Origin of the sequence: Leclercia sp. LSNIH8 (assembly GCF_002920195.1) — a bacterium.
In the GTDB taxonomy this organism is placed as follows: Bacteria; Pseudomonadota; Gammaproteobacteria; order Enterobacterales; family Enterobacteriaceae; genus Enterobacter.
In genome coordinates this window covers 514,522-572,192 of sequence record NZ_PQJY01000002.1, presented here as the reverse complement: position 1 = coordinate 572,192, position 57,671 = coordinate 514,522, and the positions used below count along the sequence as shown (strand labels likewise).

Genomic DNA, 57,671 nt, shown 5'->3' with positions numbered 1-57,671 from the left:
CGCTGTTGGTTGTGGTGGTGATGGGACGTTCACTGAGTCTGCACCGTGAGTGGGTGCGATCTCTCTTCACAAAACTACCCGGAGCGTAAGATGAAAATAAAACTGATGGTGCTGGCCGTAGCGTTAAGCGTTGCCTCGGCGCAGGCCGCCGACCGTATTGCGTTTATCCCGAAACTGGTGGGGGTCGGCTTCTTTACCAGCGGCGGCAACGGGGCGAAAGAGGCGGGTAAAGCGCTGGGCACGGACGTTACCTACGATGGCCCCACCGAGCCGAGCGTCTCGGGGCAGGTGCAGCTGATCAATAACTTCGTCAACCAGGGCTATAACGCCATTATCGTCTCCGCCGTGTCGCCGGATGGCCTCTGCCCGGCGCTGAAGCGCGCCATGCAGCGCGGAGTGAAAGTGCTGACCTGGGATTCCGACACCAAACCGGAGTGCCGCAGCATCTACATCAACCAGGGGACGCCGGAACAGCTCGGTGGCCTGCTGGTGGAGATGGCCTCGAAGCAGGTGACCAAACCGGATGCCAAAGTGGCCTTCTTCTACTCCAGCCCCACCGTCACCGACCAGAACCAGTGGGTGAACGCGGCGAAAGCCAAAATCGCCAAAGATCATCCCCAGTGGCAGATCGTCACCACCCAGTTTGGCTATAACGATGCCACCAAATCCTTGCAGACCGCCGAGGGGATCTTAAAAGCCTACCCGGACCTGGATGCGATCATCGCCCCGGATGCCAACGCCCTGCCGGCGGCAGCCCAGGCAGCGGAAAACCTGAAGCGGGAAGGGGTGGCGATCGTCGGCTTCAGCACGCCGAACGTTATGCGTCCGTACGTGGAGCGCGGCACGGTGAAAGCCTTCGGCCTGTGGGATGTGGTGCAGCAGGGCAAAATTGCGGTCAATGTCGCCGATCGTTTGTTGAAAAAAGGCGATCTTAACGTCGGCGACAGCGTGGAGATCAAAGATATCGGCAATCTCAAGGTCGAGCCGAACAGCGTGCAGGGCTATCAGTATGAAGCGAAAGGCAACGGCATTGTGCTGCTGCCGGAGCGGGTGGTGTTCACCAAAGAGAACATCAACAACTACGACTTCTGACGGGAGAGAACATGGCTGATTTAGACGACATCAAAGAGGGCAAGAACTTTGGCATCGACCGGCCGCAGCAGAATGTGCCTTTTACCCTGAAGGGGTGTGGGGCGCTGGACTGGGGGATGCAGTCCCGCATGGCGCGCATTTTTAACCCCACCAGCAACCGCACGGTGATGCTGGCCTTCGATCATGGCTATTTCCAGGGGCCGACTACCGGGCTGGAGCGCATCGATCTCTCCATTGCCCCGCTGTTTGCCGAAACCGATGTGCTGATGTGTACCCGCGGCATTCTCAGAAGCACCGTGCCGCCCGCCACCAACAAGCCGGTGGTGCTGCGCGCCTCCGGGGGCAACTCGATGCTGGGTGAACTCTCTAACGAGTGCGTGGCGGTGGCGATGGAGGATGCCCTGCGCCTCAACGTCTGCGCGGTGGCGGCGCAGGTCTATATCGGCAGTGAGTATGAGCATCAGTCGATCAACAACATCATCAAACTGGTGGATGCGGGCAACCGCTACGGTATGCCGACCCTGGCGGTGACCGGTGTGGGTAAGGAAATGGCCCGTGACGCGCGCTATTTCTCGCTGGCCAGCCGTATTGCCGCCGAGATGGGAGCGCAGTTCGTTAAAACCTATTTTGTGGAAGAGGGATTCGAGAAAGTGACCGCCAGCTGCCCGGTGCCGATTGTTATCGCCGGGGGCAAAAAGCTGCCGGAGCACGAGGCGCTGGAGATGTGCTTCCGCGCCATCGATCAGGGCGCGTCGGGTGTCGATATGGGACGCAATATCTTCCAGTCCAGCGCGCCGCTGGCGATGCTGAAGGCAGTTAAGAAGGTGGTGCACGAGAAGATGAGCGCCCGCGAGGCGTATCAGTTCTGGCAGGAGGAAAAACAAGGAGAAACACAATGAACGTGACCTTAGTGGAAATCAATATTAAGCCGGACAAGGTGGACGAGTTTCTGGAGGTGTTTCGCGCCAACCATGAAGGGGCGATCCAGGAGCCGGGCAACCTGCGGTTCGACGTTTTGCAGGATCCGCGGGTAAAAACCCGGTTCTTTATCTACGAGGCTTACAAGGATGAGGAGGCGGTGCAGGCGCATAAGCAGACCCCGCATTATCTGGCCTGCGTGGAAAAGCTTGAAGAGCTGATGTCGGAGCCGCGTAAAAAACGTTGTTTTGTTGGGTTGATGCCAGAGTAAAAATCGCCCGGTGGCGCTGCGCTTACCGGGCCTACAACGGTTCAAACGGTGCGGGTTTTGTAGGCCGGGCAAGCGCAGCGCCGCCCGGCGTTTTTCAGGTCAGCTCCAGTAGCTGAACCCGCGCTGTTGCCCCCGGCATCAGCCGTTGCAGGTTGCTGACCAGCTCATCCCCGGCCGCTTCCAGCGCCGCTAACGGCATGGCGGGCAGGCTTTCGAGAATAAACCACATGGTCTGCGCCTGGCTGTCCAGCCGGGTGCGTACTCCCTGTCGCCAGTTCCAGCGTCGGCAGGTCACTCCCACGTCGTCGCGCCAGATAACCTCGCCCACCTCGGGATATTCCATGCCCGGCTGACCCTCTTTAACGGTATCAAACGGCTCGCTGCCGTCGGCCAGCGTCAGCCGCGGAGCCCCGGTATAGGTGGCAAGATTTTCCCCGCCCACCGGGATGGCGTAGCGGATACTGACCGCATTGTAGATATCCACCACCGGATCGAGCGGCGGCAGAGTGCCCTCTTTCAGCACCCGCTTGCGCAGAGCGCTGGCGGAGCAGGGGGTGCGTTTCGGTTTGGCGCCAAAGGCTTTAAACACCTCATCCCAGGCGGCGAGATGGTCTCCGGCCCAGGGAAAATCATCGTTTAACACCTGCTGGCAGGCCTGAGCTAATGCGGCGGAGGCCACCTCCGGGGCGGTAACGGGCGCGGCTTCAGCCACGATGCTCAGCGCGCGGAACCCCGGCGCGATCCCGGCAAGACGCGGATCTATTGACGGCGTAAGGAGGGACATAAATAATCCTGTATCGACTGTTTTATACCATGGTAATGACCAGTGACTGATAAAGTCAATATAATGACCGAGAGCGGCGCAGACGTGGCCCAGGTAAGCCTGGCGGTCGCGAACCGTATCCGCAACTGGCGGAAAGAGAAAAAACTGTCGCTGGACGAGCTGTCGCGCCGCGCCAGCGTCAGCAAAGGGATGCTGGTGGAGATCGAAAAAGGGGCCGCCAACCCCAGCATTGCGATCCTCTGCAAGCTGGCGGCGGCGCTGGGCGTCTCGGTGGCGGAGATCGTTAACGTCGCCAGCGAGCCGCAGGTGCATATTATCGAGGAAGCGGCGATCCCGGTGCTCTGGCAGGGGGAGAAGGGCGGTAGCGCCCGGCTGCTGGCGGGGACGGCTGGCCCGGATATGATTGAACTCTGGCGCTGGGAGATGCAGCCGGGGGAGTGCTTTACCTCACCGGGGCATCCGGCGGGCACCTTTGAACTGCTCCACGTGGAAGCGGGAGTACTCACGTTGAAAGTGAAGGAGAGCGTGACGCAGGTGGTCGCTGGCGCGTCGGCGGTGGCAAAAACCGAAGCGGCGCACAGCTATGGGAACGAAGGGGCAAACGTGCTGCGGTTCACCATGACGGTGGCGGAGTTTCATCGGTAAAAAAACGCCCGGTGGCGCTGCGCTTACCGGGCCTACAAAAACCAAAGCCGTTGTAGGCCCGGCGTGTTTTACGCTTCAGCCACGCTCACCCGCAGCGCCGCCAGCGCCTTACGGGCTGCTTTCAGCACCTGCTCACACTGCTCAATGGTCAGCGTCAGCGGCGGTTCGATGCGAATGGTTTTCGAGTTGTTGAGCGTGCCTGCCACCAGCACCCGCTGGCGGAACATCTCGCTGGCGAAGCTGTAGCCGGTTTCGTTGTCGACAAACTCAATCGCCATCAGCATCCCTTTGCCGCGCGCCTCCTGGACCAGGTCCGGGTATTCACGCCCCAGCTGACGGAAACCATCCAGCAGCATGTCGCCTTTCTGCTCCGCCTGGGCGGGCAGGTTCTGCTCCAGCAGCACGTTGATGGTCGCCAGCGCCGCGGCACAGGCCAGCGGGTTACCGCCAAAGGTGGTGGTGTGCAGGAAAGGATTGTCGAACAGCACCGAGAAGACCTCTTCGGTGGCGACGGTCGCACCAATCGGCATCACGCCGCCGCCCAGCGCTTTGGCCAGGCACAGAATGTCCGGCTGCACGTTCTCGTGCTCGCAGGCAAACATCTTGCCGGTACGCCCCATGCCGGTCTGTACTTCATCCAGGATCAGCAGCGCGCCAAACTCATCGCACAGCTGACGCACCGCGGGCAGATAGCCCTGCGGAGGCAGGATCACCCCGCCTTCGCCCTGGATAGGTTCGAGGATCACCGCCGCCACATCATCGCCGGTTTTATGGCATTCCGACAACATGGTGCGCATGGCGTTGATGTCGCCGAACGGCACATGGCGGAAGCCCGGCAGCAGCGGCATAAACGGCTTACGGAAGGTGGATTTCGCGGTGGCAGAGAGGGCCCCGAGCGACTTGCCGTGGAAGGCCCCGCTGGTGGCGATAAAGGTGAACTTCCCGCGCGGCGACTGGTACGCTTTGGCGAGTTTGATCGCCGCTTCGACCGATTCCGTGCCGCTGTTACAGAAGAAGCTGTATTTCAGTTTCCCCGGCGTCAGTGCCGCCAGCGTTTTTGCCAGCATCGCCCGCAAAGGGTCAAGCAGTTCCTGGCTATGAAGGGGTTGTTTTGCAAGCTGATTTTGTACGGCGGAAACCACTACTGGATTACGGTGCCCCACGTTGAAAATACCAAATCCACCCAGGCAATCTATAAACTCCTGTCCCTGAGTGTCGACAAGCGTATTCAAACTTCCCGCCTGCCACTCTACGGCTCCGTAATCCCCGCCTGCCGTTACCGATTTCCTGTATTCGAGAAAACCTGGATTGACATGCTCTTTGAAGTAATCAATCACCTCGCGGTTAAGTTGTTTCATCTCCTCATGATCAAGCGTTCGCTTCTCAATGAGATTCAAGGCGTGCGCGGTACAGGCAAGGGCCGACGCGCTGGAAGGTAACCTGTTCAAGATGTGCTCCCGGGGATGGCGTATCACATGATACTGGATTAAGTATTGCAGGCTTTACGCCACATCCAGGGCCTTAACAAAAATCGGGATAAACGCCAGGTTAAAATAATGTTACACAATATTTAATCATGCAAAAGCGCAGCCTGGCCGCTGCGGCAGGGAATTTTCAGAAACAGAGATGCCCGATAGCAGTGCATTTGCTCTGTTTTAGGGCGGAAAGAGAACAGATACGGATCCTCCTTCAGGAGTAGTTTCTCTGCGAAACCATTAGATATCAATAAATTATAAAAACACACAAAAAATGCGGTTTAGTGGCGTTTTGCGATCTCAGGCATGTTTAACAACTAAAGATATGTTCGTTACCGCCGTAAAATATTTACGCCACAAAAATAACATTCAAGTAACCTGCAAGGGATGCCTATGTCGCCTCAACCGTTTGTCACGCAGTGTGAATACCCGCTGCAAGATGACACCACCCTGATGTCCACCACCGATCTGCACAGCTACATTACTCAGGCCAACGACACGTTTGTGCAGGTAAGCGGGTATACGCTTGCCGAACTGTCAGGACAGCCGCACAACCAGGTCCGTCACTCGGATATGCCAAAAGCGGCCTTTGCCGACATGTGGTATACCCTGCAACAGGGCGAACCCTGGAGCGGAATTGTGAAAAACCGCCGTAAAAATGGTGATCACTATTGGGTGCGCGCGAATGCGGTGCCGATGGTGCGCAACGGCCAGACCACCGGGTACATGTCCATCCGCGTGAAGGCCACGCCGGAAGAGATCGCCGCTGTCGAGCCGCTCTATAAGGCGCTGAACGAAGGGCGCTGCAAAAAGCGCGTGCATAAAGGGCTGGTGGTTGCCAGAGGCTGGACCGGCAAACTCCCGTCGATGCCGCTGCGCTGGCGGGTCCGCGGCGTGATGACCGCATTATTTGCCGTGCTGGCGGCCACCCTGTTTGCCACCGGTGCGGGATGGGCAGCACTGGGCGCCAGCGCGCTGGTCATGCTGCTGGGTACGCTCCTGTTTGAGCAGCAGATTGTGCGTCCGGTCGAGAACGTGGCGCGTCAGGCGCTGAAGGTGGCGACGGGCGAGCGCAACAGCGTTGAGCACCTCAACCGCAGCGACGAGCTGGGGCTGACCCTGCGGGCGGTCGGTCAGCTCGGGCTGATGTGCCGCTGGCTGATCAATGATGTCTCCAGCCAGGTCGTCAACGTGCGTGACGGCAGCGAGCAGCTGGCGAGGGGGAACGATGACCTTAACGATCGCACCCACCAGACCGTCTCGAACGTGAAGCAGACCGTGGAGACCATGAACCAGCTGGCAATGACCGTACAGAACAACACCAGAACCGCCGTTGACGCTGATAAGCTCTCCATCGCCGCCAGCGATGCCGCCACCGAAGGCGGACACGCGATGCAAACCGTGGTCAAAACCATGGACGAGATTGCCGACAGCACCCAGCGTATCGGCTCTATCACCAAGCTGATTAATGACATCGCCTTCCAGACCAATATTCTGGCGCTGAATGCGGCGGTAGAAGCGGCCAGGGCAGGGGAGCAGGGCAAAGGCTTTGCGGTGGTAGCCGGAGAGGTGCGTCATCTTGCCAGCCGCAGCGCCACCGCCGCCAACGACATCCGCAAACTGATCGACGCCAGCGCCAGCAAAGTGCTGTCGGGCTCGGAGCAGGTCAATGCTGCCGGGCGCACAATGGATGATATTGTGGAGAAAGTGCAGAACGTCACCCGGCTTATCGCGGAGATCAGCCACTCGACCTCCGAGCAGGCGTCCGGGCTGTCGGAGCTGACCCGCGCGGTAGCGGAGCTGGATTCGATTACCCAGAAAAACGCCGCGCTGGTGGAAACCAGCGCTCAGGTGTCGGCGATGGTGAAACACCGGGCTAAACGTCTTGAGGATGCGGTCACCGTCCTTCACTGAGTCAGTAATGTTCTAAAAAAGCCGTTTACGCTTCACAGCGTAAGCGGTTTTTTTATGGGCGGATTGTCATTATTTTTATCATTTATTGTTACTTAAATATTAAATAATTAAAAAAAGCGCCGCGATTAATTCTCTCTGCCTGCGTCTGTTTTCCCTGTTGCGTTGTCAAAAAAAGTGTGCCGGTGGTTGTATAACGATCGATGAGTTAAAATTAATAGTCTGCGCCTATCCATTGTGGTGATTATGAAATAAAAAAGCGATCAAAGTCATAAAGTTAGCGGTAGAGTTACCGATAACGCTGATCGTCTGAGAAATAATCACATCGATGGAGTAAATATGTTCTTACACGACGTTAAAATCGGCACGAAATTATTTCTGGCGTTTGGATTCTTTATTGTCCTGATGGGGATAAGTGCGAGTTTATCTCTGTTGAGCCTGAACCGGGCAAATAACGGGATGCAATCCATCATCACCAGCGATTATCCCACGACCGTAAAAGCCAACCAGTTAATCGAAAATTTTCAGGAATTTATTAGCACTCAACAGCTGATGCTGCTGGACGATCAGGGCACTTACACGGCGCAATCAGAGCAGCATCTGAAGGCGATCAGCGAGCGTATCACTCTGATCCTTGGGGAGCTGGACAAGGCCCTACAGGATAAACAATCCCAGCAGGTGCTGGCCGATATCCGCGGCGTTCGCCAGCAGTATCTTGACTCCCGCTATCGTATTTTGCAGGCGGTGCAGAACAACGATCGGGCGGGGGCGATTCAGGAGATGATGACCAACACCCTCAGCCTGCAGCAGGCCTATAAGGCGAAGGTGCAGGCGCTGATTGCGATCCAGAACACCCAGATGCAGCGCGCAGGTGAAGAGGTGGAAGGCGATTTTAAAAGCAACCGTCTGGTGCTGATCCTCATCACGCTCTTCAGCGTGGTGGTGGGTAGCCTGATGGGCTGGTTTATCGTGCGCTCCATTACCCGTCCGCTGGGCGAGGCGGTGGGCTTTGCCCAGTCCATTGCCGAGGGCGATCTCACCCGCAACATTGCCTCGCACGGGAAAGATGAAACCGGCCAGCTGCTCACGGCGCTGATGGAGATGAAAGCCCGTCTGCTGGAGATTGTGCAGCAGGTGCAGACCGGTTCGGAGAGCATCTCCAGCGCCGCGGCGCAGATTGTGGCGGGTAATCAGGATCTGGCGGCGCGTACCGAAGAGCAGGCCAGCTCCGTTGAGCAAACGGCGGCGTCGATGGAGCAGATCACCGCGACGGTGAAAAACACCGCTTCGCATACCGGCGAGGCGACGAACCTCTCTGCGGACGCGGCCCGGGTGGTGAAACACAACGGCGAGATGATGCAGCAGGTCACCAGCAAAATGCGCCTGATTAACGAGACCTCCAACCGGATGTCCGACATCATCAACCTGATCGACTCCATCGCCTTCCAGACCAACATTCTGGCGCTGAACGCGGCGGTTGAGGCGGCTCGCGCGGGTGAACACGGTCGCGGCTTTGCGGTGGTGGCCGGTGAAGTTCGCCAGCTGGCGCAGAAAAGCGCCACCTCAGCCAGCGAAATTCGGCAGCTGATTGAAAGCTCAACCAGCCAGACCCAGGACGGGATGGCGCTGGTGGAAAAAGCCAGCGGGCTGATTAATGGCATGGTGGGTAACGTGGAGGAGATGGATGTCATCCTGCGTGAGATCCGCCAGGCAAGCCATGAGCAGACGGAAGGCATCTCGCAGATCAACAGCGCCATTGGCCTGATTGACTCCACCACCCAACAAAACTCCGCCCTGGTGGAGGAGTCCGTTGCGGCGGCATCATCCCTTAACGAGCAGGCGATGAATCTGAAAGCGCTGGTGAAAGTGTTCCGCGTCGCCGCTTAATCGAGCTGGGAGATCTCCAGCGCCGCGCGGTCGATCACGCCGATAATCTGTTTGATCTGCGCGTCGCTGGTCTCTCCCTGATTCACCTTCAGATCCAGCACCGCTTTAAAGTTATCCAGCGCCCGCTTCATCTGCGGGTTTTTGCGCAGCTCAAAGCCCACGCAACGCGCTTTGACGCGCGCCAGAATGTGCTCCAGATGGTCTATGTTTTCATCCAGCCACTGCTGTCCGGCAAGGGTAATCTCAATCTTTTTACGCCCGTTCTCCTCCTCGGTAAGCGTAATAAGCTGCTGATCCTGCAGAAAATCGAGCGTTGGATAGATCACGCCCGGGCTGGGGGTGTAGTTGCCCTGGGTCAGGGTCTCGATCGCCTTAATCAGCTCATAACCGTGGCTGGCGTTGCGGGTCAGAATATCGAGGATCACCAGCCGTAATTCGCCGTGACCAAAGAAGCGCTGGCGGCGACCGCCGCCGTGATGGTGATCGCCGCCGCGTCCGCGGTGAGCGTGATCGCGGTGATCATGATCGTGAGAGTGTCGCATCGTCTTTCTCCGTATTTTTGATATATCTAATTTATATCTAAATCTTAAAAACAAGCAACGTCATCGCACGTAATTTATTTAACTTACTAATATTTAAGGTTTTAAATGTATAAGGTTGGCTTTGGGATTGCGAAATATGCCTATATCAAAAAAATCTTGCAATTCTGCTTATTAGCAATCATTATCATTTAACTTCCATTTCCGATATATCGATTTCACTTTCACGAAGGCACATTATGACCACACCTCGCTATCCTCAACGTGTCCGCAACGACCTGCGCTTTCGCGAGCTGAACGTGCTCCGCGTGGAGCGCGTCAGTACCGGTTTTCAGCGCATCGTACTGGGCGGCGAAGCGCTGGAGGGCTTCAGCTCCCGCGGCTTCGACGACCACTGCAAAGTCTTTTTCCCGGAACAGGGCACGACCTTTATTCCCCCGGTAGTGACGGACGAGGGCGTGGAGTGGGGTGAGGGCGTGCGTCCGCAGGCGCGGGATTACACCCCGCTCTATGACGCGGCCCGACACGAGCTGGTGCTCGATTTCTTTATCCACGACGGCGGCGTGGCAAGCAGCTGGGCTGTGGACGCAAAACCGGGAGATACCCTCTCTATCGGCGGTCCGCGCGGCTCGCTGGTGGTGCCGGAAGATTATGCCTGGCAACTGTACGTCTGTGATGAGTCGGGCATGCCCGCCCTGCGCCGTCGTCTGGAGACCCTGCGCGCGATGCCGGTACGCCCGGAAGTGCACGCCGTGGTGACCGTGAGCGATGCCGCCTGTCAGGACTATCTGGCGCACTTAAGCGAGTTCAACATTAGCTGGGTGGTGGGGCATAACGAGCAGGCGGTGGCCGATCGTCTGGCGGCGCTCAGCGTGCCGGCAGACGATTACTTCATCTGGCTGACGGGGGAAGGGAAGGTGGTGAAAAATCTGAGCCGCCTGTTTGAAACCGACGCCATCGATCAGAAGCTGGTGCGTGCCAGCGCGTACTGGCACGCCAAATAGTCAGGCCACATCGTCGAGCTGCGCTTCGCTGACCTGATGCTCCAGCGAGGCGCGCACCTCGTGCAGGGCTTTCTCCTGCTGGGCGAAGTAGGCTTCCATATTGCTCAGCGAGGAGACCAGCAGCCAGGACTCCTCTTTTTCCAGCTCCGCCAGCTCGCTCACCAGGGTGTCGATCTGTTCGCGAACCTGGGCCATTTTTTTGCGGATACGCGTCAGATCGTTCAGCCGGTCGCTGGCCATCAGCGGCTCCAGCCCCTGATGCAGGCGGGCCACCAGGGAGCGGATCGCCTTCACGTCGCCACGCTGCTTCGCCTGGTTGAGCTGCACCATCATGGCGTTCGCCTCTTCTTTCAGCTCGTCCGCCACCAGATCCGGGTGACAGAGTTTGCTTGCCTGGCGCCAGAGCCGTTTTAACTCGTTCTGATCCTCTTCGGAGAGATCTTTGCCCCGGCGCAGGCGGATTTCCGCTTCGTGCTGCTGCTCGCGGTACTTTTCGTATTCATCGTTGGCCTCGTCCCGCGCCTGACGGGCGGGCTCCTCTTCGCGGGTTAAGCCGGTTTCCAGCTCCTGGGCTTCGGCCAGCAGGTTGGCGATCAGGTTGCTCTGCTGCTGCAGATGCTTGCGCGCCGCGGCGGCCTGTACCGAGTCGGCGGGCAGATCGCGCCAGTGCCGGGTCAGGGTCGTCAGCACCTCCACCGCCTGGGCGACATACTGCTGGCAGCGGCGGTAATCCGCTTCCCGGCGGCGCGCCTCCGCCTGCTGGCGACGCAGATTCAGCTCCGCCAAGGTTTTGCGCAGGCCGAGGATCTGGCTCATCAGTGGGCCGAGGCGCGTGAGGTAGAGGTCGTTAAATTCATCCAGCTGCTGGACGCGGGCGTTACGGCGATCGATAAGATCGCGCAGGCGCTCTTCCAGCGCTTTCAGCTCCAGCTTGCTGGCGGCCAGCTGCGGATCCCGCCATGGGGTAACGGCACGCTGGCTTTGTAGCCATTCGGTAATGGCCGCCATCGCCCCGGTGTAGTTTTTCTGCTCAAGCGCCACGACTATCGCCTGCAGCTCATCGTCAAAGGCTTCGCTTTTTAACCGTGCCAGCTGACTCTCGATGATGTCGTCATCTTCCAGTTCGATAGCATTTTTAATGATTTCCAGCCGTTTGATCGGTGTGCTCATGATGCTTTTCGCTTTTGCGCTTAAGTATTTGAGTTAAGGATAGTTGTCAGGAAAACAACAGGGAATAATACACATGTCTGATGAATGGCGCGACGGGGGAATGCGTTAATTTTGCGCGCGGTAAGCTCGCAGCGGAGGCCTCGCCAGCTAGGGTGCCACGCTGAACGGCAAAGCGCTGGATCTTACTCTCCGTGAAGCGGTCAATAATCTCATCACCGGGACTGGCATCCAGCAAATACATATTAAAAGGAAATGATGCTGGCAAATATTAAAAGGCTGCCGTGCACCCGCCATACTCACCCCTGTATCCTGCTTTTCATAAACCCCGCTTATAGTTTCCTGTCGATATTAAGCTTTGCGTGCTATATTTTTACTGGATTAATCTTTCGCCTTGGTGACATTGAGCGATATTTTATCTGTATGTTGGGGGTTACTGCTGGCAGAAAGTGGAGAAATTACGCGCTCTGTCGATAAGCTTGTACATAGTATTAGCTCTACGTAATATGCATTAGAATATTTACTAAGCAAATATGACTACCCGTAAAGGGAATGCTTTATGGCGGTTGTTAATCACTGATCCCCTTTACACGTTCGTATTCCCACAAAAATGTTGTCCCTGGCAAAGTCATGCAGGAAACAAAAAATACTGACTTGTAAATCACGAGTAATACCATGAAAAATTATGATGATTTGCAGCGTTTCAAGGATAAAACGCGCACCGGTGACATCAACTTCAAGGACTTGTCTGCGCAAAACAAGCAGGCTTCCAGTAGCGGCTGGGCGATCATCAACCAGCTGGCAGGTGTGAATAATGACGCGGCGCTGGCGAAAGCGGGCAGCGTCGCCGTACCGGTTCCCCAGGCAGTGCAACCCGGTGAGCTGGATGCTGCCTTTGCCAGTCTGACGAAGGCGCCTGCCGTTTCCTCGCCGTCGATCATGCAAAGCATGAATGGTGACCGCGCCGAAAAAGAGGCGCCGATTCAGCCTGCGCCCTCGCTGTTCGATCAGCTTAAACCTGAGGTGGCAAGCCAGCCGCCGGTGAAAGAGTCGCCTGCGCCGCAACCTGAGGTTCGTGCAACCCCTGCGCCAAAACCTGCAGAGCCGGTGCGCTTTGAGCTGCTGTTCGCCACCAAAGCGTCTGAACGTGCCAGCCATCCGGTAAAAGATCTTCCCTTACAACCGCTCCTGGAGAAAATCGCTTCATGCCGTTAGTGTGTATTTGCTCGCCAAAAGGCGGAGTCGGGAAAACCACGGTCACGGCCAACCTCGCGTATGCTCTGGCACGTTCCGGCAGTAAAGTTCTGGCCATTGACTTCGACGTACAGAACGCGCTGCGTCTGCATTTTGGCGTGCCGTTGTCTGACGGACGCGGCTACGTTGCCCGCGCCAATGAATCCGCCGACTGGAGCCAGTCGGTGCTGACGGCGGGCAACAATATGTTTGTCCTGCCCTACGGTGAAGTGACGGAAGAGCAGCGCCTGATCTTTGAACATAACCTCACCAGCGACAGCAATTTCCTGGCGCGTGGGTTAAGTTCTCTGCTGAACTACCCGGGGCTGGTCATTCTGGCCGACTTCCCGCCAGGGCCGAACCCGGCGCTGAAGGCGATCTCCCCGCTGGCCGATATGCACCTGGTGACCCTGCTGGCCGACACCGCCTCGCTGTCACTGCTGCCCCACATTGAAAACCACCGGCTGACCGGCGGCGAACCGCCGAACAACAAGGCCGGATACTATTTCCTGGTGAACCAGAGTGACAACCGGCGCCATATTAGCCGTGACGTCACCGCCTTCTTACAGCAACGCCTCGGCGATCGCCTGCTTGGTGTGATCAACCGGGATGAAAGCGTGCCTGAGGCCAATGCCTCACAGCAATCGATACTGGATTTCAGCGCCACCTCGGCGGCGGCGTTCGATATCGAGCTGGTGAGTAAGCGTATCGCGGGTATTTTGGGTATCCAGGTGGGGGACGGTGCCGTACACGCCAACCTGAGAACCTCCGGTTTCTGACGACAATTTCCAGGACGTCCTATGAAAAAGGCGCTGTTTTATCTACTGCTATTGGTCTTAGCACCCATCGCCGTATTAATTATTATCACCCCAATGGATAGCCAGAAGCAGTATATCTTCGGCTTAATCAGCATTGGGGCGCTGCTGCTGCTCGGCTTTAGCAAACATCACCGCGTATCGGTAATCATGATGATCGTGGCGGTGTTAATGTCCACACGATATATCTGGTTCCGGGCCACGCAGACGCTGCACTTTAATTCCGAAATTGAGGCCATACTCGGGATCGGGTTATTTCTCGCCGAACTCTATATCTGGATAACCATTATTTTGAGTTATCTGCAAAACCTCTTTCCCTTACAGCGCAAGATTGTGCCGCTGCCGGATGATATGTCGCAGTGGCCTACGGTGGATATCTATATCCCGTCCTATAACGAAAGCCTGGACGTGGTGCGCGATACCGTGCTGGCGGCGCAGTGCCTGGATTATCCGGCGGATAAGCTGAAGATCTACCTGCTGGATGACGGCAAGCGCAGCGAGTTCGCGGTGTTTGCCGCCAACGTCGGGGTAGGGTACATCACGCGTAACGACAACTCCCACGCCAAAGCGGGCAACCTCAACCACGCGATGAAGCTCACCAAAGGCGAGCTGATCTGCGTCTTTGACTGTGACCACGTGGCGACGCGTATCTTCCTGCAGGCGACGGTTGGGGCCTTCCTGCAGGATCCGAAGCTGGCGCTGATGCAGACGCCGCACTACTTCTACTCGCCGGATCCCTTCGAGCGTAACCTCTCCGCAGGCCGCGATATTCCTAACGAGGGTCAGCTGTTCTATGGGCAGATCCAGCGCGGTAACGATAACTGGAACGCCACTTTCTTCTGCGGCTCCTGTGCGGTGATCCGTCGCAGCGCGCTGGAAGAGATTGGTGGCTTTGCGGTGGAAACCGTTACCGAAGACGCCCACACCGCGCTGAAGATGCAGCGCCTGGGCTGGAAATCGGCCTATCTGAATATTCCGCTGGCCGCAGGGCTGGCGACGGAGCGCCTGGTGGTGCACGTGATCCAGCGTACCCGCTGGGCGCGCGGCATGACGCAGATTTTGCGGGTCGATAACCCGCTGCTGGGCCGTGGCCTGAAGTGGCAGCAGCGTCTGTGCTACCTTAACGCCATGCTCTCGTTCCAGTTTGCGTTGCCGCGCGTGGCGTTCCTCACCGCGCCGCTGGCCTACCTGCTGTTTAACCTGAACATTATCCACTCCTCGGCGAGCCTGATTTTCGCCTATATGCTGCCGCACCTGTTCCTCTGCATCTATGTGAACTCGCGGGTCAATGGGCGCTTCCGCTACAGCTTCTGGGGGGAGATCTATGATCTCGTGCTGGCCTTCCACCTGGTGCTGCCGACGGTGATTACCCTGATCTTCCCGAAACGCGGCAAGTTCAACGTAACCGATAAAGGCGCGCTGCTGGACGTGGGCTATTTCGACTTCAGCATTGTCCGCCCACACCTGATTATTGCGGTGCTGCTGGCGGCAGGCGTTGTCGCCGGGATCACGCGCGCCGTCGCGCATGACTATTTCAACGTCGATCCGATGGTTATCGCCCTGAACGTCGGCTGAGGTATCTACAGCCTGATCTTCCTGCTGGCGGCCATTGCCGTGGCGCGGGAAACCCGCCAGACGCGTAAGACGATCCGTATCGATGCCAACGTGCCGGTGGTGATCCACTACGCCAGCGGCATCTCCTCGCGCAGCCATACCCTGGATCTCTCCATGGGCGGCTGCCGTATTGCGGTGGTGGACGACCGCCATTTGACCGATGAGATCGAAGAGATTGAGCTGCAGCTGCAATCCGGGGCGATCAGCATTCCGGTCAGCGTCATTGCCCACGATGAGCAGTACATTCGCCTGATGTTTGCCGAGATCCCGCTGGAGCGCCGCCGCGAGCTGGTGCGCGTGGTGCTGGCCCGCGCCGATGCGTGGATCAACCCGCCTAAGCCGCAGGACAATCCGTTCCGCTCGTTGTTTATCATTATTCGCAGCGTGTTTGATCTGTTCTGGCTGACCTGGAAAGACCGTCGTAATAAGCGTCGTCAACGCCATGAGGATGCAGGGCGCAGGAATAACGCCACCGAGGATACCGCTGTATGAAAGGGATGACCCGCAAAGCCCTGCAGATGCTGTTTGTATTTGGCGTACTGGCGCAGCCGGTGACGGCGGAAGAGCCGACCACCGTGGAATCGCTGCTGCCGGTGGATCTCCCGCCGGGGACGGACGCGGCGCAGTCCGCTGCGGATGCGGCGCCGGCTTCCCTGCCTGCACCCGATACGCTGCCCGCTTTCCAGACCCCACCGGCGGCAGAGGCGGCTGCGGAACCGGCTGCCAGCCCGGCACCGGATGCCGTACCGGTGACGCCCGACGCCGTTCCTGCTTCTCCGGTGCCGATGGGGATCACCCCTGGCACCAGCAGCAGTATCACCGTTGCCCAGATGGGGCAGCCCAATGGCGTGGTGTTAAGCGGTGGCCAGCTACAGGGGGGGATCGATTTCACCCTCCCGGCGGACCAGGTGATCACCAATGCCCAGCTGGAGCTGAACCTGAAGGTCTCTCCGGCGATGGCGGCCCGTAATACCACCCTGCAGCTGATGCTCAACGGCCAGCCGCTGGGGACGGTGCCGTTGGGCTCTGCCGACAGCAACGTGTCGAGCTATCAGCTGGAGATCCCTGCGGCGATGGTGGTGTCACGCAATAACATTAGCTTCAAAATCAACGACGGCGATGCCCTGCTGTGCCAGCGGGATCTGTCGGACAATTATCAGGTCACCATCATGCCGAACACGCGTCTCGACCTGGAGGCGCAGCAGCTGAACATTGGCGCGGATCTGAGCCATTTCCCGCGTCCGTTCCTTGATGAGATGCAGATGACGCCGACCACGCTGACCTTCGCCTTCCCGGCCAAAACCCTGCCGGAGCAGGTGGGCGCGGCGGCGCTGATCGCCTCGTGGCTGGGGATCGAAGCGGACTACCGCGGTATTTCGTTTGACGCCCTGCATGACCAGCTGCCGGAGAAAAACGGCATCCTGTTCGGCAAACCGGGCGAGTCGATTGGCGGCCTGACGCTGCCCGCCTCTAACGGGGCGATGCTCCAGGTGGTGGATAACCCGGCCAACCCGATCTACAAACTGCTGCTGGTGGTGGGCAATAACGAGCAGCAGCTGAAAAGCGCCGCATGGCGTCTGACCCGCGGACAGTTCAGCGGCCAGACCACCAGCCTGCCGGTGGAGGCCCAGAACATCCCGGTCAGCAAGCCTTATGACGCCCCGCGCTGGATCGCCACCGACCGCCCGGTGCTGCTGAGCGAGCTGATGCGTAAAGACCAGAGCCTGACGGTGACCGGCATCTGGCACGAGCCGCTGACCCTTGGGTTCCGCGCCGCACCGGATCTCTTTATGTGGGATGGCGACACCATTCCGCTGAAAGTGGCCTATCGCTTCCCGTCCGAAAGCTGGATTGACGAGCAGCGTTCGTATCTGTCGATGACCTTCAACGGCGCGTTCCTGCGCAACCTGCCGGTCAACAAACAGGGTCTGCTCGAAAGCCTGTGGCACAAGCTTGGCGGCGATGCGCGTCAGGAGAATGTTGAGGTGCCGCTGGAGCCATACCTGATTTACGGCGACAACCAGCTGCAGCTCTATTTCAACATCCAGACCAAAGAGACCGCGCCGTGCAGCGTGTTGCTCAATAACAACATCAAGAGCCGTATCGACGAAGATTCCAGCATCGATCTGAGCAACACGCGCCACTTCACGCTGCTGCCAAATCTTTCTTACTTCGTTGGTGCATCGTTCCCGTTCACCCGTCTGGCGGACTTCTCCCAGACGGTACTGCTGCTGCCGGAGAACCCAAGCGAAAGCGAGATCAGCACCCTGCTGGATCTCTCTGCCCGCTCCGGGAACGCCACCGGCACACCGCTGAACAACAACCGCGTGATGTTCGGTCTGCCATCTGGCGGGGCGAACCTGCTGCGCCTCAGTGAAAGCGATGTGCTGGCGGTTTCCACGCTGGATCAAACTGCCTTCAACCGCGCGCTGCTGGCCCAGTCGCCGTTTATCAGCAACGAGCACACCTTTGGGGTGCGCGAGCCGAAGATGCTGGAAAAAGCGCAGCGCTTGCTGGAGGGCGACTGGAACGCATCGGGCGTCGATGCCGACCGCTACTTCTCGTCGAATGAATCCTGGCGCGGCTTTGTCAGCTTCCGCTCCCAGTGGAACCCGGAACGTCTGGTGGTGATGGCGATTGGCAGCAATGACCAACAGCTTTCGCGTCTGCATAACGATCTTAACTCGGCCCGCATCAACGCCGGGATCCGCGGCGATACGGCGATCATCACTGATGAAAACGGTGTGCGCAGCTTCCGCGTTGGCCCGCAGTTCCCGAGCGGCCAGATGCCCTGGTACATGATGGTGGTGTGGTATGCCACGCAGCACTCCGCCATGCTGGCAATCTTTGGCCTGCTGTTCGCGACGATTATTGGCCTGAGCCTCTACTCGTTACTGAAAAAACGCGCGCATAAACGTCTTAACCCACAGGATTCAGATCGTGAGTAAGGGTGGTAACACTATGGAAAATAAAAACAAAACCGCCAGACATCTGCCTGTGCTTTGCCTGTTCAGCGGGCTGGCGCTCGGGGGCCTTCAGGGCGCCCAGGCGGCGGATGCCGCGCAGTCGGCCAATAACCCGGCGCTGAAAGCGCTCTTCGACCAGGCGAACTACTGGCACGAAAAGTCTCACGATAACCTGGCGATGGAATCGCTGAAAAAAGTGCTGATGGTGGACCCCAACAACACCCAGGCGCTCTACCTGATGGCGCTGTGGTCACAGCAGGCTGGGGACATGAAAGGGGCCGCGCAGTGGCGTGAGCGCTTAACGGCGGTCTCGCCGCAGGATGCGAATCTGCAGGCGCTGGATAACGCCAAACAGATGCAGCAGGTGCCGCGTGGGCAGCTGGAGCTTGCCCGCCAGCAGGCGCGCAGCGGCAATATTCCCGCCGCGCTGAGCACCTGGCAGAGCCTGTTTACCGGCAACCAGCCGCCGCCGAGCCTGGCCCCGGAATACTATCTGACCATGGCGGGGGACAAATCCCTCTATCCGCAGGCGGTGAGCGAGCTGCGTCAGCTGCGCGTGCAGTACCCGCAGGATAACAACGTTAAAATTGCGCTGGGCAAAGTGCTCACCTATCAGGAGAGCACTCGCCGCGAGGGAATGGATATCCTGCAGGATCTGGCGAGCGGTAATCAGGATGCGGATAAATCTCTGCGTCAGGCTCTGCTCTGGCTGGGGCCGCAGGCGGGTGACGAAGCCTATTACCAGACCTACCTCCAGCGCCATCCCACCGATACCGCAGTGCAGGACTATTTCCGTAAAAGCATCGGCGGGGCGGCAAAAGGCGAAGGCTATGTGGCGCTGAACAGCGGTAATACCGACACCGCCCGCAGCCAGTTTGAGCAGGCGCTGAAGACCAACCCGGAAGATGCCGACGCGCTGGCCGGGATGGGCTACGTGGCCCTGCGCAAGGGCGACTACGCCGCGGGCGCGCAGTACCTGAACCGTGCGGCAAGCCTGGGCGGAAGCGCCTCTGAGGAGCGCAAGCAGCAGGCGCAGGATGCCGAGTTCTACGGCCAGCTGGCCCAAGCGCAGGCGGCCTACAAACAGGGTAACGTCAGCCAGGCGCTGGCCCTGAGCGCACCGCTCGCCCAGCGCAATGGCGAACAGGGGGCGGCGGCGAAGCTGTTCCGCGCCGACGTCCAGCGGCATAACAAAGATTACACCTCGGCGGAGCAGACCCTGCGCGGCCTGCTGACCGAGCAGCCGAACAACGGCGCGGCGCGGGAAAACCTCTACTACGTCCTGCGCGAGCAGAACAAAACCGCCGAAGCCCAGGCGATGTTGCAGACCCTGCCGGCCAGCCTACAGGCGAGGCTCCAGCCGCGCGTCTCCGGCGGCAACCCGACCGATCCGCTGCGTCGTCAGGCGCAGCAGGCGGCGGCCAACGGCGATCCGCAGCGCGCCATTGCGCTGTTGCAGCAGGGGACGGCCCGCTATCCGTCCGATCCCTGGCTGCGTCTCGATCTTGCGCGTCTGTTGCAGAAACAGGGACGCGACGCAGAGGCGGCCAACACCATGGCACCAGCTTTCCGCCCGAACGCCAGCAACAGCGAACTCTACGCGGCGGCCCTGTTCGCCAGTGAAAACAACGCCTGGCAGCAGTCGCAAACCCTGCTGTCGCGTATTCCGGCCTCCAGCCAGAACCGCGATATGCGCGAGCTGTCGCAGCGGGTCAACTACAACCTCCAGATGAACGTCGCCGAGCGCTATCTGGCGCAAGGCGATCGCACCGCGGCGGCCAACACCCTGAAAGCCCTGGCGGCGCGTCCGCCACAAAGCCCGGCGGATGCCGGCAAGCTGGCGCGGATGCTGGCCCAGAGCGGGGATATCACCACTGCGGTGAGCGTGGTTCACGACAACATGCGCCGCGGCGTGCAGGGTAACGCCGGGGATTATGCCGATCAGGTGGCGGTACTCAATCAGGCGGGGCTGGGCAGCGAAGCCCAGGCCTGGCTTGCCAGCCCGGAGCTGCAATCGCGCAGTACCCCGACCCAGCTGGCGAGCATTCGTAACGGCTACGTGATCAACGAGGCCGACCGTCTGCGCGTGCAGGGTAACTATGCGGCGGCCTACGATAAGCTGATCCGCGCCATGCAAAACGATCCGCAGAACACCGATCTGATGTTTGCGATGGCCCGCGTCTATCAGTCCGGCAAGATGAATAAAGAGGCAGGGGTGGTCTACGACTACCTGATGACCCGCGATACGCCGCAGCAGGATGCGCGGGCCGGGGCGATCGATGTGGCCCTGGCCAGCAAAAACGTCGATAAAGCGAAGCAGCTGAGCGCCGGGCTGACCAACGACGGTACGCCGGAGCGCCTGCTGATGCTGGCGCGGGTCTCCGAGGCGGAAGGCAATCATCAGCAGGCGATGAGCTATCTGCGCACCGCGCGCGGCAAGCTGCTCGGCCTGCAGAATAACACCGGTGAAACCGCCCCAATGCTGAGCGGCCTGGCACTGGCCGACAACCCGTTTGTAGGGACCTCCAGCACCGGCGAGGTGGCAGCGTCGCCGTCGCTCTACGGCCAGGCGATGCCGTGGCAGGTGGCCCAGCTGGCGCGTAATCCAGAGACCGCGCCGCCGGGTACCGTGCGCACCGATCTGCCGGTGGAAACCGCCCAGGCAGGTACGCTGCGCCAGGTGGATAACATGATGGAGATGCTGGTGGATAAAACCGCCACCTGGGCGCGGGGATCAACCTCCCTGCGCGCGCGTGACGGCGAAGATGGGCTCAGCAAGCTCACCGAGATCAAGGCGCCATTGCAGTGGTCCACCGTGCCGTTCGGGGATTCCCGCCTGGACGTTAACGTCACGCCGATTAGCCTCGATGCGGGTACCTCGTCCGATGAATCCAGCCGCCGGTTTGGTACCGGGGCGCTGATTCAGGGCGGCGTCGCCGAAGAGCTCTATAACGCCTCCACCACCACGCCGCCTGAGCTGCCGAATATCGACAAAATCAAGGTGCCGTCCCAGGGCTCGCAAAGCGCCCAGGGTGTGGAAGTGGCGATGGCGCTCACCGGGGATCAATACAAAATTGACGTCGGCTCCACGCCGCTGGGCCAGGATCTGAATACCGTCGTGGGTGGGATCCAGTGGTCGCCACAGCTGACCGATTACCTCAAGCTGGTGCTCACCGGCGAGCGTCGTGCGGTGGTAGACAGTCTCCTCTCCTATGTCGGCGTTGAGGACAAATACAGCGGCAAGAAGTGGGGCCAGGTCACCAAAAACGGCGGCAGCGCGCAGCTGAGCTATGACAATACCGATGCAGGTTTCTATGCCGGGTTTGGCGTGTATGACTACGTCGGGGAGAACGTGCCGAGCAACACCAGCGTCACCGGCTCTGCGGGGGTCTATTTCCGCCCTTACTACGCCGCCGACCGCGAGCTGAAAGCCGGCATCAACATGAACTACATGAACTTCGACAAAAACCTGAGCTACTTCAGCTACGGGCAGGGGGGCTACTTCAGTCCGCAGGACTATATCAGCGTCTCCTTCCCGGTGGATTACACCCAGAAATATGATAACTGGAACCTGGGGTTAGGCGCGTCGATTGGTTATCAGTCCTACTCCCAGGATGAGAGCCCGTACTTCCCGACGGACGCGGCCATGCAGCGCCAGCTGGAAGATTATGTCTCACGTGGTTTCGCCAAAGAAGCGTTCTACAAAGGCAACAGCGAAAACGGCCTGGGCTACAACCTGCGCGCGTCCACGGACTACAAACTCAACAAAGATATGACCATCGGCGGGCAGATTGGGTATGACACTTTCGGTGATTACAACGAAAGCACCGCAAGCCTCTACTTCCGCTACCTTCTGGGGAACAAGTAATGAACGATCAACAGCTTTTGCACTATTACCAGCATCAACAGTCCCAGTCGGGCTGGTTTGGCCTGATCCACGTGATGGTTGAGACGATGGTAGCGAACGTCGGCGAGGCGCAGAGTCGCGCCTTTCTCGTGCAGATGGGCGACGCCCTGGGCGAGCGCTTCCCGCTGACGCTGGCGCACACGGTGGGCGAACTCGAAGAGCAGATCAACGCCCGACTGGCGGCCTTTAACTGGGGCTATATTGATATTGATGCCAGCGACACGGCGATCCGCATCGTGCATACGGCATTGCCGGTGCCGCCTGAAGAGGCAAAGCAGATGGCCTGGAACCACGCCTTCAGCGCGGTGCTGGAGGGACTCTATGCCCGCTGGCTGCGCGAGCAGGGCGGAAAATCGCACGTTTCACTGTGGCGGGAGGCATCCCCCTCGGCTACGGTTATCCATTTCAGATATCAAAACAATCAATAAGGATCGGCCATGTGGCAGCGAACTAAAATCGTGGTTCTGGCGCTGGGGCTGTTGTTAAGTCATCAGGTTTTCGCTGGAAGCGCATGGGAGAGTTACAAGGCGCGGTTTTTGATGCCGGATGGTCGCATCATTGATACCGGCAACAACAGCGTGAGCCATACCGAGGGGCAGGGCTTCGCCATGATGATGGCGGTGCGCAACAACGATCGCGCGGGTTTTGACAAAATCTGGAGCTGGACCAAAAAGAATCTGCAAAACCCACAGACGGGCCTGTTCTACTGGCGCTTTAACCCGGTGGCCGCCGATCCTGTTATGGATAAAAACAATGCCACCGACGGCGATACCTTTATCGCCTGGGCGCTGTTGAAGGCTGGCACCCAGTGGAATGACAGCAATTACCTGAACGCGTCGGACGCCATCACCAAAGAGCTGGTGGCCCGCAATGTGATCAGCTTTGCCGGTTACCGCGTGATGTTGCCCGGTGCGAAAGGCTTCAACCTCAACAGCCATGTGAATCTTAACCCGTCCTATTTTATCTTCCCGGCCTGGGAGGATTTCGCGAAGCGCAGCCATCTGACGGTGTGGCGTGATCTGATCAATGACGGGCAGAAGCTGCTGGTGAAAATGCGCTTTGGCAACACGCAGCTCCCGGCGGACTGGGTTTCCCTTTATGCTGACGGCCATGTGACCCCGGCCAAAGAGTGGCCGGCGCGCTTTAGCTACGATGCGATCCGCGTGCCGCTGTACGTGAAGTGGTATCAGCCAACCAGCCCGCTGATGGCGCCGTATACCGCCTACTGGGGACGTTTTGCCCGTACCCAGACGCCAGCCTGGGTGAACATCACCACCAACGATTCGGCGCCTTATATGATGGACGGCGGCCTGCTGGCGGTGCGTGATTTGGCAATGGGGCAACTCCCGGCGGGCGAGCCGCAGATCACGGCGCAGGAGGATTACTATTCTGCGAGTCTGAAGATGCTGGTGTCGCTGGCGAGGTAAGTTTTATCTTCTCACAGTGAGATTCTGGAAAGCGCCTCGCAAGAATGACTTGCGGTGGCGCTTTTTGTTTTTTGGGGAATATTGTTTACCGGACCCTGGCAATATAAACAAAAAAGACTTAGCCAATTTCCTGTCTAAGTCCTTGAAATTTGGTGGCCCCTGCTGGACTTGAACCAGCGACCAAGCGATTATGAGTCATAAAATTGGCATGTTTTTAATTGTTCGCCATTGTCTCTATTTGTGTTTTTAATTGTCTATAATCAATCAGTTATGAGGTTGTTTTTGTTTCTGATTGGTTCTCTCATTTCCCCATTGTACTATCCTTACCTGACCCGTTACCTGACCCGAAATGGGCATCGGGTCAGGTAACGCTTATTCTCAGAAAGGTAAACTCATGGCCGCTAATCTTACCGAGACTGCTATACGTGGATTGAAGACAAAAAGCACGGCGTACTACGTGTGGAGCAACAGTGCTCAACGTGGTACTGGCAGGCTTGGCGTTAAGGTTCAGCCTTCGGGCAGCAAAGTTTTTTATTTCCGTTATTACATTGAGAAAGGGAAGAAAGAGAAGTTCATCCAGTTGGGCATCTGGCCTGAGATGAAACTGGTGACGGCCAATGAGCTGGCGAAAAAGTATGGTGCCTGGCTTGTTGAAGGAAAAGAGCCCCAGCAAGAGCTTGAGCAGCAGCGCCTGGCCGAACAGCACATCATGCAGTTGCATCGTTCTCAGGGATCGTTTGAAGAACTGGTGCATGGTTACGTCAATAAGATGAAGCTCGACAACAAACGGACGTGGGCTGATGTATTGAAGCGCATGGAAAGAGAGTGCTACTCGGTTATTCCTCGTGATACCAAAGCGAAGGACGTGACGCCTCTGCAGATCAAAACCATTCTCTCAGGCATTATCCAGCGTGATGCGGTGGTCCATGCGAACCGAATTCGTTCTTACCTGATGGCGGCATTTAACTACGGTCTGAAAGCTGATAACGATCCGATGAATACCAGCGTGGGTGTTACGTTCGGCCTTGAAGTTAACCCGGTATCGGCCATACCGAAACAGTCTTCGGCGGAAAAAGTTGGTGATACGTGGTTAGTGCTGGAAGAGCTTCGTTTTGTCATGGAACATTTCTCCGAGGCAACAGGAGTGGGTCCCTTGATGCAACACTTAATTCGTTTCTGTACTTACGTTGGCGGGCAACGTCCGTTCGAAATGATTGCCAGCCAGTGGAGCGCGATTGACTGGCAGCAAAAGACGTTACTGGTCATTGCCGATGTATCGAAAAACAAGCGTGAGCATCTGATCCCACTGACTGAATCGGCATTACAGGAATTAGCCTCAGTGAAAGAGCTGACTAAGGAAAGTAACAGTCCCTATATTTTCCCGCTATCAACCAACGGTGAGCGCCCGGTACGTACCGATAGCCTGGCCCGTTCCATCATGTATTTCCGTGCTTTTAATCCTGAGTTTAAAGTTTTCACGGCGCGAGATTTACGCCGGACCTGTAAAACGCTGATGGGGGAGGCGGGGATCAGTAAAGAGATCCGTGACCGTATTCAGAATCACGCTTTAAATGATGTCAGCTCGAAACACTATGACCGCTATGATTATCTGACTGAAAAGCGCAGGGCGCTTGAGATCTGGGAAGTTCGGGTTAATAACTATCAACGGCAGCAGGAAAACAACGTTGTTAACTTGTTTGGGCGGAGGTAAGAGCTTGTCAAAATATGAGCTTAATTCAGCGGAAGAACGGTATCAGCCGGGCTCTGGAGACTTGGTGCTGGCTAATAAGCTGGGAATCATTGATGAACAGGAAATGGATACACTGGAGTCTGGCTTGCTGCTGATGCTGTATGAGCAGCTATTTATTGAGAGCCAGCCGCCTGAGGCGCTGGCTTTTGAGCACATCAGTAGGTGGCATCGTCAATGGCTGGGGAATGTGTACGACTGGGCGGGGAGGTTGCGTAATGCCAACCTGACAAAAGACGGCTTCCAGTTTGCCGCTGCCGACAGGATTCCGCTTCTTCTTGATGGTTTCGAGAAGCAGTTTCTTTCCCGGTCTGGTGAACTGAAATTCTTAGCTCGTCCGGAGCTGGTTCGTTATCTGGCTGAATGCCATGTGGAATTTATTTTGATCCATCCATTCAGAGAAGGTAACGGGCGTCTGTCGAGACTGCTTTGCGATGTGTTGTCGGTTCTGGCGGGGAAGGGCTTACTGGACTACAGCCTGTGGGATGAGCACAAGCCATTTTATTTCAAGGCAATACAGGCAGGCGTATCAGGGAACTACAGCCCCATGATGCAACTGGTGAGCGATATATTGCCAGATTAACGGGCGAGGCCAACAGCTTTCGCCTGTGCCTGGTTTTGTTTGAGTTGCTGCTCAATTTTTTGCACAGAAACACCCGTTTCGATCGCGGTTGAGCTGGCAACGGAACGGTAGATTTGAGTTTTAGTGATCTGGCTGTGTGCTGTTTTTTTTGTCATTTTGAAGCCCTCGTTTTGCTGCACTGATTTTAGTTCGGATAGGGGCGCCCTACAAGCGGGCTGAAGGATAATGAACAATAGGTCAACGTTATGCCAGCATAAGCTAAGTAATCCGTGCCATTTAATTGTTGAAACTAAATAGCTGTGCGGAATAGTAATCCGCTTTCGACCAGCCCTTGCAGGGCAAGGTATTAGGGCTGTTTCCTATGTCTAACCATGTTGCATCGGGCTTGAAATATGTTTCCCATACGCAACATGTCGCCCATCATAAAACGGCAGGTGTAGCGGTATTAGGCGGACCTATTTAGGTGTTGCTTTTTTAGGTGTTGCTTTATTTGAGTTTAATTAAGTTTAAAATTTAAACAGAAAAATGAGTTCTTCACATCACCAAATCTATAAATAAGTACTTATTTTTTTATTCGGTTATGTGTAAAATGAGCATTTACACCTTGGATTTCAGGTAAGTGGTGCTATGGCAAGATCATATTATTCATTGAAAAAGTTTTCTGCACTTTTTGGTGTAGAAGTTGATGAACTTGTTCAGGCATGGCTTGATGATAAACTTCATCTGTACGTTAATTTCGGGAACGAAATTTTCCCATGCATACTTAGACGTTGCGTTTCTCCAAATATACATAAAAATACAATTCATGATATAAATTATGGTCGTGATTTCTATCAGAGCAAAGATAGTCCTGCTTATAGTACATTATCATTTATTCCAGAAATTCCATTAAATCCTCATTTAGATATACAGAAGCGGTTTGACACTGGTGGAATAGATGTTCCAGTCTCTGGGGAGTACTATGAATATAGATATCGAGGGTATGCCTATGGTTATTGGATTGCTAGACCAACTAAAGTAGCTCGTTTCAGCAGTGGAAAATACTTACTTACAGATAAAGACTCGGTGGAACAGAAAAAATCCCCACCCGGGGATGTGATGATTTTTTCCCATAATTCCTTCGATTTTCTTATTTTTCCTGAATCAACATATATAGATGAATCTTTTTTATCAATTAGAGAAGATCATGCATCTCTTTTTTTGAATGGCCTGAATATTGAAAAAACAAAAGTAAATAATATCAATGTTTCTTTCCTTGTACCTGAAGAGTATGTTGCATTATATATATTGATGCATGAATGTTGCAGAAGAACATATGGGAAGTTAGATGTTTCTAGCGTTTTTAAACCACTCAATAAACTTTATTCAGGAGACTTTAGTTTTGATACTCTAAAACGGTATGCAAAAAAACCTGAATTAAACCGTACTAAAGCATATCGTGTAAGTGAAAAACAGAAGAGGGCTTTATGTTATCTTATAACTGAGTTTTGCAAAAAATATGAAATTGAGCAGACAGTTTCTTCTGTAGTGAATAAATTAACAGCAGTTACACAATTAGAGCCTCACTCATTAAACTTTTCTTTTAGTGAGAGTAAGGTAAAGGAATGGATGGATATCTCAAAAGGAAAATGATTTTTGGTATATCGCATAATATCAGAAATCCCCGTGGTAGTAATGTGTATTACTATCCTTGTTAACTGTTTGTGTTTAAATATTTAATAATGGTATTGTAATGCACCAACGGATTTAAAAGTATATTAGCTAACAATATTCCATGTTGAATTCAGGGCATGACACAGATTTAGTGATAATGATGGATACCAGCCGATGACCAGCGTGGATTACCCTTAGGCCGCACGTAAGATAATTGTTCATCGACTTCACAGCGATGACGACCTCTGCGACCGGCTCATCGTTTTGTGCAACCTAGGATGGTGCAAGTTTTTAGATGACGGAGAACGGCATTGAGGCTTATTTTCAGTACTCTTGCCGTATCACGGCATCCAGAGCCGTTCATCTCTATATCAACAATGGTCTGATGGGTTTCGGTTTAGCGCCGTTGTAGCGATAGCTGAAAAGTTTTCAGGCAGTATTTACAGCGATAAAGTTGCGCACCTGAGCCAGAATGGCCGTTTCGGATCACCCCATTCGTTTCAGAGCAACGGGGACAAACCACATCAATATTTACCATCAGTAGACCAAAAAGACGAAAGAATACATCAACACTAATCAGCGTCACGACCTAGATTCAAAAGACTAAAACATCTAACTCTTCATTAGTATTCAATTCAACTCATTGTTGTATTGAGATTTACAAATGATACCTGATCGTTTTTTGACCTGTTTGCTTATTAAGATTTTCGAATGCTTAATAAGAACGCTTCGCATTTTTTGATTGCACAGTTTGATGCATGATGCCTTCACCGAAACAAAGGAGGCAACATGAAAACAACATTCAACTATCCAACACCACAAGAACGTTTACAGGTCCTGCGCAACTATGGCGAACCCCATGATCGCCTAGTACGTGAAAAGGAGCGTCAGTACATCACATCGGTATCTCGTTCAACGGCCTGGAAACTGGAGCAAGTCGGTCAGTTTCCGTTGCGTAAGTCTATTGGGTTGAAGTCCTGTGGCTGGTTGTTAAGCGATCTACTTTGCTGGATTAACGAACGTTAGCACCCAGAGATTTTGTGCATTTATTTTTTGTTTTTTTTCTGAGTACCCGTGTTCATCCTGCTATTTCTGCAATTAATAGCGGAATAGCAACTTGCGCGGAACTTTTTAACGTGAATTTTATTAGAGGTGTTGTATGTTTAACGGTAGTCCTTTCCCTGTAGATGCATTTCCTCAGATTATCAGAAATGCCATTTATGAAGTGGAACAGCATACGCAAGCCCCACAAGCTTTGATCGCAGCTTCTGCTCTGGGAGTTATTTCTCTTGCCTGTCAAAACCGGATTGATGTTTGCCGGCTGAAAAATCTGCGAGGCCCAGTATCACTTTTCTTACTTACACTGGCAGAATCTGGTGAACGGAAAAGTACGGTTGATAAATTGCTGATGGAGCCATTATATCAACTGGAGGAAAATTTATTTGAAAAGTACACCCATGATCTTACCGTCTGGCGAAATGATGAAGCAATTTTTAATATTGAAAAAAAATCTCTGATGTCAAAACTCAAGTCAGAAATTAGACGTAACAAAGATCATTTGCCAACAAATGAAAAGCTTAAAGCGCTGCTGGCATCGCATCCTAAATCACCGGTGAGATTCAAGCAGATATTTAGCGACGCCACACCAGCGGCCATTAAAGATTACCTCTGTGGCTACTGGCGATCTGTCGGCATTATGTCTGATGAGGCTGGCACTATTTTTAATGGTTACACGCTGAACGAACTACCTTTCATCAATAAGATGTGGGATGGTGCAATGTTTCCTGTAGAAAGGAAAAGTGAGCCTGAAAAATTAATCAGAGATGCCAGAATGACACTGTCACTGATGGTCCAGCCTGATATTTTTAAGGGTTATATTAAACGGAAAGGTGATATGGCAAAGGGAATAGGTTTCTTCGCACGATGCCTAATCTGCCAGCCTGGTTCAACACAAGGCAATAGACAAATTACTAGCCCGGTTGTTTCAACCGAATATCTACCAATATTTCATCAAAGACTTATGAAGATCGTTAACGAAAGTATTGCTGGAAATAATGAAAATGATCGTCTTTGCCTCCGATTCACTGTAGAAGCAGAAAAACGCTGGATCGCATTTTCTAATAATGTCGAGTATGAAATGGGGATTCTTGGAAGACTGTCAAACTTTAAAGATTATGCATCAAAAATGGCAGAAAATATGGCAAGAATAGCCGCACTATTGCACCATTTTAATGGTGATGAGGGTGATATCTCACTTTTAACAGTTGAGGCCGCAGTAGAGATAAGTACCTGGTATGTTCGCGAGTACGTACGCTTGTTTTCTAAACCCCAGGAATTCACGCTGGCAATCTCGGAGGCGGATGAACTTTATTGGTGGATAAATAATTATTGTATTCGACTCAAGGCATCTTGGATTACTAAAAATACAGTGCTCCAATACGGCCCTAATAAATTCAGGAATCGTAGCAAAGCAAATGAGTTGCTTAATACGCTATATTCTCAAAATAGAATACTCGCAGAAAAGAGAGGTAAGACAGTATTTATAGCCATAGCAGGCTCAATATTCTGACGCTCTACTGTTGAACAGATATTTAATTCAAGAGTAAAAATATAAACTGAGCCTATTACCAGTAAGGGCTTGTTATCTTGATAGGTAATATATCTGTAGTCCATTCAATACCTCAATATTACTTGGTAGGATACTATATGACATACGACAGTGAGTTTGGTTCACATGTAACCCTGTATAAGAATAGGATTAAACAGGTCATTGATGAAGCACTGAAAGAGCATCCTAATACAATGATTATACGTGTTGATTTACATGACCCAATAGATACGGAAAATCTGGATAATCCGTTCTTTCAACCCAGAATAGACTCTGGTGCAATATCTCGTTTTACCAGTGCATTAAAAGCAAAGCTTGAACACGATAAGCATATTAAAACTCAACGGAAAGACTGGCCTGATACTCGACATTCAATCTTACGTTACGCATGGGTCCGAGAATATACCAAAAATGGAAAGCGGCATTACCATTTGATACTGTGTTTCAATCAGGATGCTTATTATCATTTAGGTGATTACGACTTAAACCGTAACACGTTACGTACAATGATAACGACAGCTTGGTACAGTGCACTTGGCATCCCTATAGATAGCTCGGGGAAGTTAGTTAATTACCCGCCAAATGGCAAATACCTTCTCAATCGTAAAAGGGACAACTTTGAGCAGACTTATAGCGATTTGATGAACAGGGTGGATTACATGACCAAAGTAAGAACTAAAATAGTCGGTGATGGGGACCGTAATTTCGGCTGCAGTCGCGGGTAATTTATTTTTTACAACGATGGCCTTTCTTATGGATGGAAAGGCCAAACCCATCAGTTAAAGATGGTTGTTTTACTATAATCCAACGTCCTCATCCCCGATATTAGTCAAAATCATTAATTCTTTAATCTCTCGTTGTGCCAACTGTAATTCAAACTGCTCTTGAATTAACATCCACTTCGACCAACTTCCACCGACTACATGCGATAACCGGAGTGCCATAGCTTTCGTCAGTGAAACTGAACCGTTCAACAATTCAACTATCTCTTGCTCGCGACATCCCATGTAAACCGAAAATTTATTCAGTCCTATATTTGATACCGCTAGTATTTCGGCCAGTTTAATGCCGGGATGATCAGGAAGTAAGGTCATGCCGTATTCATCCTGATAAATTCCATAAATAGAACAGCCAGTTTCTCTCAGTTCTCGTAAATTCTTCCCTGCAAACTTCAGCTCGTGTGAAAGCCCGAGAAACTCACCAGTAAATTCATATTCTGCTTCAGGCCTATGGTGGCATTTGATCAATGCAAATGCCGCCCCTACTTTTTCAACTGTTACAGTAACCGACATTGAACCACCTCCGTCAAGATAATCGATGAACGTTTTAGACTGTCCAGCTGTTCGACACCACTTCTGCCTGCTTCAAAATCAGTTCCACGGCGCCCGGCGTTTTGTCCGGCGGATACTTATACTTACGCAGCGTCTGGCGCACCAGAATACGCAATCGGGCACGCACGCTTTCACGCACCTGCCAGTCCACGGTGGTGGACTGCCGCAATTTCAATGTCACTTCGATGGCCAGCTTTCTCAGCGTATCATCGCCCAGTTCACGCACTGCACTTTCATTTTCAGCCAGCGCATCATAGAAGGCGATTTCATCCGGGGTCAGCCCTAACGCATCATCACGCGCCATCGCCTCCTGGAACGCTTTCGCCATCTGGATCAGCTCTTCAATCACCTGCGCGGTCTCAATGGCGCGGTTATTGTATTTGAGCAGCACCGCTTTCAGTCGGTCGGAGTATTTCTTCTGCTGCACCACGTTATTGCCCGAACGGGCATGAATGCCGTCATTGAGCAGTTTTTCCAGCAGTTCCACTGCCAGATTACGCTGCGGCATTTCCCGCACTTCTTCCAAAAACTCATCGGACAGCAAACCTATGTTCGGTTTATCCAGCCCGGCGAGTGCGAAGACATCCTCAACCCCGGTCGCGACAACCGCGTTATCGAGGATCTTGCTCAGCAGAGAGTTTTTTTCTGACTGGCTAAACTTTGCCTTCGGATCGAGCTTGATAAGCCCCACCCTGACCGCCGAAAGAAACGCGAACTCCTCCTGTAAGGGTTTCGCCTCATCCAGCGTATTACACAGTGACCAGGCTTTACTCATCGCCAGCGAAACATCGAGGTAGCGTTTTTTACCATCATCCAGCCCCAGAATATAGTTCACCGCATCGCGTAAGAACGCTAACGGGTCGCGAGAAAAACCTGCGTAACTGAAGCCGGGTTTTCCTGCCGAGGGCGCAAACATCCCATGAATAATGTCGATTTTTTCCAGCAGAATGGCAAAGGCTTCCCGGGCATCGACCGTGGACTGCCCTTTGCCTTTTGAGTCGGTATAGGTTTTCAGCGCCTGCTTCAGCTCGTTGGCAATGCCGATGTAATCGACCACCAGCCCGCCGGGCTTATCGCGGAACACGCGGTTAACACGCGCAATGGCCTGCATCAGGTTGTGGCCACGCATCGGCTTGTCGATATACATGGTGTGGCAGCACGGCGCGTCAAACCCGGTCAGCCACATATCACGGACTATAACCAATTTGAGCGGATCGTTTAAATCTTTAAACCGAGTTTCAAGGCGCTTTTTAGTCTGCTTGTTGTAGATGTGTGGCTGGAGATGGTCTTTATCCGATGCCGAGCCGGTCATAATGACTTTAATAGCCCCTTGTTCGACATCCGTGCTGTGCCAGTCTGGGCGGATCTCGGTGATGGCATTGTAGAGCTTCACACAGATATCACGGCTCATGGCGACTATCATCGCCTTGCCATTCATCGCCGCATTGCGTGTTTCAAAGTGCTGAACCAGATCGGCCGCGACCTGTTTGATGCGTGGCTCAGAACCTACCAGCTTTTCCAGACGGCTCCAGTCACCTTTGGTTTTCTCCTGCTGGCCGGTCTCTTCATCTTCCACCAGCTCATCCACCTGATCGGAGAGCGTTTCCAGCTCCTCATGGTTCAGGTCGAGCTTTGCCAAGCGGGATTCGTAGTAAATCGGCACCGTCGCGCCGTCATCCACCGCATCCTGAATATCGTAGATCGAGACATAATCACCGAACACGGCACGGGTATCTTTATCTTCAGACGCAATCGGTGTACCGGTAAAGCCCATAAACGACGCATTCGGTAGCGCATCGCGCATATGCTTGGCGTAGCCGTATTTATAGGCCCCGGTTTGCCGGTCCAGCGTGGCGCTCAGGCCATATTGGCTGCGGTGCGCTTCATCGGAAATCACCACGATGTTGCTGCGGACGTTAAGTGCCGGATGGCTCTGTTCACTGTCCAGCGGCGCAAACTTCTGCACGGTGGTAAAGATAATGCCGCCGGATTCACGGGCGTTGAGCAGCTCGCGCAGTTCGTCGCGGTCGTTGGCCTGTAACGGCGTTTGCTTGAGTAAATCATGCGCCTGGCAAAACGTGGCGTAGAGCTGCCCGTCAAGATCGTTACGGTCGGTCACCACGACGATGGTCGGATTATTCATCTCTGTTTGTTGCAGCAGCTTTCCGGCGTAACAGCACATGGAGATACTTTTGCCGGAGCCCTGGGTATGCCACACCACGCCCGCTTTTTTACTGCCGGGGGTAATGTTGCTGCGCAGCGGAAGATGTTTACCGGTAGAGGCCACAATCGTTGCCGCAACCGCTTCACGCACCGCGTGGAACTGATGGTAAGCGGCAATCTTTTTGATAAGCCGTTTGCCATCGTTTTCAAACAGCACAAAGAAACGAATGTAATCGAGCAGCAGTTCGCTATTAAAGAAGCCCTGCACTACCGTTTTAAGCTGCCAGTGAAACTGCGGTTTATCATCTTCGTTCGCCACCGTTTTCCACGGCAGAAAACGCTCTTCATCAGCGGTCAGAGAGCCGATACGCGCATTTTGCCCGTCGCTCACCACCAGCGCTTCATTGCAGATAAACAGGTCGCTCAGTTCGTTTTTATAGGTCTGCAATTGGTTAAACGCCGCCCAGATATCGGCACTGGCATCAATCGGGCTTTTCAGCTCAAGCACCGCCACCGGCAGGCCGTTGATATAGCCAATCACATCCGGGCGACGTACCTGTTTTATGCCCTGAATCGCCACCTGATTGACCACCATAAAGCGGTTATTGGCGGTGCGGTTAAAATCCATCAGCAGCGCTTTATCGTGGATAACCTTGTCTTCCTGCTTGTACTCAACGGGCACACCGTCGAGCAGCAGATGATGGAAGGCTTTGTTGCTGACGACCAAGTCCGGGCTTTGAGCATGGACGATACGCAGTATCACCTCTTCCAGCACGACAACAGGGAGATGGGGGTTGATGGTTTGCAGCTGCTCCAGCATCACCGGGCGCAGAAACACATCATGAAAGGAGGCACGCAGCGGGTTGTCGCCATCCGGCGCTATATCTAGCCCATGCAGCACTTCCCACCCCTGTTCAGCAAACCATTGCAGGCACTGCTGTTCTAAATCGTCTTCGCTCAGCATCAGGCTTCCTCTGTCGCAGGCTCTTCCACTTCTTCCGGCGCGTTTGAAATCTCTTTCAGTGCCATATTCAGTGGGGCGATAAAAGGATCGAGCGCTTTTTCAAACGCCGTCAGGTTGACCAGCAGCCAGTCGATCATCGCTGGCCAGTTGCTTTCATCGAGGCTGGTAGCAGGTGTGGCAAAGGAGATTCGGCAGGATTTTTTGCCTGGCAGCGGTTCCCACTTCAGCGCATGACCAAATGTCTCTTCAATCGCCGCTTTACGCTCATACAGCCAGTTAAAGGCAAAGGTGTTGCTCTCCGCTGAGGATTTGGCAATCCAGAACTCAACGCGGGTTTCTTTCTTACTAAAAATCATATTGTAAGAAAGTGCGCTGATACCCGAACCGGCGCTAAGCCAGTGGTCTGTTGACGGGCTGATATTCTTGTACAGCGTGCAGGAACTGGCTTTCAGACGCTCCAGCATTTTAGTCCAGAAAGCTTTGCGCAGCAGATGGCGGGTTTTCAGCTCGCCGCTGGTGGACTGCTCTTCGGCTTCCTTCTGCGCCATGCCGATCATGAAAGATTCCGCTTCCGGCGTCGGGATCACCTGCCGGATATCAACGAACACATCGTCATTGAATTTGTATGGTTTCACCTTAAAGCACTGCACACGCAGGCCAAACTGCATCAACCATAGCGCGGTATTGGTGACCTCTTTGCGGAAGCTCGCCGCCACCATCATCACCCTCTGGGTGCGGCTCTGGTTAATTTGCACTTCATCCAGGCTTTCACACTCCAGAAACTCCGCCATCACGTCCGCCGCCGGTCGGGTCTCTTCCGGTTCGTATTTATCGAGATAGAGCTGGAAGATGTCGAGGATCTGCTCTTTACGCAGATTGGCGCAGTAACCTGCATATTTCAGCGCCTGCCATACCACATCGCGCCCGGAGTCATCGAGCTTGTTTTCGATGATCACCAGGTTGCGCTGTTTATCGATAGCCAGCAGGTCGAGCCGCTCTTTGGTGTCGTCAAAACCGGCGAATTCTTTCTGAATAATTAGCAGTTCGTCGTCATTATCGCGGGTCAGTGCTTGGGGGTTTTTTGCCAGCCACTCCTGCAGGTGATAGCGCTCGGTATAACCGAGGCTGCTAAACGACACCTCTTGCAAAGAGTGCAAGCTATTGGTCGGCTTATCGACTTTATACATTTGCCACCTCGCTTACCGCCTGCTCGGCGTCCGGCAGGGTGATTTCGCCCGAGAGGAGTTTTGGGAGCAGGGTGTCGCGGAGTTGGGTTAGAGTTTCTGTTGAACTCTTATTTCTCTGAATCATATTTCTCAACGCAGACACATGATTATTGAATTCATTCAAAATAGCTATTTCTGGATTTATGGTTTCCAACCGATAAACGTTATCCCGATTTAATCCAGGAACAGCAGCATCAGTGTTCATACTTGAAAGATTTAATGTCCCCATTAAATAATAGAGATAGGTTAGTGGAACACCTTCTTTATTTTCGACATAATAAACGGTATCAATTGGATGGAACTTTCCATCCTCCCAATACAGAGTGCCGATAGAACCTTTTCTGCCAACTATAATACCTGGACCTTCAACGAGATAACTGTTGTGTGAGCCAGTGATGCCACCTGAACCATAAACCGAATAAGGTCCTTCTATACGTTCTGTTTTTTTAAGTGCTTTTCCGTAATGAAGTGTCGCAATATTAGAAAATCGTTGTAAATACCACCCTTCAGGAATATCTCCCAACTCACTGTCCTGCATTGCAGACGGAAAAAGTTCTGCCGTGGCTTTTAGCTCGGCATATTGCTCAGGGTGTTCACGCTCAAAAACCTCCAGCGCATCAGTATCTTTCCCGGAAATCGCTGACATGGCCGCAAGCGTCGCGTCTGCCTGCGAACCGCCCGATTCCAGCACTGCCATTTTGGCTTTTACCGGTTCAAAATCGACAAACCAGCTTTTGAACAGGGCTTGTGCCATTTGTTCGAGGGTTTGGTTGATTACGCGGTTTATCTGAACCTTATCAACAATCGCCCCTATTATTTCCACGATCCTATTTTGTTTACTTAAAGGGACGACAGGTAATACAAATTTCTTAAGATCTCTCGCTGGTAACTGAGGAACGGCAGATCCAGAAGTTAGAGCCAAAATTTGCTGTATAACTAAATCTGAATTCAATAAAAAATAGAGAAACCTTGGATTCCACATCGTTGTGTTTGGGCGCAAAATAATCATGCCAGAATTAATTCGGACATTACTTATGCTGACAGACTCATCATAGAGAGCCAAGTTTCCTATCGTTCCTCTAGTAGTAAGAACAATATCATTCCGTTCTAATTTTCCAGCTCGCAGTTGATGATCTTTTTCCATTGAAATAAAAGAGCAATCTGTGAACTCAAAACCATTTTTAGTGACATTCTTTGCAGATAAAAAGAGGCAATCACTTCTATCAAAAAAGTCAGATTGCTTTGGATAGTTCTTACCTCTATCACCATCAATTAGTTTTATTGATAAATTCTCAAGAGTTTCAAAACTCATAACCCAGCCCCCCCAGGTTCGCCTTAATCTGCGCTTCCAGCTTCGCGCTCTCTGCCAGCTGTTCTTTAAGCTGAGCCGTCAGTCGCGCCATCTTCTCGGCAAAGGGTTCAGTATCTTCTTCCTGCTCGGCAGCACCCACATAGCGCCCAGGGGTCAGCACAAAGTCGTTTTTCTGAATATCGTCCAGCGTGGCCGAGAAGCAGAACCCGGCTTCGTCTTCATAGTCTTTATCCGCCTGCCAGGCGTGGAAGGTGTCGGCAATTTTGGCGATATTCTCACGCGTGAAATCACGCAGCACGCGATCTTTCATATAACCAATCTGGCGCGCGTCGATAAACAGCACTTCGCCTTTACGGTGTGCTTTGCCGTCGCCGCCGGATTTGTCTTTGGTCAGGAACCAGATACAGGCGGGGATTTGGGTGTTGGTAAACAGCTGACCCGGCAGCGCCACCATACACTCCACCAAATCGGCTTCGATCAGGTTGCGGCGGATCTCACCTTCGTTGTTAGTGTTAGAACTCATCGAACCGTTAGCCAGCAGCAATGCCATCGAACCTTTAGGGGCCAGGTGGTGGATCATGTGCTGCATCCATGCGAAGTTGGCGTTGCCCTGCGGCGGCGTGCCGTATTTCCAACGCACGTCGTTTTCCAGCTTCGCGCTCCACCACTCTTTCATGTTGAACGGTGGGTTAGCCATAACGAAGTCGGCGCGCAGATCCGGATGCTGGTCGTCCAGCAGGGTATCGGCATTTTTCGTACCAAAATTAAAGTCGATGCCACGGATTGCCATGTTCATCGCCGCCAGCTTCCAGGTGGTCGGGTTGGATTCCTGACCGTAAACGGAGATTTTCTGCTTCTGCTCAGCGGCGTTGTACTGCTTCTCGCCCGCGTGCTCTTCAATAAAACGGTCACTGGACACGAAGAACCCGCCGGAACCCATCGCCGGGTCATACACACGGCCGTTATACGGCTGTAGGCATTCAACAATCAGGGTCACGATGCTTTTTGGCGTGTAATACTGGCCGCCCTGTTTGCCTTCCGCCAGCGCGAACTGGCCGAGGAAATATTCGTACACGTGACCGAGAATATCTTTGCTCTTTAAGTTGAGCTTCTCGCCGTTATATTCCGGGTTGCTGAAGTTGGCGTCAGAGAAAGTATTAATCAGCCCGGTCAACACTTCGTTGCCCAATTGATACTGGCTGATACGGTTCAGAATACCTTTCAGCTTCGGGTTGGTTTTTTCGATTTCATCGAGCGCGTTATCCACCAGCCAGGACACAGAGCGCAGCGTCACATCCTTGCCGGTGGTTTCATCCACCCACAGCACGGTGCCGGTCGGCAACATGGCTTTGTTTTTCAGCGTGTCCCAGCGCGCGGCTTTCGGCACCCAGAAGATGTTCTTTTCGGTGTAGTAATCTTCCACCTCCAGTTCATCCACAATCGCCTGTGCGTACTCTTCATCAGAGTCGTAACCGTCGCGCGACATGGCATAGATGTTGTCCGGGTTGCCGACATCGCGGAACAAGGTGATTAGCTCCTGCTGACGCGCCTCGAAGGCATCGGACACATACTTGAGGAAGATAAGCCCCAGCACCACGTGCTTGTAGTTGGCGGCATCCATGTTGGCGCGTAGCTTGTCGGCGGCTTTCCAGAATTTGTTATCCAGCTCGTTCAGGAACTGTTGTTCGGCGTTGTTCATGAAAATCCTCAGGGGCGATCGCAGCGATAGTGCAAACATGCCTATCTTAAATTTGGTTTTGGAATGCTAATCGCAAAATGATACCCGGAATGACTAGGTTCATAAACGAGATAGCGCAAAGAAGTGGAAGATGGGCTATGGCTAAGTTGACATTAAGTTCCGGGCCTCAAGCAGACGTCTCAACGTTGTCTCGCGAATATGCCAAATTATTCCGCAGCAGATGCTCAGCCCTACGGATTGACAGTCTATATTACTCTCCAAACAGTCTTCATTTACCTTCGGTTTTACGATACATGTCTGGTCGGTTGATCTGCCAGACAAAGTCTGGTCGGTTCAACGGGAGATACCCCATTTTCTGGTATAGCCAAGGGGCGCTGTCAGTGACCAGCATTATCCGTCGCAGGCGTGACATCAATGGATGGGCGTGACAGCATTCAATCAACCAACGACCGAGGCCACTTTTCTGATAGTCGTTCAGCACGTAGACGTCGCACAAATAACCAAAAGTGGCAAAGTCTGTCACCAGACGGGCGAAACCGATCTGTCTTGTGCCATCCAGTAGGCCAAAACAAAGGCTGTTCTGGATAGATACACTGACCGTTTCTATATCAATACCAGGAGCCCAGGACGATTGCGAAAGGTAATCATGAATGGCTTCCAGCTCAAAAAAGGCGGGATCGGTTGTGACCGTAAACAGGTCTTTAGTAAAACTGAGATGCGGGTTATCCACTGATTAACTCCTTGTAAACGAATATGTGACGAGACAGGACCGAACGGTATGTTGGGTAACTCTCAGGATGATTTCTCATGTACCGTCATGATGAACACCAATGGGCTCGCTCCTCGGTTTTCATAGCAATGCGCAACGTCTGTTCTCGCGGTTGCCGAACAGTTGGTGTTCACTTGATACAGGTGATCTTGTACACCCAGTGTGAGTGTGCCTTCCTGGACGTAAAACAATTCAAGCGTTCCATCTGTGTGGCCGGGGGAAGCAAACTTTTCCCCCGGTTGCATTTCCCACATCCACATCTCGGTCATATCAGGGCCACCTGATCCTGCAAGCAGTCTGGCTCGTCCGCCTTTTTCGCCTTGCCATAATTCGGGGATTTCCTCTTCAGCGATGAGATGCACCGTTGGTTTCGAACTGACATCCACAAAGTCTGCCACCGAAACCCCCATCGCGACGGCCAGGCGGCACAACAGAGCAATACTGGGATTTGCCCGGCACCCCTCAATTTCAACCAGTGCACCCTTGCTGACGCCCGCCCGGCGGGAGAGTTCATCAAGGGAGATTTTTTTTTGTTTGCGATACAGCTTAATCCGCTGAGATACAGCTTCATTTACTGTGCTGGCAATCGAACCAGCATCGGTCATTAAATTGCTTTTTTAGTCATTGGTCATTATCATGATTTAAATTGGTCATTACAGGATTATTCCGTGTTAACAGTATCTCCGTCAATTGCCCCTGAAATTTATCGTATTGCACCCGGTTTCCGGGCACTCAGTATCTATGTAAACGCTGCGCCGGTGCTGAACCCTGATATTGGTGAAACAGCGCTGAGAGAAGCTTGTGAAGCGGTTCTTGTCGGTGAGCCTGAGTGGGCAGAATCGCATTTAGCTGCATGGGCTGAGATTTTTCAGACGTTTGGCGCTAAGCCTAAACGCACCCCTTGTTCAGCTGATGCGTTACGTAAGCGTGTATTACGTGACGGCGCGATGCCAGCACTTGACCCCATCGTTGATCTCTATAATGCCGTTAGCCTTCGCTACGCCGTGCCGGTGGGGGGCGAGAACATTGCTGCCTATCAGGGGCTACCACGCCTCGTTGTGGCAACAGGCACTGAGCCGTTTGATACGGTAAAAGAGGGTGAAATCGCCGTTGAATATCCTTCGCAAGGTGAAGTTATCTGGCGTGATGATGCCGGTGTGACCTGCCGTCGCTGGAACTGGCGACAAGGAGTCAGAACCCGCTTAGATGTGGAAGCACAGTACATGTGGTTTATTCTGGAGAGTCTGCCGCAAATGCCACTGGAAAAACTTCACGAAGCCGGGAAGATGCTGACCGATGGCCTCGAAGCAATGATGCCAGGTCTGCGGGTTGACGTAACTCTCATTGAAGAGCAACAACCGTAATACCATTGAGGAGAAACACCATGTTCACCGACTTGTCTGCTTTCCCTATGACCCCTGTTACCGCCAACGGCGTCGATGAAAAGGGATTCAATAATATTTTGGCCCGCCTTACGACGGCACGGGTGGATTCAATGGGTATTCTGGGGTCTACCGGTAGCTACGCCTATCTAACCCCGGAGCAGCGCAAACGTGTCGCGACTCTGGCAAAACAGGTTGCTGGGGATATCCCTGTTATGGTGTGTGTGGGGGCAGTCAGGGAAGGTGCGAATAAGCAGGTCATTTCTTCCCAAGCTGACTCGCTGATTAAAATTTCGCGGATCTGGGCCGATTTTTTTCCCGCAAACACATCGAATCAGCCTATTTAGGCTATTTTTTCCACCATTTCTGGCGTTATTTCCGGTTTTTACTGAGATCTCTCCCACTGACGTATCATTTGGTCCACCCGAAACAGGTTGGCCAGGGTGAATAACATCGCCAGTTGGTTATCGTTTTTCAGCAGCCCCTTGTATCTGGCTTTCACGAAGCCGAACTGCCGCTTGATGATGCGAAACGGGTGCTCCACCCTGGCACGGATGCTGGCTTTCATGTATTCGATGTTGATGGCCGTTTTGTTCTTGCGCGGATGCTGCTTCAAGGTTTTTACCTTGCCGGGACGCTCGGCGATCAGCCAGTCCACATCCACCTCGGCCAGCTCCTCGCGCTGTGGCGCTCCTTGGTAGCCGGCATCGGCTGAGACAAATTGCTCCTCTCCATGAAGCAGATTACCCAGCTGATTGAGGTCATGCTCGTTGGCCGCGGTGGTGACTAGGCTGTGGGTCAGGCCACTCTTGGCATCGACACCAATGTGGGCCTTCATGCCAAAGTGCCACTGATTGCCTTTCTTGGTCTGATGCATCTCCGGATCGCGTTGCTGCTCTTTGTTCTTGGTAGAGCTGGGTGCCTCAATGATGGTGGCATCCACCAAAGTGCCTTGGGTCATCATGACGCCTGCTTCGGCCAGCCAGCGACTGATGGTCTTGAACAATTGACGGGCCAGTTGATGCTGCTCGAGCAGGTGGCGGAAATTCATGATGGTGGTGCGATCCGGCAGGGCGCTATCCAGGGATAATCGGGCAAACAGGCGCATGGAGGCGATTTCGTACAGGGCATCTTCCATGGCACCGTCGCTCAGGTTGTACCAATGCTGCATGCAGTGAATACGCAGCATGGTCTCCAGCGGATAGGGCCGTCGGCCATTGCCCGCCTTGGGATAAAACGGCTCGATGACAGCGGTCATATTCTGCCATGGCAAAATCTGCTCCATGCGGGAGAGGAAAATCTCTTTTCGGGTCTGACGGCGCTTAGTGCTGAATTCACTATCGGCGAAGGTGAGTTGATGGCTCATGATGTCCCTCTGGGATGCGCTCCGGATGAATATGATGATCTCATATCAGGAACTTGTTCGCACCTTCCTTAGCGACTGTGTAAAACTGGCTTGTGAGGCTCTCGCCTGGAAATCAATGTAATCACTCAATCTTGAGCTATCGCTGGCGATAATGAGCGGAACAGACGCTTCAAGATTTAGATTGAATACAGGTGAAAGGTTGTACGATGGCGCACTATTGGTACTGGTTAGGGATGATGTAGCAGAATCACGAAGCGCTCCCGCTTGCAGAGAATCACCATTCAGGCTGTATTGTTCTACCGCTGTCCCTGTATGAATGAGCCTGTTTACCATTCTGTGTAAATGCCTTTCTCAGAAGTGACCGTCAAGGCGGTCACCGAACTCGATAATAAAGCGACTCATGGCTATCCGCCAGTCCTGAAGTGGCATCGTCCATTTCTGTGAGGCTGACTGGATAGCCAGCCTCATCACTTTTTTCACCGATTCATCTATCGGGAACACTTTCCGTTTCTTTATCGCATGTCTGATGACGCTATTCAGCGATTCGATTGCGTTAGTGGTGTAGATAACCTTGCGGATCGCCTCCGAATACACGAAGAAGGTGGCAACATTCGGCCAGTTTGCCCGCCAGCTGCGACTTATCTGCGGGTACCGTGCATCCCATTCCTTCCCGAACGCATCCAGCGCCTGCAACGCGCCTTCTTCCGTGGCTGCGCGGTAAACCTGTTTCAGGTCACGGGTTACCGCTTTATAGTCTTTCCACGCCAAGAACCGCAGGCTGTTGCGTGCCATGTGTACTATGCACAACTGGATCTGCGTCTCCGGGTAGACGGCATTAATCGCTTCCGGGAAGCCTTTCAGGCCGTCCACACAGGCGATAAGGATATCGTTCAGCCCGCGATTTTTCAGTTCCGTCAGTACATTCAGCCAGAACTTTGCACCTTCATTTTCGGCCAGCCACATACCTGGCAGCTCTTTCTGACCATCAAGGTTAATACCCAGAGCCAGGAACACCGCTCTGTTGATAACCCGGCTGTCCTGCCGTACTTTCAGGACAATACATTCAAGATAAACAATGGGATAAATCGCATCCAGAGGACGGTTTTGCCATTCTACAACCTGGTCGATTGCGGCATCGGTGACTTTCGATATCAGCGCCGGAGAGACGTCTGCATCGTACATTTCTTTGAAGACTGAGGTAATTTCGCGGGTAGTCATCCCTCTGGCATACAGCGCCAGGATCTGGTTGTCCATGCCGGTAATGCGGGTCTGATTTTTCTTCACCAGTTGTGGTTCGAAGGAACCATCACGATCACGTGGAGTACGTAATTCCATCGGCCCGTCGGTAGTGGTGACGGTTTTCGTGGAATAGCCATTACGGGAGTTGGTTCCCGATTTGGGCTGATTTTTATCATGTCCCAGATGGTGAGTCAGTTCAGCGTTGAGAGCAGCCTCAACACTGATTTTCTTGAGCAGGCGATCGAACTGACTGAGATCTTCAGGGGTTTTGAGATTTTTGGCCAGTTCGTTAGCCAGAGCCTGCAATTGTTTGTCGTCCATAATTTAACCTTCATTTGATGTTGAATTGAACATATCAAAATCAGGCAATTACACAAATATATGTACAGGCTCGCACCTGGGCTTGCCTGACTGACCGCAGGCCGGCGACGACAAGGTGGAAAAGTTCGGCGTGTGGCTCTGGCGGCAACGATCCCGCGAAGGGCGGACGGTGCTTGAGCTGTTGAACGTAAGCATGCGGGCAAACCATCTTGCGCGACTATGCCGGATGCCACCTATGCGGCAGCAGCTCTGCAATCTCACTAGCTCGCTGCGTCGGCAACCGTCTCAGCACATCCTTGAGATAGGCATACGGATCGTGCCCATTATTACGGGCCGACTGGATCAAACTCATGATCGCAGCAGCGCGCTTGAGCATGCGAACCCGCGCCGAGCATTTGAGAAGGCAACGGGATGAACGCTGGCTGGATAGCCGTGGTTTTCTGGGTAAGCAGGCGAATCCATTTGTGGACGAGGTTGGCATTGAGGCTGTAGCCCAAGGCGATGTTTGCGATGGAGGCACCGGGTTCAGAACACTCCTGAATGACCTGGGCCTTGAAAGATTTGCTGTAGGTACGGCGCTGAGGGCGCATGGAAAATCCGCTTGATGGGCCATGGCCTTCGGCGGCGGTGTCGGGAAGGTGTGTTGGCCGGACGGATACTGTTGAACTACGTTGTCTGGGGCAACGGAAGTGTTTCGGCCCGACTCTGGAACGCCATCCGCAGCGACGACTGGGCAATTCCGCACGTTGGCCTGAGCAGCCTCGGGGAAATCGTCGTCTGGGCGCGCCCAGACGAGTTTCCGCCAAGGAACATGCAGACAAGCAAGGGGCTGCGGGCACTCGGCTACAACGTGAGGATCGGTGTTTGATCGAGGCACCTGTGGCACACGCAGGCTGAGGAGCCAGGCGCTGTCCATTGCCTGATCAGGCCGCCCCCCTGTGCCTTGCCTGAGCAGTTGACCTGCATCAATGGGGCGGGAGAACGCTGCACATTGACTCTTGACTCTTGAAGTTTTTCATGGTAGGCCTAGTATTGCAAGGATTTCCTTGGCCGGAACCGCAAAGCGACGCGATTGGAGAGGGTGAGATGAAAGCGCACCTACAGGTGATTTTCACGCTCGATGAATTGGCTGTGTACTTGAAAGTCGGCAAGCGGACGCTTTATCGGCTCGCCGCACACGGGGAAATTCCGGCTTTCAAGGTGGGCGGGACGTGGCGGCTTCGTCAAAGTGAAATCGATCAGTGCATCAATGATCAGACCCGAGCCGGAGCAAAGAAGGAGGTGATGCGCAAGCGTGAACAGCAGAAGTCATCCGAGCAGCCCGTGTCGCCTGGGCGCACTGCCCGTCGCAGCAGGCAAAGGGCTTGAGTAACTCGTTTTCCAATTTTTCTGGAGGTATGACATGGACATCGATTTCAAGAAGTTGGCTCCCTGGAACTGGTTCAAGAACGAGCAGCAAGAGCAGCAGACCGCCTCTTCCCTGCCGGTGCAGCGCAATGACCTGCCAGCGGCGAGCGGGCCAGTCAGCCCGATCCTGCAACTGCATCGGGAAATCGACCGGCTGTTCGATGACGCATTCCGGGGCTTCGGTTTTCCGGCGTTGAACATGCCGCAGTGGCCATCCGATTGGTCGGGCATGCTGAAGCCGGCCCTGGACATCCAGGAAACCGACAAGCAGTACAAGATTGCCCTGGAAGTGCCCGGTGTCGAGGAGAAGGACATCCAGATCACCCTCGACAACGACGTGCTGATGGTGCGTGGCGAGAAGCGCCAGGAACAGGAGAAGAAGGAAGGTGGCTTCCACCGTGTGGAGCGCTCCTACGGCAGCTTTCAGCGTGCCTTGAACCTGCCTGACGACGCCAACCAGGATTCGATCAAGGCATCGTTCAAGAACGGGGTGCTCACGGTCACGATCGACAAGCGCGAGGTCAGTGCGCCGAAGCAGGGACGCTCGATCCCGATCAACGGCTGACGTCGCCGGCTCGTTCGTCACAAGAAAAACCCGGCCCGAGACGAGGTGTCGCGGCTCGCGATGCCTCGTCGCCTCAACCTTTTCAACCTTCTAAGGAGCATCAGCATGGCCAGAAAACAATGCCAGGTCTGCGGCCAACCCGCCACCGTGCGGGTGGAAGCCAATCTCAACGGTCGTCACAGCACCATGCTGTTGTGCGACGACCATTACCGGCAATTAGTGCGCCAGCAAAAGCGCACCGTTTCGCCGCTGGAAGCCTTGTTCGGTTCGCGCAGCGGCCTGTTCGAGGACTTCCTCGGCAGTGACTTCTTCCGCATCGGCGACGACGCGACGCCAGTTGCCGCCGATACCGATGACGTGGTCGATGCCTCGTTTGGCGAGCCCGCCGCCGCAGGTTCGGGTGCACCGCGCCGTCGCGGCAGTGGGCTGGCCAGCCGCATCAGCGAACAGTCGGAAGCCTTGTTGCAGGAGGCCGCCAAACACGCTGCCGAATTTGGCCGCTCCGAGGTGGATACCGAACATCTGCTGCTGGCGCTGGCCGACAGCGACGTGGTCAAGACCATCCTGGGTCAGTTCAAGATCAAGGTCGATGACCTCAAGCGGCAGATCGAGTCTGAGGCCAAGCGCGGGGACAAGCCCTTCGAGGGCGAGATCGGCGTGTCGCCGCGCGTGAAGGATGCGCTCAGCCGCGCCTTCGTGGCCTCCAATGAACTCGGCCATTCTTATGTCGGTCCAGAGCATTTCCTGATCGGTCTGGCCGAGGAAGGCGAAGGGCTGGCCGCCAACCTGCTGCGCCGCTACGGCCTGACGCCGCAGGCGCTGCGCCAACAGGTCAGCAAGGTGGTCGGCAAGGGCGCCGAGGATGGACGCGCAGAGACGCCGACCAACACGCCAGAACTCGACAAGTACTCGCGCGACCTGACCAAGATGGCGCGCGACGGCAAGCTCGACCCGGTGATCGGCCGCGCGCAGGAGATCGAAACCACCATCGAGGTGCTGGCCCGGCGCAAGAAGAACAACCCGGTGCTGATCGGCGAGCCGGGTGTGGGCAAGACCGCCATCGTCGAAGGGCTGGCGCAGCGCATGGTGGCGGGTGAAGTGCCCGAGACCTTGCGCGACAAGCGCCTGGTGGAACTCAACATCAACGCCATGGTGGCCGGCGCCAAATATCGCGGCGAGTTCGAGGAGCGCGTGCAGAAGGTGCTGAAGGAGGTGACCGAGCACCAGGGCGAGCTGATTTTGTTCATCGACGAGGTGCACACCATCGTCGGTGCCGGCCAGGGCGGTGGCGAAGGCGGGCTGGACGTGGCCAACGTGTTCAAACCGATGATGGCGCGCGGTGAACTCAACCTGATCGGCGCCACGACGCTGAACGAGTACCAGAAATACATCGAGAAGGATGCCGCACTGGAGCGGCGCTTCCAGCCGGTGACGGTGCCCGAGCCGACGGTGGCCCAGGCCATCATGATTCTGCGCGGCCTGCGCGACACCTTCGAGGCGCACCACAAGGTCAGCATCTCCGAGGACGCGATCATCGCGGCGGCCGAGTTGTCCGACCGCTACATCACGGCGCGCTTCCTGCCGGACAAGGCGATCGACCTGCTCGACCAGGCGGCCGCGCGCGTCAAGCTGTCGGCCACGGCCCGGCCGGTGGCCGTGCAGGAGCTGGAGTCCGAACTGCACCAGCTGCGGCGTGAACAGGATTACGTGGCCGCGCGCAAGCAGTACGACCAGGCCGCCGAGCTCGGCAAGCGCATCGAAGCCAAGGAGGCCGAGCTCAAGAAGCTCGTCGAGAACTGGGAGCGGGAGCGGGCCTCCGGCAGTGCCGAGGTCAAGGCGGAACACGTGGCGCAGATCGTCTCGCGCCTGACCGGCATCCCGGTCAACGAGTTGACGGTGGAAGAGCGCGAAAAGCTGCTGCACTTGGAACAACGGCTGCACGAGCGCCTGGTGGGACAAGACGAGGCGGTCCGTGCCGTGGCCGATGCCGTGCGGCTGTCCCGCGCCGGCCTGCGCGAAGGCAGCAAACCGGTGGCTACCTTCCTGTTTCTGGGCCCGACCGGGGTGGGCAAGACCGAGCTCGCCAAGGCATTGGCCGAATCGATCTACGGCGATGAGCACGCCCTGTTGCGCATCGACATGTCGGAATATGGCGAACGCCATACCGTGGCGCGGCTGGTGGGCGCGCCTCCGGGCTATGTCGGTTACGACGAAGGCGGTCAGCTCACCGAGAAGGTGCGGCGCAAGCCCTACAGCGTGCTGCTGCTCGACGAGATCGAGAAGGCACACCCTGACGTCTACAACATCCTGCTGCAAGTGTTCGACGACGGTCGCCTCACCGACGGCAAGGGCCGGGTGGTGGATTTCACCAACACCATCATCATCGCCACGTCCAACCTGGGTTCGGACATCATCCAGCGACGGCTGAAGGCGCGTGGGGCGGCCGACGAGGAGTACGAAAAGACCAAGGCCGAGGTCATGGACGTGCTGCGCGGCCACTTCCGGCCCGAGTTCCTCAACCGCATCGACGAGATCATCGTCTTCCATGCGCTGGGCAAGGAGGAGATCCGCCACATCGTCGGCCTGCAGCTCGATCGCGTGGCGCGCAGCGCCGCCAGCCAGGGCGTGACGCTCACTTTCGATCAGACGCTGATCGACCATTTCGCGGAAGAAGGCTACAAACCCGAGTTCGGTGCGCGTGAACTCAAGCGCCTGATCCGCAGCGAGCTGGAAACTGCGCTGGCGCGCGAGATGCTCGGTGGCAGCATCGGCAAGGGCGATCACGCCAGCGCACGCTGGGACGACAAGGCCGAACGCGTGGTGTTCGAACGCAAAGAGCTACCGCAGACCCCGGCCGAGCCGGAGCAGCCGGATGTCGCGAAGGCGACCGAGACGCCGCACGGCGACGCTGGCAAAGGCTCGCGCAAGAAGAAGTCGGCGAGCGACGCATCGTGATGGGCGTGTTCGAGCACGCCTACCGGATTCTCGACATCAACCGCGCGGTGCTGGAGCGCTGTGCGCGCGAGCTGCTGGCGCGGGAAACGCTCGACGAAAGCGATATCCGTCAATTGACTCAAGGACTTGTTCGGAACTGAAAACAGTAGTAGGTGCCATTCAGAGTAAACTGACGGCTCTGTTCAGTGCGTCATCCAATTCGTCGGCATTGTTCAAGGAGAACCGATATGTCTGCATTGACTCCGTGGGACCCCTTCCGGGAACTGGATGAATTGCAAAACCGCCTGGCGACGATGTTCGGACGAATACCCCAGCGACAGGGCGCCCGTACCGGCAACGAAGCCATGACCACGGCGGACTGGGCACCAATGGCGGACATCAGCGAGGATGAGAACGCATTCCTCCTCAAGCTGGATCTGCCGGAGGTCCCCAAGGATGCCGTGCGCGTCAGCGCGGAAAACGGTGTGCTCACCATCAGCGGCGAGCGCAAACTGGAAAAAGAGGAGCAGGGCAAGAAGTTCCACCGCATCGAACGTGCGTATGGCCGCTTTGTGCGCAGCTTTGTCTTGCCTGACAACGTTGATCCGACCAAGGTGACGGCTTCCATGAAAGACGGCGTGCTGGAAGTGCGGCTTGTCAAGGCCGAGCAAGCCAAACCGAAACAGATTGAAATCTCAGTCAACTAACTTCAACCAAGAGCCCAAGATCATGAATATCAAACAGCCACAATACACCTTCTCCGCACTTGCCCTGGCGGTCGTCGTCGGACTGAGCGGACCGGCTCTGGCCCAATCGGCGGCAGGTTCTAGCCCAGGTGCTGCAGCACCCTCTGCCGCATCCAAGGCGGCACAGCCACAGGTAGATGACAAGGCCGCCCGGGAAGCCGATAAAAAGCGTGCCGAGCTCACTCAAGACGCCATCACGGCGCTCACCAAGACCCAGGAGGCTTTGACCCTCCTTGATGCAAAGAAGACCAAGGAGGCGCTTGCTGCGCTGGAACTGGCCAGCGGAAAGCTGGAACTGGTATTGGCACGCGACGCCAAACTTGCTTTAGCGCCGGTCGATGTACGCGTCATCACCCACGATATCCACGCCAACGTGGAATCGGTAAAGAAAGCGGTCAAGTTGTCTCGGGAGTTGTTGGGTGATGGCGAGGTGCAAAAGGCCCGGCCCATCGTTGCCAATCTGGCCAGCGAAATCGTAATCCAAACCGACAACCTTCCGATGGCAACGTACCCGGCAGCGATCAAGTCGGCCGCACGGCTCATCGACAGCGGCGAGATCGACAACGCCAAAGCGGAACTCGTCCGAGCACTGAACACGCTGGTGGTGACCTCGGTCGCCTTTCCTCTGCCCGTGCTACGGGCCGAAGCCGCGATGGCAAAAGCTGAAAAGCTGGCCGAGACCGACAGGCGCGATGCCAAGCAGAACGAGGAGCTCAGCACCTTGCTGTCGTCCGTGCGCACGGAGATCGAGATGGCGCAGATCCTGGGTTATGGCAAGAAGGCGGACTTCAAACCCATCTTCGATCAGGTGAAGTCCATTGAGCAAAAGTCGGCTGGTGGCAAAAGCGGCAAGGGATGGTTCGACGAGTTGAAGACGCGCATCCAAAAGCTGTTTTGAGGTGATGAAGGGGCTGACTGCTCTGCCGGTCAGTCTCGCGATGTTCGCATTCAGCCCCAATAGATTCGCCTATTTTCACTATCTCATACGAGGCATATCACCATGAATGAGCAAACACCGAATCCCAATGCGACGAACGAAGGAATAAACGAACAGGCCGCGGTAAGCAGCCTTCCTGTCAGTCCAGAGTCCAAGCCTGAAGTCGTCACGGAGGTACAGCCTGAGGTTCAGAAAGAAACGGACTCACAGGCGGCAGACAAACGTAAACAAGTCCTCGATGAGGCAGTCTCGGCCTTGTCGCTGACCAAATCCGCGCTGGCCGCACTTGACGGCAAGGACACTGCACGCGCATTGGCAACGCTGGCCGAAGTGACGGGAAAGCTGGAGCTGATCGTCGCGCGCGAACCCACGCTCGCCCTGGCCGGCGTTGATGTGCGCACCATCGTGCACGACTTGTTCGCCAACACGGAAACCATTGAGGCGATGACCGACGAGGCGCTGGATGCCCTCAAACATGGCGAGGTGCAACAGGCTCGCCACGTGCTGGCTTTGCTGGCCAGTGAAATCGTGATCACGGTCACCAACATCCCTTTGGCGTCCTATCCCGCAGCCGTGAAGGCAGTCGTGCCGCTGATCGATCAGGGCAAGATCGAAGAAGCCAAAGCCGCGCTGCAGTCAGCGCTCAGCACGCTGGTCGAGGAGCGCAGCGTGCTTCCGCTGCCCGTCCTGCGTGCGAAGCTGCTCCTGAAGCGCGCCGAGCCCCTGGTAGAAGATGGTCAGCGCAGCGAAGCATCCAATGAGCGCCTGGAGACATTGTTGAACGAAGCCCGGCAGCAGTTGGAAATGGCAGAACTGCTGGGCTATGGAAAAAGGAAGGACTTTGAGCCCCTGTACGCTGAACTCAAGAAAATCAAGGAAAAGACGGGAGGGGGAGGCTGCGGAAAAGGCTGGCTCGATGAAGTCAAGGCAAAACTGTCCAAGTTGTTCTGAAACCGCTGGAGAGGGGGCGCATAGCGCCCCCTCTCTTGTCCCATGAGTGTTTGATTTTTTATTTTGTATAGATCTTTAGGAGATATTGCATGAACACAGACACCATCGCCAATTCCAATGCGGATGACCCCACCAAAGCACTGTGTTCGCTGAGCCAAAATTGGTGGCTTTTTGTGCTGCGCGGTGTCTTGGCATTGATTTTTGCAGCCCTCGCGTTCTGGATGCCACAATCGGCTCTGTTGGCCATGACCATCATGTTCGGCGCATTTTCCTTGGTCAATGGCGCGTTCAACTTGTTTGCAGCGGTGCGCCATATCCAGAAAAAAGAGCGCTGGGGCTGGCTGCTGTTCAGCGGCATTGTCGGCATACTTACGGGCGTCGTCGTCCTGGTTGCTCCTTGGGTCGCCACGATAGTCTTGGCTTCTTTTTTATGGGCTAGCGTGGGCTTCTGGGCGATTTTCACCGGTGTGCTGGAGATATCCGCCGCCGTTCGGCTGCGTCGGGAAATCAAGGGTGAAATCTGGCTTGCCCTCAGTGGACTGCTCTCGATTATCCTTGGTGCTATCGTCTTGTGGATATTTTTTACCCGTCCGGTCGAGTCATTCGTGGCCGCAGGCTGGCTGTTGGGTTTCCATGCGGCAGTCTATGGCGTCACGCTTTTGTTCTTGAGTTGGAGTCTTCGCAAAACGCGCCTGGGGTAAGAGCGTGCCAAACCAAAATCTATGGATATGAGCATCCTCGATTCATGCCTCCGTAGAAATGACATCGAAGGAGTCATACATGCAGATACAATATAGCTATCGAGCTATCGACAAAGAGTTTCATGAACCTTGGCAGAGAGCTTTGGGAAATGTGATCGAGCACGCCCTCAAGCCATTGCTCGACAAACACACTAAAGATTCAGCGCGACTTCAAATCGTCCTTGATCGCGACAAGATCAAGCGGCAATTTCTGGCCAGTGGCTATATGCACCTGCCCGGCAAAAAGATTGTCAGCGTTACTGCATCACATAACGAGCTGACGCCCCTCGCGCAGATGCTCGCACAGTCGTTGTTCCGTCAGGCCAAGAAGCATTTTGACCGACTGCATGCTCAGGATCAAATCAAGCGCAAAGCACGACGCGAGCGCTTGCGCGAGCTCAAGGTGCGGATTGCCGCAAAACCCGCATCAGCCGCCCATGAGGCCGAGGTGACCCGAATGCCTCTACTGTCGAAACTTGAGGCTGTCGCAAGGCGTGAGCTGGCTTATCTGCGGGCCGTCGGCGATTTACCGCGCGATTATCCGACGCTGCGCGACGTGGTGGATGAAGCGATTGTCCGAGCTAAGGTGGAATGGCAATCCGTGCCGGGGGAAAAAGAGGCTTACACCGGTCTTTTGAAGCATCTGTTCGCCGTCCTGGATAACGAAGTGGCAAGCAGCCGGCAATTTGGCGAATCCGTTTCTCTGGACGCGCCGGTCGAACCGGATGCCCAAGACGTGGCCGAGGCCATGGTGGAAGAGGAAATCTTCGAATTTTATCAGCACGATGACACACTCAAGCTGGCCGATATTTTCGCTGGCAGTCAGCATCCCGATGTCGCAACGATCGCGGAACAGGAGGAGCTGATTGATCGGTCGAGCGAGTTCGCTTTTGCATTTGACCTGCTGAAGGACATGCCGCGTTTGTGGCGGCGCATTTTTCTGCTTATCCGTGTGGACGGGCTGAATGCCAGCAGCGTCTCTGAAATCCTGCTGATTCCTAGTAAGGAAGATGCTGCCCGAAGGTGGCTCATGCAGGCCGAAGCATTCATCGCTGCTCATCTGGAAGAGGCCGGAGTAAGCAAAAACGGGAACGATTGGCTCCAAGGCGTTGATTGGTCAGCATTGTCTGTGACCCGAAGCGAGGCAGCCTCACTGTGGTCCAAGGAGGCGAACCATGAAGAATGATCTTCACCTCGTCTGCCCGCATTGCCAGTCCATCAACCGCGTACCGACTGCGAAGCTATCGGAACATCCCAACTGTGGCCGCTGCCAGCAGCCCTTGTTCACGGGCGAGCCCATCGAGTTGACCACGGCGACGTTCTCGCGCCACGTGGAGCGCAGCGATCTGCCGCTGCTGGTCGATTTCTGGGCGCCATGGTGCGGGCCGTGCAAGATGATGGCGCCACAGTTCCAGCAAGCGGCGCACCAGCTCGAACCGAGGATCCGGCTGGCGAAGGTGAATACCGAGGCTGAGCCCCACCTGGCCGCGCAGTTCGGTATCCGCAGCATCCCGACGCTCGCCCTGTTCCAGGGTGGGCGGGAGATCGCCCGTCAGGCCGGCGTGATGGGCGCGCAGGACATCGTGCGCTGGACGTCGACGCAAGTGGGACGCTGACCGATGCAGGGCTTGCTCGGCACTACGCTAATCCTGCTGGCGGCTTGCAGCCTGGCGGCGATGGCGACAGCGGCGTTCAGAGTGCCCGCCTTGCTGGGGTATCTCTCTGTCGGCGTTGTACTGGGCCCCTCAGTCATCGGCGTGATCGCGCCGGGGGAGACGCTGAGCTTTCTGTCCGAGCTGGGCGTGGCGCTGCTGTTGTTCATGGTCGGACTGGAATTCTCCCTCGGAGACTTCTGGCTCGCCCGCAGGACGGTGCTGATGGCGGGCGCTCTGCAGATGATCGCCGTGGCCCCGCCGCTGATCCTGCTATTGATGTGGCTGGGGCAGCCCGGCCAGAGCGCCGCGCTGCTCGGCACTGCGGCGGCCATGTCGTCCACGGCGCTGGTCAGCCGACAACTGGCCGACCAAGGCGAGCTCACCACCCGCCACGGACGCAGTGCCATCGCCGTGCTGGTCTTTCAGGACCTGGCCAGCGTGCCCCTGCTGGCCTTGCTGGCGATCTGGGCGCGCGGCGAGTCGCCGAAGATCGAGCATGTGCTGCTCGAAGTATTCGGTGTGCTGCTGCTGTTCGCAGCAGCGGCCCTCGCCTCGCGCCGTCTGTTGCATGGCCTGCTGGGCTGGGTGGCGCGGCGGGGCCACGAGGAATCGTTCGTGCTCGTCTCCTTGTGCGTGGTGGTGGCCGCCGCCGCCGCTGCGCACGCGGTCGGCGTATCTGCCGCCCTGGGGGCCTTCCTCGCCGGGATGGTGCTGGGCGAGAGCGACTTTCGGCACCACATGGAAAGCCACCTCAGGCCGTTTCGCGATGTGTTGTCGGGCGTGTTCTTCGTGACCATCGGCCTGCAACTGGACGCAGCACAGATTCTTTCGGCACCGCTGGCGGTGCTGGCGTGGCTGGTGGTGCTGGTACCGGTCAAGATCCTGCTCAATACGCTGGCTTTGCGGGCGACGCGCCTGTCCGCCCTCGATGCCTGGCGCACGGGCATAGCGTTGGGGCACGGCGGCGAGTTCGCCCTGCTGTTGTTGGGCACGGTCTTGCAGCAGCATCTGATCCCCGCGACCGTCGTCCAACCCATGCTGGTCGCGCTGGTGCTCAGCATGGCCCTGGCACCGCTACTGATCCGCCATCACGATGTACTTGCCCGGTTCTTGAGCCGCACCGGCGGCGTCATTCAGCCACCCCAGGCTGAAGAAGTCGAGATCGCCGCGCAGACGACGCGATATCGAGACCATGTCATCATTTGCGGCGCGGGCGAGCTTGGCCTGACAGTCAGCGAGATTCTTCGCCACGCCGGCGTGGCGCATCTGCTGCTGGAGGCGGACGCGCAGAAGGTCGAGGCCGCGCGTGCCGCCGGCGCGCCGGTGTTCCATGCCGATGCCAGTCGGCCCGATACCTTGCTGGCTGCCGGCTTGACGCATGCGCACTTGGTGGTGCTGACGTTCGCCCATGCCCAGCAAGCGTTGCGCATCGCCCAGGCGATTGCCGAGCACCGTCCGGCGCTGACCTTGTGGGTGTCATGCAGAAGTACGACCGCGGCCGATGCATTTCGCGCCATGCCCAACGTGCGCGTGTATCAGCAATCCTTTGCCGCAGCTATTGGGCTGGCGGAACAGGTGATGTCGACGCTTGGCATGTCGACCGAGCTGATTGAAGGACACATCAGCGCAATGCGCCGCCGTCTCGACAGCAGCCGTTTTCCAGGGAGTTCATCGTCATGAAATCAACACGCCTTAACCCATTTCAGGTCTTACGTGACCAATTGGCCATCATGAGTTTTTACGAGCGCTTCGAGCAGGTCGTCGCCCTCGTGCTGTCGGCGGTGATCGCCGTCATCATCGTGGTGTCGCTGTTCCAGCTCATCTCCATCGTCTTCACGCTGCTGGTTCTAGATGCCTTCAATCCCCTGGACCACGAGGTATTCCAGAGCGTGTTCGGCATGATCATGACGCTCTTGATCGCGATGGAGTTCAAGCATTCCATCGTGCGCGTGGCGCTGCGTCGGGACAGCATCATCCAGGTCAAGACGGTGGTCCTGATCGCGCTGATCGCACTCTCCCGCAAGTTCGTGATCCTCGACTCCGACGCGAGCCCCGCAAAGATAGCCGCGCTGGCAAGCGCCACGCTGGCTCTGGGTGCGACCTACTGGCTGCTGCGCAAGCGCGGCGACCGCGCCGCCGAGACCTCTGAGCATGACCCGTCATCATCCCAGTGATCCGCGCACGGCGCTCTTGCAACACCGCTGGCTCAACCGCCTGCAGACCGGGCTGTTGGTCCTGACCCTGGTCGGGATCGCAGCCGCAGCAGGGAGACTGCCGTTTGGGGAAGGCTGCCTGTGGCTCGCGCTGTTTGCCATTGCAGGTGCGTTGCTGCTGGAACCGGTAGCCGCGTCGGCGCTGAGCTTGCGCCTGTACCGCGTACGGGCCTTGCACCCGCAAGAAGCCCACAAGATGTGGGCCCTGTTGCGCGAGCTGCCCGCCCGTGCCGGTTTGCCCGCCACGCCGGTGCCGCACTATGTGCCCAGTGCCGTCGTCAACGCCTTCGCCACCGGATCGAAGCAGGAGGCATCGATCGCCCTCACCGATGGCCTGCTGCGCAGCCTGAGCCCACGCGAGCTGGCGGGTGTGCTCGTGCACGAGGTCGCGCACATCGCTAATGAGGATCTGCGTGTCATGGGGCTGGCGGATTCCGACAGTCGCCTCACGAGCCTACTGGCCCTGATGGGACAGATCGCGATCCTGCTCAGCCTGCCCGCGCAGCTGGTTGGCGCGGCGGAGGTCTATTGGCCTGGTCTATTGTTATTGGCCGCATCGCCCCAGCTGGCCCTGCTCGCACAGCTCGGCTTGTCTCGCGTGCGTGAGTTCGACGCTGACCGCCTTGCGGCGGAACTGACTGGCGACCCGCAGGGGCTGGCGTCCGCGCTGGCGAAAATCGAGCGGGTCAGCCGCTCCTGGCGTGCCTGGCCATGGTCGGGATGGGGCAATCCCGAGCCCTCCTGCTTGCGCACGCGTCCGGCAACGCAAGAGCGCATCGCACGCCTGCTGACGTTGGCGCCTGGGCCAGCATCAGCGTTGCCACTCCGCGCGCCCCATTTTTTGCCGGAATCCGCTTTGGCGACGCGCCCACCGCGCTGGCGCCCGAGCGGGCTGTGGCGCTGATTGCCCATCAACAGGAGACGTCTCATGGCCTATCTCGACCCGTACCAACGCCCCGCGCCGGACCGCTTCGTCCGGCGCGGGCTCTTCATCACCGCCTGCATTGCCGCGCTCATGCTGCTGTGGCAGTTTCTGCCCGCCATCGAGGCATGGTTCAGTCCGCGCGAGGCAGCAGAACGCACCGTGATGGCGCGTGGCGATCTGGCGGCGGACGAGAAAACCACCATCGAACTGTTCGAAAAATCGCGCGCCTCGGTGGTCTACATCACCACCGCGCAATTAGTACGCGATGTCTGGACGCGCAACGTGTTCTCCGTGCCGCGCGGCACTGGCTCGGGCTTCATCTGGGACGACGCCGGCCACGTCGTCACCAACTTCCACGTCATCCAGGGCGCGTCCGAAGCCACCGTCAAACTGGCCGACGGCCGCGACTACCAGGCCGCGCTGGTGGGGACGAGCCCCGCGCACGACATCGCCGTGCTCAAGATCGGCGTCGGTTTCAAGCGCCCGCCGGCCGTGCCGGTCGGCACCAGTGCCGACCTCAAGGTGGGTCAGAAGGTGTTCGCTATCGGCAACCCCTTCGGCCTGGACTGGACGCTCACCA

The 57,671-nt window shown here is 55.5% G+C and carries 51 protein-coding genes and 6 pseudogenes (2 of these 57 only partly in view); 38 read left to right on the top strand and 19 right to left on the bottom strand.

Going from position 1 to position 57,671, the window contains the following annotated elements; translation table 11 throughout:
* The 4 genes in view from lsrD to lsrG are tightly spaced (at most 11 nt apart) and all read left to right on the top strand, a layout consistent with a single transcriptional unit that may run on beyond the window.
* A protein-coding gene (lsrD, locus tag C3406_RS07680) for an autoinducer 2 ABC transporter permease LsrD (protein ID WP_103824877.1) crosses the window boundary here: on the top strand, positions 1-89 show its 3' portion. 889 nt of this gene lie to the left of the window's left edge; only the last 89 of its 978 coding nucleotides appear in the window; its start codon lies beyond the left edge, outside the window; it ends in the stop codon at positions 87-89.
* Position 90: 1 nt separating this feature from the next.
* On the top strand, positions 91-1,092 hold the full coding sequence (gene lsrB, locus C3406_RS07675; RefSeq protein ID WP_103824876.1) for an autoinducer 2 ABC transporter substrate-binding protein LsrB: 1,002 nt from the start codon (positions 91-93) through the stop codon (positions 1,090-1,092).
* Between the two features lie 11 nt (positions 1,093-1,103).
* Entirely contained in the window at positions 1,104-1,991 is an 888-nt protein-coding gene (gene lsrF, locus C3406_RS07670) for a 3-hydroxy-5-phosphonooxypentane-2,4-dione thiolase (RefSeq protein ID WP_103824875.1), read from the top strand.
* A complete protein-coding gene (lsrG, locus tag C3406_RS07665) occupies positions 1,988-2,281 on the top strand; it encodes a (4S)-4-hydroxy-5-phosphonooxypentane-2,3-dione isomerase (RefSeq protein WP_103824874.1) in 294 nt (97 codons plus the stop codon). Before lsrF ends, lsrG begins: the two co-directional genes overlap by 4 nt.
* A 94-nt stretch (positions 2,282-2,375) precedes the next feature.
* Here the strand turns inward: lsrG and C3406_RS07660 are convergent, their stop codons facing one another.
* Complete coding sequence (locus tag C3406_RS07660) at positions 2,376-3,065, bottom strand: B3/B4 domain-containing protein (RefSeq protein ID WP_103824873.1); 690 nt, start codon at positions 3,063-3,065, stop codon at positions 2,376-2,378.
* 63 nt (positions 3,066-3,128) lie between these two features.
* On the opposite strand from C3406_RS07660, the gene C3406_RS07655 reads away from it, so the two are divergent.
* On the top strand, positions 3,129-3,710 hold the full coding sequence (locus tag C3406_RS07655) for a helix-turn-helix domain-containing protein (protein WP_476629930.1): 582 nt from the start codon (positions 3,129-3,131) through the stop codon (positions 3,708-3,710).
* Positions 3,711-3,778: 68 nt separating this feature from the next.
* Here the strand turns inward: C3406_RS07655 and ygjG are convergent, their stop codons facing one another.
* Entirely contained in the window at positions 3,779-5,158 is a 1,380-nt protein-coding gene (gene ygjG / locus C3406_RS07650) for a putrescine aminotransferase (RefSeq protein WP_199182749.1), read from the bottom strand.
* A 420-nt stretch (positions 5,159-5,578) separates the two neighbouring features.
* On the opposite strand from ygjG, the gene C3406_RS07645 reads away from it, so the two are divergent.
* Positions 5,579-7,099: a methyl-accepting chemotaxis protein gene (locus C3406_RS07645; protein ID WP_103824870.1), complete on the top strand. Its 1,521-nt coding sequence runs from the start codon at positions 5,579-5,581 to the stop codon at positions 7,097-7,099.
* A 336-nt stretch (positions 7,100-7,435) separates the two neighbouring features.
* A complete protein-coding gene (locus C3406_RS07640) occupies positions 7,436-8,983 on the top strand; it encodes a methyl-accepting chemotaxis protein (protein ID WP_103824869.1) in 1,548 nt (515 codons plus the stop codon).
* On the opposite strand, the gene C3406_RS07635 is transcribed toward C3406_RS07640, so the two are convergent.
* Positions 8,980-9,525, bottom strand: coding sequence for a PadR family transcriptional regulator (locus C3406_RS07635; protein WP_103824868.1), 546 nt, complete (start codon positions 9,523-9,525; stop codon positions 8,980-8,982). The genes C3406_RS07640 and C3406_RS07635 overlap by 4 nt on opposite strands.
* 236 nt (positions 9,526-9,761) lie before the next feature.
* Here C3406_RS07635 and C3406_RS07630 point away from each other — a divergent pair, with 236 nt between their 5' ends.
* Positions 9,762-10,526, top strand: coding sequence for a siderophore-interacting protein (locus C3406_RS07630; protein ID WP_103824867.1), 765 nt, complete (start codon positions 9,762-9,764; stop codon positions 10,524-10,526).
* Here the strand turns inward: C3406_RS07630 and C3406_RS07625 are convergent, their stop codons facing one another.
* A complete protein-coding gene (locus tag C3406_RS07625; protein ID WP_103824866.1) occupies positions 10,527-11,696 on the bottom strand; it encodes a DNA repair protein in 1,170 nt (389 codons plus the stop codon). It abuts the gene before it with no gap.
* 672 nt (positions 11,697-12,368) lie between these two features.
* On the opposite strand from C3406_RS07625, the gene bcsO reads away from it, so the two are divergent.
* The 9 genes and pseudogenes from bcsO (at position 12,369) to C3406_RS07575 (ending at position 25,985) form a co-directional block, all read left to right on the top strand.
* Positions 12,369-12,908 (top strand): cellulose biosynthesis protein BcsO, encoded by a 540-nt coding sequence (bcsO, locus tag C3406_RS07615; protein WP_103824864.1) that lies wholly within the window; start codon positions 12,369-12,371, stop codon positions 12,906-12,908.
* Positions 12,899-13,705, top strand: coding sequence for a cellulose biosynthesis protein BcsQ (bcsQ, locus tag C3406_RS07610; RefSeq protein ID WP_103824863.1), 807 nt, complete (start codon positions 12,899-12,901; stop codon positions 13,703-13,705). The genes bcsO and bcsQ overlap by 10 nt, the downstream gene beginning before the upstream one ends.
* Before the next feature lie 21 nt (positions 13,706-13,726).
* Positions 13,727-15,847: pseudogene (gene bcsA / locus C3406_RS07605) on the top strand (UDP-forming cellulose synthase catalytic subunit).
* Positions 15,844-18,303: a cellulose biosynthesis cyclic di-GMP-binding regulatory protein BcsB gene (bcsB, locus tag C3406_RS07600; protein ID WP_103824862.1), complete on the top strand. Its 2,460-nt coding sequence runs from the start codon at positions 15,844-15,846 to the stop codon at positions 18,301-18,303. The pseudogene bcsA and the gene bcsB overlap by 4 nt, the downstream one beginning before the upstream one ends.
* Before the next feature lie 13 nt (positions 18,304-18,316).
* Positions 18,317-22,189 (top strand): cellulose biosynthesis protein BcsC, encoded by a 3,873-nt coding sequence (locus C3406_RS07595; protein ID WP_103824861.1) that lies wholly within the window; start codon positions 18,317-18,319, stop codon positions 22,187-22,189.
* Positions 22,189-22,656 carry a cellulose biosynthesis protein BcsD gene (gene bcsD, locus C3406_RS07590; protein WP_103824860.1) on the top strand — a complete coding sequence of 156 codons (468 nt, stop codon included), beginning with the start codon at positions 22,189-22,191 and terminating at the stop codon, positions 22,654-22,656. The genes C3406_RS07595 and bcsD overlap by 1 nt, the downstream gene beginning before the upstream one ends.
* Positions 22,657-22,665: 9 nt before the next feature.
* Complete coding sequence (locus tag C3406_RS07585; RefSeq protein WP_103824859.1) at positions 22,666-23,655, top strand: family 8 glycosyl hydrolase; 990 nt, start codon at positions 22,666-22,668, stop codon at positions 23,653-23,655.
* A gap of 394 nt (positions 23,656-24,049) precedes the next feature.
* The gene (locus C3406_RS07580) at positions 24,050-25,366 is read left to right on the top strand and encodes a tyrosine-type recombinase/integrase (RefSeq protein WP_016154573.1); all 1,317 of its coding nucleotides are present in this window, start codon (positions 24,050-24,052) and stop codon (positions 25,364-25,366) included.
* 4 nt (positions 25,367-25,370) lie between these two features.
* A complete protein-coding gene (locus tag C3406_RS07575) occupies positions 25,371-25,985 on the top strand; it encodes a Fic/DOC family protein (protein ID WP_024176618.1) in 615 nt (204 codons plus the stop codon).
* On the opposite strand, the gene C3406_RS07570 is transcribed toward C3406_RS07575, so the two are convergent.
* Positions 25,982-26,140, bottom strand: coding sequence for a hypothetical protein (locus C3406_RS07570; RefSeq protein WP_016154571.1), 159 nt, complete (start codon positions 26,138-26,140; stop codon positions 25,982-25,984). The genes C3406_RS07575 and C3406_RS07570 overlap by 4 nt on opposite strands.
* Before the next feature lie 472 nt (positions 26,141-26,612).
* On the opposite strand from C3406_RS07570, the gene C3406_RS25990 reads away from it, so the two are divergent.
* A complete protein-coding gene (locus C3406_RS25990; protein WP_016154570.1) occupies positions 26,613-27,617 on the top strand; it encodes a hypothetical protein in 1,005 nt (334 codons plus the stop codon).
* 199 nt (positions 27,618-27,816) lie between these two features.
* Here the strand turns inward: C3406_RS25990 and C3406_RS26450 are convergent.
* Positions 27,817-28,176 (bottom strand): annotated as a pseudogene (locus C3406_RS26450) (IS1-like element transposase); the annotation flags it as partial.
* Between the two features lie 251 nt (positions 28,177-28,427).
* Between C3406_RS26450 and C3406_RS07555 the strand changes: the two are divergent.
* From C3406_RS07555 to C3406_RS07545, 3 genes are all read left to right on the top strand, one after another.
* Entirely contained in the window at positions 28,428-28,664 is a 237-nt protein-coding gene (locus tag C3406_RS07555) for a helix-turn-helix transcriptional regulator (protein ID WP_006812027.1), read from the top strand.
* 133 nt (positions 28,665-28,797) lie between these two features.
* On the top strand, positions 28,798-30,207 hold the full coding sequence (locus C3406_RS07550; protein WP_016154569.1) for a YfjI family protein: 1,410 nt from the start codon (positions 28,798-28,800) through the stop codon (positions 30,205-30,207).
* Between the two features lie 137 nt (positions 30,208-30,344).
* Positions 30,345-30,971, top strand: coding sequence for an inovirus Gp2 family protein (locus tag C3406_RS07545; RefSeq protein ID WP_016154567.1), 627 nt, complete (start codon positions 30,345-30,347; stop codon positions 30,969-30,971).
* A 72-nt stretch (positions 30,972-31,043) separates the two neighbouring features.
* On the opposite strand, the gene C3406_RS07540 is transcribed toward C3406_RS07545, so the two are convergent.
* The 7 genes from C3406_RS07540 to C3406_RS07510 all read right to left on the bottom strand — a co-directional run bounded on the left by C3406_RS07540 (position 31,044) and on the right by C3406_RS07510 (position 40,315).
* Positions 31,044-31,538 carry a helix-turn-helix transcriptional regulator gene (locus tag C3406_RS07540; protein WP_016154566.1) on the bottom strand — a complete coding sequence of 165 codons (495 nt, stop codon included), beginning with the start codon at positions 31,536-31,538 and terminating at the stop codon, positions 31,044-31,046.
* A gap of 34 nt (positions 31,539-31,572) precedes the next feature.
* Positions 31,573-34,704 (bottom strand): type I restriction endonuclease subunit R, encoded by a 3,132-nt coding sequence (locus tag C3406_RS07535; RefSeq protein WP_016154565.1) that lies wholly within the window; start codon positions 34,702-34,704, stop codon positions 31,573-31,575.
* Positions 34,704-35,891: a DUF4268 domain-containing protein gene (locus tag C3406_RS07530; RefSeq protein WP_048785443.1), complete on the bottom strand. Its 1,188-nt coding sequence runs from the start codon at positions 35,889-35,891 to the stop codon at positions 34,704-34,706. Before C3406_RS07530 ends, C3406_RS07535 begins: the two co-directional genes overlap by 1 nt.
* Entirely contained in the window at positions 35,884-37,242 is a 1,359-nt protein-coding gene (locus C3406_RS07525; protein ID WP_048785445.1) for a restriction endonuclease subunit S, read from the bottom strand. Before C3406_RS07525 ends, C3406_RS07530 begins: the two co-directional genes overlap by 8 nt.
* A complete protein-coding gene (locus tag C3406_RS07520) occupies positions 37,232-38,941 on the bottom strand; it encodes a class I SAM-dependent DNA methyltransferase (RefSeq protein WP_048785447.1) in 1,710 nt (569 codons plus the stop codon). The genes C3406_RS07525 and C3406_RS07520 overlap by 11 nt, the downstream gene beginning before the upstream one ends.
* A 268-nt stretch (positions 38,942-39,209) precedes the next feature.
* Positions 39,210-39,671, bottom strand: a complete 462-nt coding sequence (locus tag C3406_RS07515; RefSeq protein ID WP_019077728.1) for a GNAT family N-acetyltransferase — start codon at positions 39,669-39,671, stop codon at positions 39,210-39,212.
* A 62-nt stretch (positions 39,672-39,733) separates the two neighbouring features.
* A complete protein-coding gene (locus tag C3406_RS07510) occupies positions 39,734-40,315 on the bottom strand; it encodes a helix-turn-helix domain-containing protein (RefSeq protein WP_103829359.1) in 582 nt (193 codons plus the stop codon).
* 63 nt (positions 40,316-40,378) lie between these two features.
* Between C3406_RS07510 and C3406_RS07505 the strand changes: the two genes are divergently transcribed.
* A complete protein-coding gene (locus C3406_RS07505) occupies positions 40,379-41,074 on the top strand; it encodes a B3/B4 domain-containing protein (RefSeq protein ID WP_019077727.1) in 696 nt (231 codons plus the stop codon).
* Between the two features lie 20 nt (positions 41,075-41,094).
* A pseudogene (locus C3406_RS07500) lies at positions 41,095-41,340 on the top strand (dihydrodipicolinate synthase family protein); the annotation flags it as partial.
* On the opposite strand, the gene C3406_RS26800 reads toward C3406_RS07500, so the two are convergent.
* The 6 genes and pseudogenes from C3406_RS26800 to C3406_RS25985 form a co-directional block, all read right to left on the bottom strand.
* Complete coding sequence (locus C3406_RS26800) at positions 41,242-41,496, bottom strand: hypothetical protein (RefSeq protein ID WP_305955147.1); 255 nt, start codon at positions 41,494-41,496, stop codon at positions 41,242-41,244. The pseudogene C3406_RS07500 and the gene C3406_RS26800 overlap by 99 nt on opposite strands.
* Positions 41,478-42,458 carry an IS5-like element ISKpn26 family transposase gene (locus tag C3406_RS07495; RefSeq protein ID WP_016154089.1) on the bottom strand — a complete coding sequence of 327 codons (981 nt, stop codon included), beginning with the start codon at positions 42,456-42,458 and terminating at the stop codon, positions 41,478-41,480. The genes C3406_RS26800 and C3406_RS07495 overlap by 19 nt, the downstream gene beginning before the upstream one ends.
* A 45-nt stretch (positions 42,459-42,503) precedes the next feature.
* Positions 42,504-42,713: pseudogene (locus C3406_RS26795) on the bottom strand (hypothetical protein); the annotation flags it as partial.
* A gap of 96 nt (positions 42,714-42,809) precedes the next feature.
* Entirely contained in the window at positions 42,810-44,018 is a 1,209-nt protein-coding gene (locus C3406_RS07485; protein ID WP_016154562.1) for an IS256 family transposase, read from the bottom strand.
* A gap of 217 nt (positions 44,019-44,235) precedes the next feature.
* A pseudogene (locus tag C3406_RS07475) lies at positions 44,236-44,400 on the bottom strand (transposase domain-containing protein); the annotation flags it as partial.
* Positions 44,345-44,608 (bottom strand): transposase, encoded by a 264-nt coding sequence (locus tag C3406_RS25985; RefSeq protein ID WP_001247776.1) that lies wholly within the window; start codon positions 44,606-44,608, stop codon positions 44,345-44,347. The pseudogene C3406_RS07475 and the gene C3406_RS25985, both read right to left, overlap by 56 nt.
* A gap of 14 nt (positions 44,609-44,622) precedes the next feature.
* On the opposite strand from C3406_RS25985, the gene C3406_RS25980 reads away from it, so the two are divergent.
* From C3406_RS25980 to C3406_RS07405, 15 genes and pseudogenes are all read left to right on the top strand, one after another.
* Positions 44,623-44,886 (top strand): hypothetical protein, encoded by a 264-nt coding sequence (locus C3406_RS25980; protein ID WP_001295708.1) that lies wholly within the window; start codon positions 44,623-44,625, stop codon positions 44,884-44,886.
* Positions 44,887-45,104: 218 nt separating this feature from the next.
* Positions 45,105-45,386, top strand: a complete 282-nt coding sequence (locus C3406_RS07465) for a helix-turn-helix domain-containing protein (protein WP_060617813.1) — start codon at positions 45,105-45,107, stop codon at positions 45,384-45,386.
* A 34-nt stretch (positions 45,387-45,420) separates the two neighbouring features.
* Positions 45,421-45,990, top strand: coding sequence for a small heat shock protein sHSP20 (gene hsp20 / locus C3406_RS07460; protein ID WP_000350435.1), 570 nt, complete (start codon positions 45,421-45,423; stop codon positions 45,988-45,990).
* Positions 45,991-46,095: 105 nt separating this feature from the next.
* On the top strand, positions 46,096-48,945 hold the full coding sequence (gene clpK / locus C3406_RS07455; protein ID WP_016154561.1) for a heat shock survival AAA family ATPase ClpK: 2,850 nt from the start codon (positions 46,096-46,098) through the stop codon (positions 48,943-48,945).
* Positions 48,861-49,085 (top strand): annotated as a pseudogene (locus tag C3406_RS26790) (hypothetical protein); the annotation flags it as partial. The gene clpK and the pseudogene C3406_RS26790, both read left to right, overlap by 85 nt.
* A gap of 87 nt (positions 49,086-49,172) precedes the next feature.
* A complete protein-coding gene (gene hsp20-GI / locus C3406_RS07450; RefSeq protein ID WP_001275372.1) occupies positions 49,173-49,631 on the top strand; it encodes a small heat shock protein sHSP20-GI in 459 nt (152 codons plus the stop codon).
* A 22-nt stretch (positions 49,632-49,653) separates the two neighbouring features.
* Positions 49,654-50,568, top strand: coding sequence for a heat resistance protein YfdX1 (gene yfdX1 / locus C3406_RS07445; RefSeq protein ID WP_016154559.1), 915 nt, complete (start codon positions 49,654-49,656; stop codon positions 50,566-50,568).
* Between the two features lie 102 nt (positions 50,569-50,670).
* On the top strand, positions 50,671-51,558 hold the full coding sequence (gene yfdX2 / locus C3406_RS07440) for a heat resistance protein YfdX2 (RefSeq protein WP_016154558.1): 888 nt from the start codon (positions 50,671-50,673) through the stop codon (positions 51,556-51,558).
* 89 nt (positions 51,559-51,647) lie between these two features.
* Complete coding sequence (gene hdeD-GI, locus C3406_RS07435) at positions 51,648-52,259, top strand: heat resistance membrane protein HdeD-GI (protein WP_001090779.1); 612 nt, start codon at positions 51,648-51,650, stop codon at positions 52,257-52,259.
* Positions 52,260-52,338: 79 nt separating this feature from the next.
* Positions 52,339-53,484, top strand: a complete 1,146-nt coding sequence (locus C3406_RS07430; RefSeq protein WP_016154557.1) for a hypothetical protein — start codon at positions 52,339-52,341, stop codon at positions 53,482-53,484.
* Positions 53,474-53,914 carry a heat resistance system thioredoxin Trx-GI gene (gene trx-GI, locus C3406_RS07425; protein ID WP_000786815.1) on the top strand — a complete coding sequence of 147 codons (441 nt, stop codon included), beginning with the start codon at positions 53,474-53,476 and terminating at the stop codon, positions 53,912-53,914. The genes C3406_RS07430 and trx-GI overlap by 11 nt, the downstream gene beginning before the upstream one ends.
* 3 nt (positions 53,915-53,917) lie before the next feature.
* Positions 53,918-55,633, top strand: a complete 1,716-nt coding sequence (gene kefB-GI / locus C3406_RS07420; protein ID WP_001295706.1) for a heat resistance system K+/H+ antiporter KefB-GI — start codon at positions 53,918-53,920, stop codon at positions 55,631-55,633.
* Positions 55,630-56,127, top strand: a complete 498-nt coding sequence (psiE-GI, locus tag C3406_RS07415) for a heat resistance protein PsiE-GI (protein WP_016154556.1) — start codon at positions 55,630-55,632, stop codon at positions 56,125-56,127. The genes kefB-GI and psiE-GI overlap by 4 nt, the downstream gene beginning before the upstream one ends.
* A complete protein-coding gene (locus C3406_RS07410) occupies positions 56,105-57,070 on the top strand; it encodes a zinc metalloprotease HtpX (RefSeq protein WP_016154555.1) in 966 nt (321 codons plus the stop codon). Before psiE-GI ends, C3406_RS07410 begins: the two co-directional genes overlap by 23 nt.
* Positions 57,071-57,094: 24 nt before the next feature.
* Positions 57,095-57,671: the 5' portion of a S1C family serine protease gene (locus C3406_RS07405; RefSeq protein ID WP_000323729.1), read on the top strand. Its footprint extends 575 nt past the window's final position; 577 of the gene's 1,152 nt are visible here — the first part of the coding sequence; the start codon lies at positions 57,095-57,097; its stop codon lies off the right edge, out of view.

Coding starts and splice junctions, on each gene's coding strand:
- clpK (WP_016154561.1), top strand. CDS start 46,096: ATGGCCAGAAAACAATGCCAGGTCTGCGGCCAACCCGCCACCGTGCGG.
- C3406_RS07635 (WP_103824868.1), bottom strand. CDS start 9,525: ATGCGACACTCTCACGATCATGATCACCGCGATCACGCTCACCGCGGA.
- C3406_RS25980 (WP_001295708.1), top strand. CDS start 44,623: ATGGGCCATGGCCTTCGGCGGCGGTGTCGGGAAGGTGTGTTGGCCGGA.
- C3406_RS07630 (WP_103824867.1), top strand. CDS start 9,762: ATGACCACACCTCGCTATCCTCAACGTGTCCGCAACGACCTGCGCTTT.
- yfdX2 (WP_016154558.1), top strand. CDS start 50,671: ATGAATGAGCAAACACCGAATCCCAATGCGACGAACGAAGGAATAAAC.
- C3406_RS07580 (WP_016154573.1), top strand. CDS start 24,050: ATGGCCGCTAATCTTACCGAGACTGCTATACGTGGATTGAAGACAAAA.
- C3406_RS07535 (WP_016154565.1), bottom strand. CDS start 34,704: ATGCTGAGCGAAGACGATTTAGAACAGCAGTGCCTGCAATGGTTTGCT.
- C3406_RS07525 (WP_048785445.1), bottom strand. CDS start 37,242: ATGAGTTTTGAAACTCTTGAGAATTTATCAATAAAACTAATTGATGGT.
- C3406_RS07495 (WP_016154089.1), bottom strand. CDS start 42,458: ATGAGCCATCAACTCACCTTCGCCGATAGTGAATTCAGCACTAAGCGC.
- C3406_RS07545 (WP_016154567.1), top strand. CDS start 30,345: ATGACATACGACAGTGAGTTTGGTTCACATGTAACCCTGTATAAGAAT.
- hsp20 (WP_000350435.1), top strand. CDS start 45,421: ATGGACATCGATTTCAAGAAGTTGGCTCCCTGGAACTGGTTCAAGAAC.
- bcsB (WP_103824862.1), top strand. CDS start 15,844: ATGAAAGGGATGACCCGCAAAGCCCTGCAGATGCTGTTTGTATTTGGC.
- C3406_RS07550 (WP_016154569.1), top strand. CDS start 28,798: ATGTTTAACGGTAGTCCTTTCCCTGTAGATGCATTTCCTCAGATTATC.
- C3406_RS07485 (WP_016154562.1), bottom strand. CDS start 44,018: ATGGACGACAAACAATTGCAGGCTCTGGCTAACGAACTGGCCAAAAAT.
- C3406_RS07645 (WP_103824870.1), top strand. CDS start 5,579: ATGTCGCCTCAACCGTTTGTCACGCAGTGTGAATACCCGCTGCAAGAT.
- C3406_RS07655 (WP_476629930.1), top strand. CDS start 3,129: ATGACCGAGAGCGGCGCAGACGTGGCCCAGGTAAGCCTGGCGGTCGCG.
- bcsQ (WP_103824863.1), top strand. CDS start 12,899: ATGCCGTTAGTGTGTATTTGCTCGCCAAAAGGCGGAGTCGGGAAAACC.
- lsrG (WP_103824874.1), top strand. CDS start 1,988: ATGAACGTGACCTTAGTGGAAATCAATATTAAGCCGGACAAGGTGGAC.
- C3406_RS07465 (WP_060617813.1), top strand. CDS start 45,105: ATGAAAGCGCACCTACAGGTGATTTTCACGCTCGATGAATTGGCTGTG.
- C3406_RS07555 (WP_006812027.1), top strand. CDS start 28,428: ATGAAAACAACATTCAACTATCCAACACCACAAGAACGTTTACAGGTC.
- C3406_RS07585 (WP_103824859.1), top strand. CDS start 22,666: ATGTGGCAGCGAACTAAAATCGTGGTTCTGGCGCTGGGGCTGTTGTTA.
- C3406_RS07430 (WP_016154557.1), top strand. CDS start 52,339: ATGCAGATACAATATAGCTATCGAGCTATCGACAAAGAGTTTCATGAA.
- C3406_RS07410 (WP_016154555.1), top strand. CDS start 56,105: ATGACCCGTCATCATCCCAGTGATCCGCGCACGGCGCTCTTGCAACAC.
- hsp20-GI (WP_001275372.1), top strand. CDS start 49,173: ATGTCTGCATTGACTCCGTGGGACCCCTTCCGGGAACTGGATGAATTG.
- C3406_RS07595 (WP_103824861.1), top strand. CDS start 18,317: ATGGAAAATAAAAACAAAACCGCCAGACATCTGCCTGTGCTTTGCCTG.
- yfdX1 (WP_016154559.1), top strand. CDS start 49,654: ATGAATATCAAACAGCCACAATACACCTTCTCCGCACTTGCCCTGGCG.
- lsrF (WP_103824875.1), top strand. CDS start 1,104: ATGGCTGATTTAGACGACATCAAAGAGGGCAAGAACTTTGGCATCGAC.
- bcsD (WP_103824860.1), top strand. CDS start 22,189: ATGAACGATCAACAGCTTTTGCACTATTACCAGCATCAACAGTCCCAG.
- psiE-GI (WP_016154556.1), top strand. CDS start 55,630: ATGAAATCAACACGCCTTAACCCATTTCAGGTCTTACGTGACCAATTG.
- C3406_RS25985 (WP_001247776.1), bottom strand. CDS start 44,608: ATGCGCCCTCAGCGCCGTACCTACAGCAAATCTTTCAAGGCCCAGGTC.
- C3406_RS07640 (WP_103824869.1), top strand. CDS start 7,436: ATGTTCTTACACGACGTTAAAATCGGCACGAAATTATTTCTGGCGTTT.
- C3406_RS25990 (WP_016154570.1), top strand. CDS start 26,613: ATGGCAAGATCATATTATTCATTGAAAAAGTTTTCTGCACTTTTTGGT.
- C3406_RS07520 (WP_048785447.1), bottom strand. CDS start 38,941: ATGAACAACGCCGAACAACAGTTCCTGAACGAGCTGGATAACAAATTC.
- C3406_RS07570 (WP_016154571.1), bottom strand. CDS start 26,140: ATGACAAAAAAAACAGCACACAGCCAGATCACTAAAACTCAAATCTAC.
- hdeD-GI (WP_001090779.1), top strand. CDS start 51,648: ATGAACACAGACACCATCGCCAATTCCAATGCGGATGACCCCACCAAA.
- C3406_RS07660 (WP_103824873.1), bottom strand. CDS start 3,065: ATGTCCCTCCTTACGCCGTCAATAGATCCGCGTCTTGCCGGGATCGCG.
- C3406_RS07530 (WP_048785443.1), bottom strand. CDS start 35,891: ATGTATAAAGTCGATAAGCCGACCAATAGCTTGCACTCTTTGCAAGAG.
- C3406_RS07625 (WP_103824866.1), bottom strand. CDS start 11,696: ATGAGCACACCGATCAAACGGCTGGAAATCATTAAAAATGCTATCGAA.
- bcsO (WP_103824864.1), top strand. CDS start 12,369: ATGAAAAATTATGATGATTTGCAGCGTTTCAAGGATAAAACGCGCACC.
- kefB-GI (WP_001295706.1), top strand. CDS start 53,918: ATGCAGGGCTTGCTCGGCACTACGCTAATCCTGCTGGCGGCTTGCAGC.
- C3406_RS07540 (WP_016154566.1), bottom strand. CDS start 31,538: ATGTCGGTTACTGTAACAGTTGAAAAAGTAGGGGCGGCATTTGCATTG.
- trx-GI (WP_000786815.1), top strand. CDS start 53,474: ATGAAGAATGATCTTCACCTCGTCTGCCCGCATTGCCAGTCCATCAAC.
- lsrB (WP_103824876.1), top strand. CDS start 91: ATGAAAATAAAACTGATGGTGCTGGCCGTAGCGTTAAGCGTTGCCTCG.
- C3406_RS07510 (WP_103829359.1), bottom strand. CDS start 40,315: ATGACCGATGCTGGTTCGATTGCCAGCACAGTAAATGAAGCTGTATCT.